Source organism: Paraburkholderia sp. J63 (genome assembly GCF_905220245.1).
Lineage (GTDB): Bacteria > Pseudomonadota > Gammaproteobacteria > Burkholderiales > Burkholderiaceae > Paraburkholderia.
The window spans coordinates 1-46,234 of the sequence record NZ_CAJMZF010000056.1; the positions used below are offsets into that span (position 1 = coordinate 1).

The following is a 46,234-nucleotide window of genomic DNA, read 5'->3' on the forward strand; positions in this document are numbered from 1 at the left end:
TGACTTGAAGCGCTCTGCTACGAGCTAGCCGCTTTCCACCCGCGACCCGTCACGAGGAGGCATGCCGAGGCAAGCCTCCTCGTCGTCCAGGGTCAGCGCGTTTCAATCACTCGCTCGAAATCGCCCGGTTATACGCAGCGATGTCCGCTTGCAGATCCTGGAGCACCTGGTTCCAGTCGGGCTGCCAGATATCGACGCCCTCCAGTACCGCGGTCGCCGCGCGGAAATTGCTGTCGGTCGGGTGCACGTCGGTGCGGGCGGGCAAGCCGAAGGCGAGCTTGCTGACTTCCTGCTGCGCCGGGGCGCTCAGCAGGAAGTCGATGAGCTTCTTGCCGTTGGCGCTATGCGGCGCACCCGAGACGAGGCCAATGTAGTAGGGCAGCGAGAACGTGGCGCGCTTGCCGTCCGGCCCCGCGGGGAAGAACATGCGCACATTCGGGTTGTCGTGCAATTGCAGGAGATTCATCTGGATGTCGCCGTTGGCGACATAGAGCTCGCCCTTGTTGACCAGCGAAGTGAGCTTGCCCGTCGACGGGGACGGCCCGAGGTTGTTCACCTGCAACTTGTGTAAATAGTCGAACCCCGCCTGCTTGCTTCCATAGGCGTGGAAGACCTGCAGCATCAGCGCCGTGCCGTCGCCGGCCTGTCCCGGTGTCGAGTACTGGATCTTCTGCTTGAACTGCGGGGCGAGCAGGTCCGCGTAGGTTTTGGGGGGATTCTTCAGGATTGCTGAGTTATAGACGAAGGAGGGATAGTCGTAGACCATCGCGATGTAGAGGCCCTTCGGATCCCGGTCGCGCGCGGCGATCTTGTCGGCGCCGGCCGGCACGTAGGGCTGCAGCATGCCCGTGGCCGCGGCCTTCTGCATGAAGGGGGGCAGCGTCACCAGGACGTCTGCCTGCACGTTGGCCTTTTCCTTGACGAGGCGGTCGACCACGCCGCTCGAACCGGCCTCGATGTATTGGACCTTCACGCCCGTTGCTTTCGTAAAGGCCTCGAATTGATTGCCGAACCAGCTCGGCGAGCCGTCGTGGAGGCCATCCGCCGCGTAGACCGTCACGACATTGGACTGCGCCTGCACCGAGGCCGTCGCAAGGCTGAGCGCGCAGGCTGCCGCGATTATCAGTTGGGTCTTCATACCGATCCTTTCTTGTAGCCCTTGCCGTATCGCGCGGCGAGCGCGCCAATCCACGCGAGGGGGAGGTGAGGATGCAAGGGTCTGTTTACATGTGAAACGTACATGCGTTGCCCCGAGAAGGGCCGCTCGCGAGGACTGCGACGCTGCGAATACTCGACGTATTCGCAAGGAGCGTGACGCGGCGAGCGGCCCTTCTCGGGGCAACCCCAAACTTGAAATGTATTCCACGAATCGCGCCCGGCAGCGTGCGGGTCGGGCGTGAGCGCAGGCGGATCGTGGGAATCGAGCGCAGCCTGCGGGTACGGCGTGGAACCGGTCATCGAGTGTCTCCATGCGGCCGAATCCGGCGCCGTGTCACTGCATGGATTGCACTCTAGGATATCCAACACAATCAGTCAAATATCCAAATAAAACCACGCTCAGGATGAGTGACGAGCGAGGTTTCGTATGGTTTATTAGTGGGCCGCCCGGATCGCGGGCGGCTCAGATCGTGGCCGCGGATCGGCCCGGCCGCGCGGCATTCGTCACCGGATAGCGGACTTCGAGCCCTGCTGCCGCGAAGATCTGGACGAGGGATGGCGTGGGCGTTTTATCGGTAATCAGGACGTCGACCCCTTCGGGTCCGAATGCGTGGACGAGAGCGCTGTGCCCGAACTTGGTCTGGTCCGCCACCACGACGCGCTGTTCCGCCTGCGCGAACATGGCGAGAGAAAGCGCGGCGTCCGCGGGCAGCGAATCCATGAAGCGGCCCTGGGCATCGACGGCCGTCACCGACGCTATCGCATAGCGCACATGGAACTGACGAATGAACGCCAGCGCGCTTTCATCGACTGCCGAGGAATCGTCCGGGCGAAGCGCGCCGCCCGCCATGAACACGCGATTGTCGTTGCACGGCGCGAGCATTCTGCCGATTTCCGTGGAGTTGGTGACCACGGTCAGGCGCGCGTGCGTTCTGAGCGCCTCGGCAATATGGACGCAGGTGCTGCCGCCGTCGAGCATGAGCGAGTCGCCGTCCTCGACCAGCTCGGCAACGCACGCGGCTATCGCCCGCTTGGCGAGCTGGTTGTCGAGCATGCGCCGTTGAAACGGCGCTTCGTCGATGCGGTCGCGGTCCGGCTGCATGACGCCGCCGTGGACCTTGGTGAGCAGACCTTCGGCAATCAACGGCCCGATGTTGCGGCGGATCGTTTCGTCGGAAACGGAGAAGGTGTCGGCCAGTTCGGAAATCGTGCAGGTCTGCTTCGCCCGCACGATGCGCAGAATTTCAGCTTGCCGTTGGGCGGAAAACATGATGACTCGCAGGGATGGCTGGTATGGCCGGAGTGTAACAAAAACGGGGGAGATTCCACTGCGATCCAACATAAATAGCCATTCGGATAAGGGGATGTGAGGGGTGGGAAGGGATTTGTGTGGCTATAAGTGTGTTTATGTTGATTTATGTGGGATTGTGTTGCAAGATGAGGATATGGGATCGCCTGTCAACCTAACCGTATCGTGAACTCACTTATGTCCACCATTCCTCAACACGCCCGGGTCGTCATCATCGGCGGTGGGATCATCGGCTGTTCCGTCGCTTATCACCTGACCAAAGCGGGCTGGTCCGACGTCGTGCTGCTCGAGCAGGGGCAACTGTCGTGCGGCACGACGTGGCACGCGGCGGGACTCGTGGGTCAGCTGCGCGCGCAGGAAAGCATGACGAAGCTGATTCGCTATTCGACGAAGCTGTATGCGGAGCTGGAAGCGGATACGGGTCTCGCCACGGGCTGGAAGCAATGCGGCTCGCTCTCGGTCGCGCGCACGGCGGCGCGCATGACGCAGCTTAAGCGGACCGCCGCGGTGGCGCGCGCCTATGGCGTCACCTGCGATGTGATCGGCCCGCAGGAGGCGGGGGAACTGTGGCCGGCGATGCGCACCGACGATCTGCTCGGCGCCGTCTGGTTGCCCGGAGACGGCAAGGCCAACCCCACCGATCTGACCCAGGCGCTAGCGCGCGGTGCGCGCATGGGCGGGGCGCGCATTGCCGAGAACACGCGCGTGAGCGCGATTCATACGCGGGAAACGGCGACGGGGCGCGAGGCCACGGGCCTGAGCTGGCGTAACAAGGCGGGGGAGGAAGGCACAATCGAGGCGGAAATCGTCGTCAATTGCGCTGGCCAGTGGGCCAAGGCCGTTGGGGAGATGTGTGGCGTGACCGTGCCGCTGCATTCGGCCGAGCACTATTACATCGTGACCGAGCGCATCGCGGGCGTGCATCCCGACCTGCCCGTCATGCGCGATCCGGATGGCTACATCTATTTCAAGGAAGAAGTGGGCGGGCTGGTCATGGGCGGCTTCGAACCCAATGCCAAGCCGTGGGGCATGGACGGTATTCCGGAGAACTTCGAATTCCAGTTGCTGCCCGATGACTGGGACCAATTCCAGATCCTGATGGAAAACGCGCTGCAACGCGTTCCCGCATTGGAGACGGCGCAAATCAAGCAGTTCTACAACGGGCCGGAATCGTTCACGCCGGACAACAACTTTATCCTGGGCGAGGCGCCCGAATTGCGGCGCTTCTTCGTTGGCGCGGGCTTCAATTCGATGGGGATCGCGTCGGCCGGGGGCGCGGGCATGGCGCTCGCCGAATGGATCGTCAACGGCGAACCGACGATGGACTTGTGGCCCGTCGATATCCGCCGCTTCGCGCGCTTCAACGGCAACAATACCTGGCTGCACGATCGCGTGAAGGAGACGCTCGGTCTGCACTACGCGATGCCCTGGCCGAATCGCGAGCTCGATACCGCGCGCCCGTTCCGCCGCTCGCCGCTCTACGCCTTGCTCGCGGAAGATGGCGCGTGCTTCGGCAGCAAGATGGGATGGGAGCGCGCGAACTTCTTCGCGCCGTCGAAGGCCGAGGCGCGCATCGACTATGCATTCGGGCAGCAGAACTGGCTGGGCTGGAGCGGTGCGGAACATCGCGCGTGCCGTGAAGGCGTCGCGCTGTTCGATATGACCTCGTTTTCGAAGTTTCTGGTCAAGGGGCGCGACGCGGAGCAGGTCCTCCAGCGCATCGTCGCCAACGACGTTGCCGTGCCGCCGGGCACGACTGTTTATACCGGCATGCTCAACGAGCGCGGCACCTACGAGTCCGACTTCACGCTGACCCGTCTCGCCAGCAACGAGTATTTGATTGTCACTGGCTCCGCCCAGACCGTGCGGGATTTCGATGTCATCGAAAAGCAGATTCCGGCGGACAGCCATTGCACGCTCGTCGACGTAACCGGACAGTACGCCGTGCTGGCCGTGATGGGGCCGCGCTCGCGTGAACTGCTGCAACGCGTCTCGAAGGCGGACTGGAGTCATGCCGCGTTCCCGTTCGGGCAGAGCCGCGAGGTGGATATCGGCTACGCGACCGTGCGCGCGACCCGCCTGACCTATGTCGGCGAACTGGGCTGGGAGCTCTATGTGCCGGTCGAATTTGCCGTGGGTGTCTACGAGACATTGCATCAAGCAGGCGCGGAGTTCGGCCTCGTCAACGCCGGCTACTACGCGATCGATTCGCTGCGTATCGAAAAGGGCTATCGGGCGTGGGGCCGGGAGCTCAGTCCCGATTGCAATCCGTTGGAAGCGGGGCTCGCGTTTGCGTGCAAGCTCGACAAGGACATTCCGTTCCGCGGCCGCGAGGCGCTGCTGAAAGCGCGCAACGAGCCCGTCACGCGGCGCATGGTAGTGCTGACGCTCGACGGCGCCACCGATCTCATGCTTTGGGGCGGAGAGGCGATTCTTCGCGATGGCAAGCCGGTGGGATTCGTCTCGTCAGCGGCGTTCGGCCATACGCTCGGTTGCCCGGTGGCGATGGGCTTTGTCACGCGCGCCGATGGTGCAGCCGATGCCGCGTACGTGAGCAGCGGCCGCTACGAGATCGACCTCGCGGGGGAACTGGTGCCTGCCACCGTTCACCTGAAGGCCCCTTATGACCCGCGCTCCGAGCGCGTCAAGTGCTGATCGCCGGGAGCGCCCCATGTCGAATCCTTCGGATACCTACATTATCAAACTCTCGTGCCCCGATCAGCCCGGCATCGTGCAGGCGGTGTCGTCGGTGATTTTCGAGTGCGGGGGGAACATTGTCGATTCGGCGCAGTTTGGCGACGCCCGCACTCAGCGCTTCTTTCTGCGCACGCAATTCTCGCTGACGATCTCCGACCCGGCTCTGAGCGCGGACCTGCGCGCGCGCTTCGCCCAGGTGGCCGAGCGCTTCGACATGCAGTGGGAAATTGCCGATGCGTCGCGCAAACCGCGCGTATTGCTAATGGTGTCGAAAATCGGGCATTGCCTGAACGATCTGCTGTTCCGCTATCGCACGGGCCAGCTCAATGTCGAGATTCCGGCCATCGTTTCCAATCACAAGGATTTTTATCAGCTTGCCGCGAGCTACGACATTCCTTTTCATTATCTGCCGCTAATGAATGCAACGGCGGAATCGAAAAGCGCGCAGGAAGCGAAGGTCTGGGAGGTCGTGCAGCAGGAGCGCATCGATCTGGTCGTGCTCGCGCGCTACATGCAGATTCTGTCGCCCGATCTTTGCGAAAAACTGGCCGGGCGAGCCATCAATATCCACCATTCGTTTTTGCCGAGCTTCAAGGGCGCCAAGCCCTACTATCAGGCCTATGAGCGAGGCGTGAAATTGATCGGCGCCACTGCTCACTATGTGACGACGGACCTCGACGAAGGGCCGATTATCGAACAGGTGGTCGAGCGCGTGGATCATGCGATGGACCCCGAATCGCTCACGATGGCCGGGCGCGACGCCGAATGCGTGGCGCTCTCGCGCGCCGTCAAATGGCACCTCGAACAGCGGGTCATCATCAGTGGACATCGAACCGTCGTGTTTCGCTAACCAGGATCTCCAGATGAAAATACTGATAGGCGTAAAGCGGGTTTCCGATCCGAATATCAAGGTGCGTGTCTTGCCCGATGGGACTGGCGTCGATCTCAACAATGTGAAGATGTCGATGAATCCGTTCGACGAAATTGCGGTTGAGGAAGCGGTGCGTTTGAAGGAGGCCGGCGTGGCGACTGAAGTGGTTGCTGTGTCGGTCGGCGTGGCCCAAGCGCAGGAGACGCTGCGTACGGCGCTCGCGATGGGCGCGGATCGCGCGATCCTCGTCGAGTCGGGCGAAAGCGTCGAGCCGCTCGCGGTGGCGAAGGTGCTGAAAGCGTTGCTCGACAGGGAGCAGGCGCAGCTCGTGATCCTCGGCAAGCAAGCCATCGACGACGATTCGAACCAGACGGGGCAGATGCTCGCCGCTCTGGCGGGTCTGCCGCAGGCGACGTTCGCTTCGAAGGTCACCATCGCCGACGGCAAGGCCACGGTCGCGCGTGAAATCGATGGCGGCGCGCAAACGCTTTCTTTGCAATTGCCCGCTGTGGTAACCACCGATCTGCGTTTGAACGAACCGCGCTACGTCACGCTGCCGAACATCATGAAGGCGAAGAAGAAGCCGCTGGAGGCGATGAAGCCCTCGGATCTGGGTATGGATCTGGCACCGCGTCTGAAAACACTGAAGGTGGTGGAGCCGTCTAAACGCGCGGCCGGCGTGAAGGTCGCCGACGCGAAGGCGCTGGTCGAGAAGCTGAAGACGGAAGCCAAGGTGCTTTAAAGGTTTAGGGAGCGGAGAGAAATGGCGAATCTGGTTATTGCAGAACACGATAACGTGTCGATTAAAGCGGCCACGCTAAATACGGTTGCTGCCGCGCTGAAGATCGGCGGCGAGGTGCATGTGCTGATCGCGGGTCACAACGCACATGCCGCTGCCGATGCGGCGGCGAAGATCGCAGGTGTTTCGAAGGTGCTGCTCGCCGATGCGCCACAGCTTGAAGTGGGTCTCGCGGAAAACGTCGAAGCGACGGTCATCAGCATCGCGAAGAACTACTCGCATATCCTCGCGCCGGCCACGGCGGCGGGCAAGAACGTGACGCCACGCATCGCCGCGAAGCTCGACGTCGCGCAGATCAGCGATATCACCGCAGTCGATTCGCCGGACACATTCGAGCGACCGATCTACGCGGGTAACGCGATTGCCACGGTTCAATCTCAAGACCGCGTCAAGGTCATCACCGTGCGCACCACGGCGTTCAATGCCGTTGCGGCCGAAGGCGGCAACGCAACAGTGGAAAAAATCGAAGCCGCTGCGGACAGCGGCCTCTCGCAATTCATCGGCAACGAAGTGACGAAGCTCGACCGCCCGGAACTCACGAGCGCGAAGATCATCGTCTCGGGTGGCCGGGGTCTCGGCAGCGGCGAGAACTACACGAAGGTGCTGGCGCCACTCGCCGACAAACTCAACGCCGCACTGGGTGCCTCGCGCGCGGCAGTCGATGCGGGTTACGTCCCCAACGATTATCAAGTGGGCCAAACCGGCAAGATCGTCGCGCCGCAACTTTATATCGCGGTCGGCATCTCGGGCGCGATCCAGCATCTCGCGGGCATGAAGGACTCCAGGGTGATCGTCGCGATCAACAAGGACGAAGAGGCGCCGATCTTCAGCGTGGCCGATTACGGGCTCGTCGGCGATCTGTTCAGCCTCGTGCCGGAGCTGGTGGAAGTCTGCGGGTAGCCTGGCAATGCCGGTCGAAGGGCGCCGGGTTCGGGTCATATAGGTAGGTATCCAAACTAAGAGGTTATCAATGTCCCTGCCTGAGCGCAGTGAAATCGTCATCATCGGAGGCGGCGTCATCGGATGCAGCATCGCGTGGCACCTGGCGAAGCGGGGCCGGCGCGATGTCGTATTGCTGGAGCGGCTGATGCTCACGCACGGGACCACGTGGCACGCGGCCGGCCTCGTGGGGCAGTTGCGCTCGTCGAACAATCTCACGCAGCTGATGAAATACGGCGCGCAACTCTACGGGTCACTCGAGCAGGAAACGGGGCAGGCGACTGGCTGGCGCGGTGTCGGCAGCTTGCGCCTGGCCGCGTCGGCGGACCGGTGGACCGAATTGCGCCGCGCCGCGACCTCGGCGAAGGCGTTCGGGCTCGACGTCGAGCTGATCTCGCCCGACGAAGCGCAGCGATTGTTTCCGCTGCTGCAAACGGACGGGCTCGTGGGCGCGGCGTGGATTGCCTCCGATGGCTATGTCGATCCGTCCCAGCTTACCCAGGCCTATGCCGCGGGCGCACGCGCGATGGGCGTGAAGATCGTCCAGAACGTTCTGGTGACGGGGCTCCATACCGATGGCCGCCGCGTGCGCGCCGTGCAAACGGATCAAGGCCAGATTGAGGCCGATGTGGTGATCAATTGCGCCGGCATGTGGGGGCGCGATGTCGCCAGGATGGCCGGCATTCGTGTGCCGGTCTGTGCGGTCGAGCATCAATATCTCGTCACGGGCAAGAGCGAGAAAATCCCCGATAACTTGCCGACGCTGCGCGACCCCGACGCGCGTTTCTACGTGAAGCCCGAGCCGGGCGCGCTGTGCGTGGGCGGCTGGGAGGACGGCACGGTGCCTTGGGGCAGCACCGGCGCCAGGCCGATGCCGCTCGACTTCGGCCCGGAGCTGCTGCAACCCGCGTTCGATCGATTCGAGCAATACGGCCTCGTGGCCGCCGAACGTATTCCTGTGCTCAACGAGCTGGGCGTGCGGGACATGATTAACGGGCCAATCCCGATCACAGCGGATGGCGAACCGATCATCGGGCAGTCTCCGGTCCACGACAATTTCTACCTCTGTTGCGGCTTCACTTCGGGAATCGCGGCATCGGGCGGCGCGGGCTGGGCGATGTCGAACTGGATCATCGACGGCGAGCCGGGCCTGGACCTGTGGCCGTTCGATGTGCGGCGCTTCGGACAGCCGCACGCGGTCGAGCAATTCATGGTCGAGCGCGCCATCGAAAGCTACTCGCGCTATTACGCGGTGTCCTACCCGGGGCACGAGTATCGCGCGGGCCGGCCTGCGCGCTGCAGCCCGCTTTACGAGGCGCTGAAAGAACAGGGCGCGGTATACGGGACGAAGTTCGGTTTCGAACGGGTCAACTGGTTCGCAAGCACGCCGTACACGCCCGATGATGCGCCGGGCTTCGCGCGCGGACGATGGTTCGAAGCCAGCGGGGCCGAGCATCGCGCAGTGCGCGAGCGGGCCGCGCTGATCGACATGAGTTCGTTTTCGAAGTACGAGATTGCGGGGCCGGGCGCGCTGCCGTTGTTGCAATACGTTTGTTCGTCGGACATGGACCGCCCGCCGGGCAGCGTGATTTACACGCAGTTGCTCAACGAGCGCGGAGGCATCGAAGGCGACGTGACCATCACGCGTCTTGCCGACGACCGGTTCTATTTGATCACCGGCAGCGCACTCGGCGTGCGCGACCGCTCGACGCTCGCGCGATATGTATCGGATATCGAAGCAATATACGGCGCCGTCTCGCTCACCGACGTCTCATCGGCATGGGCGGTGATCAACCTGTGCGGGCCGCATGCGCGCGACGTGCTTGCCCAGCTCACCAGTGCGCCGCTCGACAATCACGCGTTCCCCTATATGAGCGCGCGTGACATCGACATTGGCTACGCGCCGGTGCGTGCGCTGCGCGTGACCTATGTCGGCGAGCTTGGGTGGGAGCTCCATGTGCCGTCCGAATATGCGCTCGACCTCTATCGCAAGTTGCGAGCCGCGGGGGAGCCGTATGGCATTGCCGACGTGGGCTATCGCGCCATTTCGAGCTTGCGCATCGAAAAACATTATCTGGTCTGGGGCAGCGACATATCGACCGATTGCAACCCGTATGAGGCTGGCCTCGGATTTTGCGTCGCGGCGGACAAGCTCGCGGGCAAGATCGATAGCGTCGGCGGCGCGGCGTTGCGTGCAATCCGGCATGAGGGCGTCAAGCGCCGGCTGTGCTGGTTCACGACGACCGGCGACGTGCCGATGTACGGCGGGGAAGCCCTGTTGCAGGGCGACCGCGTCGTGGGCAGCGTCACCAGCGCGGATTATGGGTTCACGGTGGGGCGGAATATTTTTGCGGTATGGCTGGCGAGGGAGGACATGGAAGATCGCGAGTTCACCGTCGAGATCTGTGGCGAGCGCCATGCGGCCCGCCGCCACGACCGGCCCTTGTACGACCCCGAGCGCAAGGCCATCCTGCGATGACACAGCGGGCGCCGCCGCGCGCCCGCTTCGTCTCGCTCAGGCCAGTGCATCCCTCGCGCTCGTCGCCGCCGACCACTTGACGACCTGCTCGAGCCCGTGGCGGCACAGGATCTCGCTCTCGTTGAAGTGGATGAACGACCTCGCGCCCGACTCCATCCCGCGCTGCATGCTTTCGATATTGCCCAGGTCTTCCAGCATCGTGTCGGTGATATGCGACGTGAAGTGTTCGCGCTGCAGACGCTCGCGCACGGTCGCCGGCTTCTTGAAGTAGAAGCGCGCCTCCCAGACCGTGGAGGTGGCCGAGGTCGGCCAGAACTCGTGCGTCCAGAACTGGTTCGCCGATATCTGCAGATGCCAGTTCGGGAAGAACCAGTTGACGTCGCTGGCCCAGCGATCGCTCTTGGTCGGGTTGATCGCGCCGTGCTCGACAATCGGATTGGTTTGGCCTTCCTTGCGCGTGCCGGTGACCGAATGATCGGCCGTGAAAAGCCATTGCGCGACCTTCGCATTCGCGAACGGCGCGGCGGCCGGATTGAGCCACGTCGACATCGAGCGGTGCGCGCCATAAACGTTCGCGCTGATCGGCCTGCTGAACGGGTTGAGCGGGCCGGCGTAAACGGGCCCGAGCGTCTTCGGGTGTATCGACGAGATGTGATAGGCCTCGCTGAAGTTCTCGGCCACGGCTTTCCAGTTCGCCCTGAATTCGCCGCGCAGCACGAGCGCGTGGTCCGGGTCCGGATAGTCGATGCCCGCGAGCGCCTCTCCCATCGGCCCCAAAAATTCCTGCAGCGTGACTTCGGGCTTGGGCGCCATGTTGATGAAAATCCAGCCATCCCAAAGCTCCACCGTCACCGGCGTGAGCCCGCATTTCTTTTTGTCGAGGTGGAAGAAGCCGGGTTCGTCGGGCACGCGCGAGAGCTCGCCCGAATTGTCGTAGCTCCAGCTATGGTAGCGGCACACGAAGCGCTTCGCGTTGCCGCTCGGGCGATGCTCGACAATGTTCGCGCGGTGGGCGCAAACATTGTGGAAGGCGCGGATCTTGCCGTCTTCCGAATGCGCGATGATGACGGACGCCTTCAATACCGCGACTTCCTTGACGAAAAAATCGCCACGATTCGGAATCCTCTCTATCCGGCCTACCATCAGCCACGCGCGGCGGAAGATCCGTTCGCGCTCGATCTCGTACTGCGCCGGATCGGTATAGAGCGAAACGGGCATCGCTTCGGTATTCAGGCCTGCGGACTCGGTCAGATGGGCAGATAGTTCGTTGGGATGGTTCATGTCGTCTCCTGGGGATGAACAGGCGAGCGCCCGTTGTTTTGTATATGGCCGATGGCATCCCGTTTCGGTGACGGGACCCGATGTGACCGGATATTAGTGCGTGGGCGGGAGACGGTATTTCGATCGAGTGCGGTTTTGCTTATCGAGCGTACGGATTTACGAGGTCGTTTCCGCTGTCGCTGAGGCGCGCCGCCGATACTGGGTCGGCGAACACGACATGGCCCGCTTGAACGCCGTGCAGAACGCGCTTTCGGACTCGTAGCCGAGCGCGAAGGCAATCGAGGTAATGCTTTCCTCGCTGTGACGAAGGCGATGGGTGGCTATCAGCATGCGCCAGCGCATCAAATAGCTCATGGTGGTTTCACCGACGAGGCGCTTGAAGCGCTGGGCAAACACGGTCCGCGACAATCCGGCGATACGCGCCAGTTCCTCCAGCGACCAGTGACGGGTCGGGTCCGCGTGCATCGCGCAGATCGCGGCGCGGATCCGGCGATCGGAGAGGCCGGTGAGCCATCCCGATGGAGACTGTGCCGACGACGCGGTCATATGCAGCCGCAGCACCTGCACGAGCATCAGATGCAGCAGATGGTTCGACGCCAGCGCGCCGCCGGGCATCGGGTCGCGCAGTTCCGCTCTCAACTGATCGAGGCACCAGCGCAGCACGTCGGCCTGCTTCGACGTGCTCGGCGGATTGGTGAACGGCGGCAGCGCATCGAGCAGCAGGGCCGCGTGTTCGCTGGAAAACGTGAAGAAGCCGCCGATCAGCAGCACCTCGCCTCCGCCGTTGTGAACCGCGATGCCGTCGCGCTCGATCACGTCGAGGATCAGCGACGAATCTTGCGGCGCGAGCGACAGATCCGACGAGAGCACGATCTCGCGGCCACTGTTCAGCAAGAAGCAGTCGCCTTCTTCGAGTCGCACGGGCTCGTTCATTCCGGTGACGACGCCCCAGCATCCGCCTTGCAGCACGGCCGCGAACTTGATGCCGTCATAGGGTGGAAAAGAGAATGACCATGCGCCCGCGGTGTCGAACGCCGCGAAGAGCTGGCTGCGCGGTTTAAGCAATGCAAGAACATCGGAAAGCGGATCCATGGGCGACTCTGCCTACGTTCGGTGCGGGCCTGCCTTGCGGCGCGTGTTCGCGTTTTCCCTGGCCGCAACAATACGCAACGATATGGGTGCGGGATGACGCCGCTAACCGGGCGTCACGATGGCGCGATCGTAACCCACTCGATGTCGAATATTCAAACTTCCGCGCGCGCGGCGAGCCCTTCTTTTCCATTTCCCTGAGCGGGCCGCCGCCGATTCCCCGAAGTACGGAACGTTTCGAAGGGCGTCGTTGACCCTCCCGTTTCCGGTTGCTCTAATCGGCGGAAACGACGCGGACCAGAAATTTTCGGATTCCTGTCCGCCAAGGCGGTAGCCGCGAAAGCCCGCGGGTTTCCCAGATTATTTGATTAGACATCCTATTTTATTTGAAATTACGGAAAGCTTGCGATGCGGGCTTTCTCGCGCGATTCGACTGGAGGTCCGATACCAGACTGAAATGGCTTGTGCTCCCGTACAGCGGGTTTGGAGCGATGCCCATGGAAACCGGAAGCATCCCGGGCGAGGGATTTCCCCATGCCATGGCGTTCACGAAAAGAACAAAACGATATTGATATCAAGGAGACAGACATGAGTTCGTCCGGCGTATTCAGGTTCGCAGTCAAGCGAATGGCCGTTCTGGTGGCGGTGTCGGCGTTGCCGGTCACCGTGTGGGCGCAGTCGAGCGTGACGTTGTACGGCGTGCTCGATGCGGGCCTGATCTTCACGAACAAGTCGTACAACGCGGCCACCGGGCAGAACGGCGGCAAGCAGTTCGAAATGATCAGCAGCGGGATGGAGCCGTCCGTGTTCGGTTTGAGCGGGCAGGAAGATCTGGGCGCCGGCATGAAGGTGAAATTCAAGCTGGAAAGCGGGATCAGCCTTTCCAATGGCGGCTTCGACAACACCAACGGCGGCCTGTTCGGCCGCCAGGCGTGGATCTCGCTCGCGAGCAACGTCGGCGAGTTGAAAGCAGGCTTGCAGTTCTCGCCGTTCATTCTCGCGCTCTATGAGAGCGACCCGCGCAGCATGGCGCAGTTCGGCAGCAACATCTCGGTCTACGCCAACAATACCTTCACGGGCACCTTCGTTTCCAACGCGATCAGCTATACCTCGCCGAAGGTGGCAGGGCTTACCGCGAGCCTCCTGTATGCGCTCGGCGGCGTGCCCGGAGATTTCAACGCGGGGCGCCAGTATTCCGCGAGCCTGAAGTTCGAGGGCGCGGGGCTGCTGGTCAACGCGGCCGTCTACGACGCGAGCGCCGGCAACGAGACGTCGTTGAACAATACGCTGTTCGAGGTGCCGCTCATTGCGAAGACCTTTGGCATTGGCTACACCATCTCGTCCTTTACGGTGAAGGGTTCGTTCACCAACTACAAGGCCCCGATGACCACGCTCAACGGTCTGGTGGGCGGCGGCGATCACGACGTCTGGAACCTCGGCTTCAGTTACTACGCGACGCCGGCGCTCAACATTAATTCGGGTGTCTGGTACTTGCGCGACCCGCATGACTCGAGCACGCACGGGCTGCTGGTCGCGTTGGGCACGCAGTATTCGCTGTCGCGGCGCACGTCGTTGTACGCGCAGGTGGGCGTGACCAACAACCGTGGCCGCTCCACGCTCGGTCTCGACGTGGACGGCGCGCTGCAAGGGCCGCCCGGCACGACGGTGGGCGGCGGCGTGGGCATCCTTCACAAGTTCTAGCCGCAAGCGCAGGCGCGCGCTGGCCTTCGATTATTCGAAGAAGCAGGCCAGCGCGCCGCCCGTAATCAGTGGATAGTCAGCCCGCCTGTGGGGCTGAGCGTCGCGCCCGTGAGGTAGGCCGAGTCGTCGGACGCGAGGAAGGCCACCACCTGGCCGATATCGGCGGGCGCGGCGACGCCGAGTGGGCAGCCCGCGATAATCTTTTGGTACTGCTTGCGATGATGCTCAGAAACCCGGCTGTCTTCGCCGAAGACCGCTTCCCATGAGGGGCTGTCGCGCACGACGGTCACGCAGACGCAATTCACGCGGATCTTCTCGCGCGCCAGCTCGCGCGCAATGACCTTGCTCGCACGGATCAGGCCGCCCGCGAAGGTCGAGACGGCGGTTTGCCCCGGCGTCGGCACGCGGCCACCCTCGGAGGTCACGAAGACGACGCTGCCCGAGCCGCGCCTTTGCAGCCAGGGCAGCGCGGCCTGCACGGGCAGCAGCTTCGCGAGCGTGTTCTCGGCCACGACTGCGGCAACGCGCGCGAGGTCGATGTTCGCAAAGGGGCCGCGCACTTCGGGCGAGCGCGCCTCGTCGTCGTTGCCGCCCGCGTTCGCGACGACGATGTCGATGCCGCCATAGCGGCGCGCGGTTTGCGCGGCCAGCGTCTCCATGTCGGCCTTCGAGCGCACGTCGCCCGCGACGAAGTCCGCCGTCGCGCCGCTCGCGCGCAATTCGTCGAGCACGGCGGCGGCTTTCTCCGCGCTTCTCCCGCTGATCACCACCGTCGCGCCGCGCGCAGCGAGCTGCGCGGCGATGCCTTTGCCGATGCCACCGGTGCCGCCGGTGACGATCGCGACTTTTCCTTCAAGACTGTTCATTTGTCATCGCCTCTAGATCGTGAGCAAGCCAGAACGGGTGACCCGGGGAGGGCCGCCGCGTGTCTCCAGAATCCATAGTACGAACGGATTCCGGCAAAGGCGATTGCCTTTTCGTGAAGCGGAGATTGATCGCTCGCGAACACCCGCGCGGTTCGCGAAACTGCAACGCCGCTTTGGCGAATCGGCAATTGAAGGCGCGCGCGGGCGCCCCTAGCATTCGTTGGCAGTCACGGCCCCGACCCGGATAAGACCGTGCACGAATTGCCGAGGAGAAGACATGGAAGCCGCATCCCACGATCCGCGCGTTGAGCGCCCGCTGGCGGGCATACGCGTGCTGGCGGTCGAGAATTTCATCGCCGCGCCGTTCGCGACGATGTGGCTCGCCGATGCCGGCGCCGAAGTCGTGAAGATCGAAACGCGCGAGGGCGGCGACTTCTCGCGCAGCACGAGTCCCGTCAAGCCCGGCGTGGACGGCAAGCCCAGCGGCCTCGCGTTCCTGCGAACCAACCGCAACAAGAAGAGCGTCACGCTCGATCTCAAGCACGCGGAGGGCAAGCGCATCTTCAAGGCGCTCGCGGGCGAGGCCGACGTGGTGATCGAGAACCTGCGGCCGAACGTGATGGACAGGCTGGGGCTCGGCTATGCGGAACTGAGCGCACTCAATCCGCGCCTGATTTATGGGGCCATCTCGGGTTTCGGCCACGACGATATCGCGCCGGGCCCGTTCGGCGACTTTCCGGCGTTCGACATCGTCGGGCAGGCGATGAGCGGGCTGATGTACCGGCCCGAGCGAAGCGGCGACCGGCCCACCTACCTGGGCTTTTCGCTCGCCGATATCGAATGCGGCGTACTCGCGCTCTATGGCGTCGTGCTGGCGTTGCTGCATCGCGAACGGACGGGCAAGGGCAAGAAGGTCGACATCGCGATGTACGATGCCTCGCTGATGCTCAACGAGATCTCGATTGCCATGTACTCGGCAACGAAGCGCACCTCGCCGCCCGGCGTGCATGCGGTGACGGCGCCGTTCGGCACCTACCGCGCGCGGGACGGCTATATCGTCATCGCCGTGCTTGGCGAACATATCTGGAAGCGCTTCGCCGTTGCGATCGGCCGGCCGGCGCTGATCGACGACCCGCGTTTCGAGGACGGCATGGCGCGCAAGCGTCACGTCGATGCGCTCAATCTTGAGATCGACGCGTGGCTCGGCGACAAGACGCGCGACGCCGCGCTCGAGGCCTTGCGCGCGGCCGGCGTGCCGTGCTCGACCGTCAACGACGTGCCCGATCTGTTCGAGTGTCCGCACGTTGCCGCGCGCAGGATGCTGATGACGCTCGACGATCCGGTTTGGGGCGCGATTCAGGTCGCGGGCAATCCGGTCAAGATGTCCGATGTCGCGGAACCCGAGGCGAAGCTGCCGCCCCGGCTCGGCGAACATAATGGAGAGGTCCTGCGCGAATGGCTCGGTATGAGCGAAGCGGACATTGGCGAGCTAGAAGCGCAGCAGGCGATCTGAATGGTCACGATGTGATGGTGGCTTGCGCCACGCGCCATTGACGGCCGCCGAAGCGCGGCATAGTCTCGTGAGCGCATCCGGCCAACCCGCGCGCCGGACGGTGAGAACGGAGCGTCACCATGACCGTGTTGAGTCTCAACAACCTGACGCGCCGCGTCGATCTGTTTACGCTGAGGCTGTTTCTCACGGTGGTGGAGGAGCAGCAGATGCGCCGCGCGGCGCTGCGGGAGAACATCACGCCGTCGGCGGCCACCCGGCGCCTGCAGGAACTGGAAGAAGTCGCGGGCGTCGATCTGTTCGACCGCCTGCCGGGCGGCATGATCGCGACGCCCGCCGGCGAGGTGCTCGCGCGTCACGTCCGTCTGCTGTTCGCGAACCTGGATGTCATGCGCCGCGAGATGGCCGAATTCTCGGAGGGCGTGCGCGGCCACGTCGTCATCGGCAGCACCAGCACGATCATCGTGCAGTTTCTCGCGCGCGAGATCGCCGAATTCGCGCGCGACTTTCCGCTCGTCGAAATCGAGCTGCAGGAAGATGCGAACGCCCATGTCGTGAGCGCCGCGGCGTCCGGCAAAGCCGATCTGGCCATGTTTTACGCTACCGACGACATTCGCAGCGAAGCGCTCGATATCGTCGAGTTCCGCACCGACCGGCTCGTGGCCGTGGTGCCGCGTACCCATGCGCTGGCCGGGCGCGCGAGCGTGACCACGCGTGACTTGCTCGAAGAGAACCTGATCGGCATTGCGCCGCATACCTCGATGATGACGCAGTTGCGCAATGCCGCCGCCCTGCTCGGCAGCGAATTGCGCGTCAAATACAGGGTAAGCACTATCGAGGCCGCGCGTAGTCTCGTCAAGGCGGGGCTGGGCGTGACGATCCAGCCCGAAAGCATGCTGCTCACCGAGGACGTCGGCAAGCTGGCCACGGTGGCGCTAGACGAGCCCTGGGCGCTGCGCCGCCTCTGCATCGGGACGAAGCGCGGCGAGCCGCTGAGCGCGGCCGCCAGGGCGTTCGTTGCACAGTTGACCGATCGATAGTTCTAGCCGGCTTTTGCGGCTTTTAAGGCTGCGCGCGCTTGCGGCGCGCGATTCGGAATCTGGAAAACCCCGCTTCGAAATCCGTCACTTGGTCGGGCCATTTCGTCTCCCTATAGTGGGGCGGCCTGTACCCCTGCAACTCCGTCACCCCTTTCAATTCCACAACCATTAAAGCCGCACGGCCAGCGTGCCCGTGAGCGGCAAGGAGACAACGTGAACGATTCGTCTGCACAAACCCGAAGAAGTTTATTAGTAGTGCTACTGTGCTTCATGACCATCGCGGTGGACGGCTACGATCTTATCGTCTATGGCGCGACCGTTCCGCGTCTGCTCGCGGAACCGGGCTGGGGGCTCGATGCGAACGGCGTCGGCATGATCGGCAGCTGGACGCTGGCGGGGCTGATGGTGGGCCTCGTGGGCGCGGGGCCGCTCGCGGACCGTATCGGCCGCCGCCGGCTCATCATGCTGGGGGTGCTGTGGTTTTCCGTGGGCGCGCTGTTCTGCGCGCTCGCGCATTCGCCGTTCGCGTTCGGCGTGGCGCGCTTCGCGACCGGCGTGGGGTTGGGAGGCGTGGTGCCGTCTTCCGTGGCGCTGTGCGTCGAGTATGCGCCCAGCAATCGCCGGCAGCTTTACAACGCGCTCACGCTAACCGGCTATTCGTTCGGCGGCGTGCTCTGCGCGCTGCTCGCCATCGCGCTGCTGGAAAGCCATGGATGGCGCGTGCTCTACGCGGCGGGCGCGCTCTACGTGCTGATCCTGCCCGCGATGTATTTCCTCTTGCCCGAGTCCGTCAATTACCTCGTCGATCGCGGCCGCATGGACGAGGCGCGCGCGTTGGCGTCCCGCTATGCCGTCGACTTCGATCACGTCTTGCAGGAACAGCAGCATGGGCATGAATCGCATCCTGCCACGCCGCGCGTGCGGGGCTTGCGGCTCATGATGTCGGTGGAGTGGCGCGGCGCGGTGCTGCTGTTCGCGCTGATGGCCTTCTGCGTGCAACTGGTTGTCTACGGTCTCAATGTCTGGTTGCCGCTCCTGATGCGCAAGGCCGGCTATCCGCTGGGCTCCGCGCTGCAGTTCCTGCTGGTGATGCAGTTCGGCGCGGTCTCGGGCAATCTGTTCGGCGCATGGCTTGCCGATCGCCTGGGATCGAAGAAGGTCCTCATTCCGTTCTTTCTCGTCTGCGCGTTGTCTTTACTGTTGCTGAGCCAGAAGCCCGCCTATGGGTGGCTGATGCTCGGCGTGTTCGGCGCCGGGCTGGGCTCCATCGGCTCCACCACGCTCAGCTATGGCTATATCGCCGCCTGGTTTCCCGCATCGTGCCGGGCCTCGGCCATCGGCATCGCGCAGGGCCTCGGACGGATCGGCTCGATTCTCGGGCCGATGGTGGGGAGCTGGGTCATCGGCGCGAAACTGGGGCCGCAATGGAACTTCTACGCGTTCGCAGTGCCCGCGGTGCTCGCGGCTGTGGTCGTCACGCAGATTCAGGAGGCGGCGCCGTCGCGCATGTCGTACGCCGACGTCTGAGCGCGCCGGCATGGTGCTGCCGTTCCGTTCAAAGTACGGAACGGCAGCGCGGACAGCGTTGACGCTGGCGGCCCGCCAATCGCACGATGAACCCATGGACGAACCCGCAGTCGTGGCAGGGTAGTGGAGAGCAGGGAGAGGTAGATGGAAACGGTTCGAGTGTCGTTGCGCGAGGTCGTGGAGCGCTGGCTGATGCCCAGCCATGCGGTGCCGTTCCGGGTTCGCCCGTTACGCCACGCGGCGCGTGGCCGCTGTGTTCGAGTGGAGGCGCGCACGCCGTGCGGCGAGATCGCCATCTGCTTCTTCCGCCATGACGATGGCGCGTGGCGCGTCTTCCCGCCGTTGCCGCAACGGCTGACGATGCGCGCCGTGTGATGCGCGCGATGTTCCGTACAGTGCGGAGTACGGAACGACTATCGGCGCCGCATTGACGCTCGCCTGGGCCGATGATGCAATGCTCCAGAAAATCGCGCGGGACCGGCTTCAATGAGTCGGAGTCCTTTGTAATTGGCGCTTCCCGCCACCGCACTTCACCCCTCATTCCCTGCTTGCATGAAACACGAAGAATTCCCGCCCCTGGACGCCACGGAAACGGTTAGCGCTCCGGACTCTACAAGTCACGTTCCCGATCTTTCCGGCCTGATCCGTCCCGGCGACACGGTGATGTGGGGGCAGTCCCATGCCGAGCCGGTCACGCTCATGCGCGCGCTGGTCGCGCAGCGCGAGCGGCTGCGGCGCATTCGGCTGTTTCTCGGCATCGGGCTGGCCGACGTGCTCGAGCCCGAGCACGCCGACGCATTCGACTTCCTCGCATACTGCGGCAGCGGCGCGAATCGCAAGCTCGCGCGCGCGGGCTTGCTCGACATTCTGCCCGCGCATTACTCGCAGTTGCCGGCGCTGATCGGCAGCGGCGCGTTGCGTATTGACGTCGTGATGCTGCAGGTTTCGCCACCCGACGAACAGGGGCGCTACAGCCTCGGCCTCGCCCGCGAATATCTCGTCGAAGCGGTCAAGCATGCGCGCACGATCATTGCGGAGGTGCATCCCGAGGTGCCGTGGACCTACGGCGGCCCGTGGCTCCAGGCGTCCGATATCGATCTGCTCGTGCAATCCGATACGCCGTTCGCGGACGCGCCCGCTTCCGCGCCGGGCGAGATCGAGCAGGCCATCGGCCGGAACGTCGCCACGCTCGTGGAAGATGGGGCGACGCTGCAGACGGGGATCGGCGCGATTCCCGACGCCGTGCTCGCGCAACTGCACGACCGGCGCGATCTTGGCGTGCATACGGGCAGCATCGGCGATGGCTTCGCGGCGCTCTGCGAAGCCGGTGTCGTGACCAATGCGCGCAAGACGATCGATGCGGGCATCACGGTGGGCGGTGTCATCGTCGGCTCGCAACGGATACGACGGTTCGCACACCGTAACGCCGCGCTCGAACTGCGCGGCACCGAATACACGCACAACCCCGCGGTGCTGGGCCGGATCGAGCGCTTCGTCGCGATCAACTCGGCGGTGGAAGTCGACCTGACCGGCCAGGTGAACGCGGAGATGGTCGCGGGCACCTATGTGGGAGCCGTGGGCGGCGTCGGCGATTTTCTGCGCGCGGCGCAGTCGAGTGCGGGCGGCGTGCCGATCGTCGCGCTGCCTTCGAGGGCGGGCGCGCACAGCCGCATCGTCGCGCGTGTCTCGGGGCCCGTGACCGTGCCGCGCAGCGACGCCTGCGTGATCGTCACCGAATACGGCGTGGCCGATCTGCGCGGTCTGTCGCTCGCGCAACGCGTCCCGCGCATGATCGCCATCGCGCATCCCGAGCATCGCGAGCGGCTGGAGCAGGAGGCGCGCACGAATCGTTGAGTGGTGAACGGAGCAATAAAAACGCGGCGCACCGGCATACATACCAACACCCAGCCGGAGCGGGCCGCCACATGGAGATCTGGAGGAGTACGTTCAATGAACTGGCAATTACTGGGAGCGCAGCTCCTGGCCGGCGTCGCGAATGGCGGCCTGTATTTTCTTGTCGCCTCGGGGCTCACGCTGCTCTGGGGTGCGATGGGCGTCGTCAATCTCGCGCATGGCTCGTTTTTCATGCTCGCGGCGTTCGCCGGCGCAACCTGCATCCGGCTGCTGGGTCCGGGCGTGGGTTTCGTCGTCGCGATCTTCGCCGTGCCCGTGGCCGTCGCGTTGTTCGCCTCGGCGCTCGAGGTGTCGCTGTTTCGCCGCGTCTATGCCTCGGGGATGTGGGGGCAACTGCTCGTGTCGTTTGGGCTCATGCTGCTGCTGAATAACGTCGCGCGCATCGTGTTCGGCACCGAGCCGCTTTCGATGCCGGTGCCCGCGCAACTATCGGGCTTCGTCGCATTCGGCAGCGTTCGGCTCGCCAGCTATCAGCTCGCGGTGCTGGCCGTGACGGTCGCGGTCGCCGTGTTCCTGTGGCTGCTGCTCGCGAAAAGCCGCACGGGGCGCCTGATCCGCGCGGCAGTGGACGACCCGCAGATGCTCGAAGCGGTGGGCGTGGACGTCAAGCGTCTGCGCACCGTGGTGATGGGCGTGGCCGCGCTGCTGGCCGGCATCGCGGGCGTCGTGGCCGTGCCGCGCGGCGCGATCAACACCGGCATGGACGTGCAGATCGTCGTGATCGCGTTCGCGGTGATCGTCGTGGGCGGTCTCGGGGCGATCTGGGGCACGCTCGCGGCGGCGCTGCTGATCGGCGTGGCCGAGGCGCTGTCGACGATGGTGCTCGACCACGGCAGCGAGATCGTGATCTTCGCCGTGATGGTCGTCGTTCTGGTGCTCAAGCCCACGGGCTTGCGCACGATAGCCGGGAGAGCGTGACCATGAAGCAGTGCACCGCAAAGACCGTTCTGGCGGCGTTGCTCGCGGCCGGCGCGCTATGTCTGCTCCCTTATGTGGTCCCGGCGGCGATTGCAGCGGCGTACCTGCCCGAAGCGACGCGCCTCGTGATCCTGGCCGGCACGGCGATGAGCCTGAATCTGCTGGTGGGCACCACGGGCCTGCTCTCGCTTGGGCAGGGTCTGTTCTTCGGGCTGGGCGCCTATGTCGTTGCGATCGCAACAATACGCTATGGCTTGTCGTACTGGAGCGGCGTGGCGCTCGCGCTCGTCCTCTCCGTGCCGGTTTCGTTGCTGAGCGCGCTGATTTCGCTGCGCGCGCGCCATCTGTTCTTCGGCCTGCTCACGCTGGCCATCGGCCAGGTCGCCTTCGTGTTCGTCGTGTCGAGCTACAACCTCACGGGCGGCGACGACGGGCTCGTAGGCGTGACGTTGCCCGACTGGCTTGGCAGCGGAGCGGCGCAGTTCCGCTTCGCGGCGCTCGTGACCGTCGCGGCCTGTCTCGTACTCCTGAAGATCACTTCGTCGCCGTTCGGTGCGATGCTCGGCGCCGTGCGCGACAATGCCGACCGCGTCGCGTCGCTGGGCGGCAATCCCAAGCGCTTCGAGCTGGCCGCCTTCGTGATCGCGGGCGCGTTCGGCGCGCTGTTCGGCGCCGTGTTGGCGGGCGTGGAGGGCAGTGTCGATCCCCATCTGTTTTCGTGGGTCACGAGCGCGATGCTGCTCATGATGATCGCGCTGGGCGGCCGCTCGGTCTTTCTCGGGCCCGTGCTCGGCACGCTGGTGCTGGAGATTCCGCGCGCCTACGTGCAGGTCCATTCGTCGAATGCGGACCTCGTGGTTGGCGCGCTCGTGATTTTTTGCGCGCTGGTGTTTCCTGAAGGCATTGCGCCGAAGCTCGCCGCGCTGCTGGCCGCGCCGCTGCGGGCGCGACGCTGTGTGGCGGGCGCGGCGGCTTCGTCGCAGCGCGGCGTGGAGGGGCAGCCATGAACGCTCGTGTCGAACTGGCGCTCGAAGCGTCGAACCTCGTCAAGTCGTTTGGGGGCTTCACGGCCGTCAACGGCGTGTCGTTTTCCATCGGCCCGGCCGAGGCCGTGGCGATCATCGGTCCCAACGGCGCGGGCAAGAGCACGCTGTTCGACCTGCTCACCGGACGCAAGCTGCCCGATAGCGGCCAGGTGCGCGTGTTCGGCGCGCCCGTCACGCGGCAGCCGCCGTGGCGGCGCGCGAAGCACGGCATCGGCCGCTCGTTTCAGGTGAGCAGCGTGTTTCCCGGCTACACGGCGCTAGAAAACGTGCAGATCGGGCTGATGCTGGCGCAGGGGCGTGCATGGAATCTGTTGCGGCCGGCCACGCGCACGAGCCGCGACGAAGCGAACGTCCTGCTCGAAAAGGTGGGCCTCGCGGGCAAGCGCGAGGTGCTGTCCGGCGAGCTTTCGTATGGCGACCAGCGCAAGCTCGAACTGGCCGTGGCGCTCTCGACGGGCCCGCGGCTCCTGCTGCTCGACGAGCCGACGGCCGGCATGGGACGCGATGAGTCGCGCGACTGCCTGAGCCTGATCTACGCGATTGCCGCGCAAGAAAAGATGCCGATGGTGTTCGTCGAGCACGACATGGATATCGTATTTTCGTTTGCAACCCGCGTGATGGTGCTGGTGGCCGGGAGCGTGCTGATCGACGGCACGCCGGACGCGGTGCGCTCGGACGAGCGCGTGAAGGAGGCCTATTTTGGAGAAGCGATCTGACGAAGCGCTGCGCGTTGCAGGACTCGACGCGGGCTACGGCCGCGTGAAGGTGATACGCGACGGCGCGATTACGGTGGGGCACGGCGAGGTGGTCGGGCTGATCGGGCGCAACGGCGCGGGCAAGACGACCTTCATCTCGTCGGTCGCGGGACTCGTGATGCCGAGCGCGGGGCGCATCGCGCTGGACGGCGTCGATATCGCCACGCTCTCGCCGAGCAAGCGCGTGGCGGCGGGTCTCGCGCTCGTGCCCAGCGGCGGGCGCCTGTTCCGCTCGCTCACGGTGGCCGAGAACCTGACCATCGGCGTGAAGACGCCCGCGCCTGGCCAGCTCGAAGGCGTGTTCGATCTTTTCCCCGAGCTGCACAAGCTGCGGCTGCGCTATGCGGGGAAACTCTCCGGCGGCGAGCGCCAGATGGTCGCGATCGCGCGCGCGCTGATGCTCGAGCCGCGCCTGCTGCTGCTCGACGAGCCCAGCGAAGGGCTCGCGCCCGTGGTGGTGCTGCGGCTCGCGAAGGCGATCGACAAGCTGCGCGCGGACGGCATGGCCATGCTGATCGCCGAGCAGAACGCGAAGTTCGCGGACCTGATTTGCCAGCGCTGGTATTCGATCGACAAGGGGACGATCGCGCCGCTGGGGAAAGAGCCGCTCGGGTTAGAGGCTTCGGTGGCGACAGCAGCGTCCGCATGTTCTGCGCCACCGCCGCCCGATGCGCTCAGCTTGCGTAAAGATTCGGGAACTGCCCGGTTGTGCTGATGACAGTGGTGCGGGTCTCGAGGTACGGGTCGAGCGCATCGATACCGTTCTCGCGGCCCCAGCCGCTCGTCTTGAACCCGCCATAGGGTGTGGACCAGCGCAGGAACGAGTAGGTGTTGACCCAGACCATGCCGGCTTCGATGCGGTTCGAGACGCGGTGGGCGCGTCCCACGTCGCGCGTCCACAGGCCCGCGGTGAGGCCATAGGGCGTGTCGTTCGCGAGCGCGATGGCCTCGTCCTCGCCATCGAACGGAATCAGCGAGGCCACCGGCCCGAAGATCTCGTCGCGCGCGATGCGCATGCTATTGTTCACGCCCGCGAAGACGGTTGGTTCTACGAAGTATCCAGCGGCGAGCTCGGGCGTCGCGATGCGATGCCCGCCCGCGATGAGTTCCGCGCCATCCTCCTTGCCGAACCCGATGTACGAGAGCGTCTTGTTCAACTGGTCCTCGTGCGCCTGCGGGCCCATATGATTCGTGTCGACGGAAGGCAGGCCCACGCGCACCGCACGCGCGCGCGAGCGGAACGCCTCGACCACGCGCTCGTAGATGGGCCGCTCGACCAGCACGCGCGAGCCCAGCGCACAGCTTTGCCCCGTGAGCCGCCACGCGGACGCCGTTGCCGCGTTGATCGCGTTGTCGAGATCGGCGTCGGCGAAGAGGATGTGCGGGGCCTTGCCGCCCAGCTCGAAGGTGAAGCGCTTGAGATTGTCGGCGCCGTCGCGGACCATGTGCTTCGCGGTCTGGGTCGAGCCCGTGAACGAAATCTTGTTGACGTCGGGATGCTGGACGAGATGCGCGCCGGCCGTGCGGCCGAAGCCGGGCACCACGTTGAACACGCCGCGCGGGACGCCGGCCTCGTGCATCAAGCGGGCGAGCTCCAGCGCCGAGACGGGTGTCTGCTCGGCGGCCTTGACCACGACCGTGCAACCGGCCGCGAGCGCGGCGCCGATCTTCAGGCAGGTCGCGAGCAGCGGCGCATTCCACGGAATGATCGCGCCCACCACGCCCACGGGCACGCGCGTGGTGAAGGCGTGCACGCTGTCGTCGATGGGGATCGTCGTGCCTTGCGCCTTGTCCGCGAGCGAGGCGAACCATTGATACCACTGAACCTGCGCCGTGAGGCTCGCGCGATGCTCGCGCACGAGATTGCCGTTGTCGCGCGATTCGATGACGGCGAGCTCGGGAATCGCCGCGCTGAACAGGTCGGCGAAACGGCGCAGCAGCGCCGCTCGCTCGTGGCCCGGCATGCGCCGCCACGGACCATTGAACGCGGCGCGCGCGGCTGCCACGGCGCGGTCGATGTCGGCGCGGCCGCCCATCGGCGCGATGGCCCACGGCTTGCCCGTGGCCGGATCGATGCTTTCGACGAGCTCGCCGTCGATGGGGCTGACCCATTCGCCGTCGATATAGAGGTGTTCGTAGCGGCGCAGCGGCGCGTCGTGCTGCGCGCTCACAGGGGCGATGGACATGCGTGTCTCCAGTGTCGGTGTTGGGTGTCGTGCGGGACAGAGGCGCGGCGCCGGCCTGGATTGCTGCGGCGCGCCGCGCGCGGCCCTTCGCAAGCTGAACACTATGCCCTTGCCCCATGGGGCGTCCATGCCACTGCGCGATTCGTTCCGGAATCTGAAAACGCGGGCATGCCGCAAGCGGGGCCGCGCGATTCGGCGGTATCGAAGCGGCGCTTCGATTTTTCGCCATTGGTCGCGAGCGGCCCGCACAGTAAGCTGAAATGCCATTATCAGGAGACTTGTGACCATGCCCGAAACCCAAGGCCCGCTGGCCGGTGTCCGGATCGTCGAACTGGGCGGCGTCGGCCCGGTGCCGTTCTGCTGCATGCTGTTGTCGGACCTCGGCGCCGACGTGATCCGTATCGATCGCCCGCCCGGCTACGACGGCGGTGTATCGGGCGATCCGCGTTTCAATCTGCTCAACCGCGGCCGGCGTAGCGCGGCGCTCGACCTCAAGCAGCCCGATGCCGCGGCCGCGGTCCTGAAGCTGGTCGCGAAAGCCGACGCGCTGGTCGAGGGTTTTCGGCCTGGCGTCGCGGAGAAGCTGGGCCTTGGGCCCGAGGCCTGTCTCGCGGCGAATCCCGCGCTGGTCTATGGCCGCATGACGGGCTGGGGGCAGGACGGCCCGCTCGCCCAGGCGCCGGGGCACGACGTCAATTACATCTCGCTGACGGGGGTGCTCCATGCGATCGGGCCGGCCGGGGGGGCGCCTGCCATTCCGCTCAATCTCGCCGGTGATTTTGGCGGCGGCTCGCTTTATCTGGCGCTCGGAGTGGTATCGGCGATTCTCGAGAGCCGGCGCTCGGGCAAGGGGCAGGTGGTCGACGCGGCGATGGTCGATGGTTCGGCCTCGCTGATGACGCTGTGCTATGGGATGCTCGCGAGCGGCTACTGGAAGGACCAGCGCGGCAGCAACCGGCTCGATTCGGGGGCGCCCTGGTACAACGTGTATGAGACCAGGGATGGACGCTGGCTCAGCGTGGGCTCGAACGAAGCGCGGTTCTGGCGCAATACGCTGGAGTTGCTGGGGCTCGAGGAGGCCGATATGCCCGATCAGCATGATGCGTCGCGCTGGCCTGAGGTGCATGAGCGGTTTGCGGCGATCTTTCGTACGCGTACGCGGGATGAGTGGTGTGCGTTGGCTGAGGGGCGCGAGGTTTGCTTTGCGCCGGTGCTCTCGATGACGGAAGCGCCTGCGCATCCGCATTTGCGGGCGCGGGGGACGTTTGTTGAGAGGGATGGGGTTGTGCAGCCTGCACCGGCGCCGCGGTTTAGTCGTACGCCTGGGGCGATTCAGAGGTCGCCTGCACAGCCCGGTGAGCATACGGAGGAAGTGCTGCGCGATTGGGGTTTTAGTGCCGAAGAGCTTGGTGCCTTGCGGGAGGGGCGGGTGGTTGTTTGAGTTTTTTTTGGGCGCTGCCGATGTTTATGCGTTTCCTTGTGTTCGTGTCGGTATGCCTGGGTTGCCCCTGTGCGGGGCGGCACCTACTTTCTTTGCGGCGGCAAAGAAAGTAGGCAAAGAAAGCCGCTCAAACCGCCAGTGTGACGAAGTCCGCAAACAGCCGTTTAGGGGGAATGGTATAGGAGCATCCGTCATTTCGCACCACCAAACAAAGTGACAAGGCACTCGCACATCCGGCGGCGCTGCGCGCGCCGTGGGGCATAACCGAACACCAGTGGGGCGCATGCGCGGTCGTGTGTGCAGATAGTACCCCTGGTTTTCCCTTGCAGACCCGACCGCTGCGCGCGTAGCGAGCAGCGGGATGAATGAGTCCTTTGTCACTGAGTGGTATGGCGCGAGATGGCAGACGCTCCGGAACCGCTCCGGCGGAAGGCGAGTGGAGTACTGCGTCACACTAGCGGTGTGAGCCGCTTTCTTTTGCTTACTTTTCTTTGCGGCTGCAAAGAAAAGTAAGTGCCGCCCCGCACAGGGGCAACCCTGGCATACCGACACGAAACCAAGGAAACGCGCAAAGCGCGGGAAAAATCCACCAAAAAACTAAGGACCCCAAACAACAAAAAATCAACCTTCGAAAAATCCGAATCACCGCTTCAAATTTAACCAGTTGGATCAAGAAACGCCCGGCCCTAATCTACACCCAGTGATGCCCGACCCAAAGAACGAGGCAAAACCCATCAACTGGAGCGAAGACAAATGCAAGCGAATTTTCTGGATGAATCGCAGACGATGTGGCTCGACACCGTCAACCGTTTCATGGACAACGAGATCACCGTCGAGTACGTGCGCCAGTGCGACATGAATCGCGACTACCCGTACGAGGCCTACGAAAAGATTGCGAAGCAGGGCTGGCTCGGCATCCTGATTCCCGAGGAAGCGGGCGGTTCGGGCGGCGATATTTTCGACTACTCGCTGATGGCCGAAGGTCTGGGCAAGTTCGGTTTCGACTTCGCGTGCTCGGTGCTCGTGCCGACTTTCACTGCGATGAACATCATCAAGTTCGGCACGCCGGAGCAAAAGAAAAAATACGTGCAGCCGTTCATCGACGGCAAGATCCGCTTCTCGGTGTCGATCTCGGAGCCCGATGCGGGTTCGGATGCCGCGAACACGAAGACGCGCGCTCGCCGTGACAGCAATGGCGACTGGATCGTGAGCGGCCAGAAGCTCTGGTGCAGCGGCGCGGCGGCGAAGGACACTGTGATCGCGATGCTCGTGCGCACGAGCACCGACGACAAGCACAAGGGTCTCTCGGTCCTGCTGATCCCCAACGATACGCCGGGCATGGTCATCAACAAGCTGCCGACGCTCTCGCGTCACGCCACGGGCACGACCGAGATTTTCCTCGACGAAGTGCGCGTACCGGGCGATGCGCTGCTCGGCGAAGAAGGTCAGGGCTGGAAGATCATCACGGAGCATCTGGAGCTCGAACGCTGCGCCGTCGCCGCCGCCTATACGGGCAATGCGCAGCAGGCCGTCAACACGGCCACGCGCTATGCGCACGAGCGCATCCAGTTCGATCATCAGCTCTACGACTTCCAGGTCATTCGCCACATGCTGGCCGATTGCCAGACCAAGGTCGATGCCGCGCGCCTGCTTTGCTATCGCGCTGCGCAGATGGCCGCGAATCACGTGCCGTGCAGCCGCGAAGTTTCGATGGCCAAGCTCTATGGCTCGGAAACGCTCAAGGAATGCGCGCTCGCGGGCATGCAGATCCTGGGCGGCTACGCGAACCTGCCCGAGGCCGACATGGAGCGCTATCTGCGCGAAAGCATCCAGTCGACCATCGGCGGCGGCACTTCGCAGATCCAGCGCACGATCATCGCGAAGTCGATGCGTCAGTAAGGGCGCACGCGTCACGCAGGGACACCAATGCGGGGCGGCTGGGTATCGCCGTCCCGTCCACGAAATTTTCTGGAGACAGGGCAATGAGCGTAGTTAACAACAGCATCAACATCCCGCTGGACGAACTGGAGATCGGCCACAAGTTCCGCTCGCCGGGCCGCACGGTGACCGAAAGCGATGTCGTGATGTTCTGCATGTTCACGGGTAACTGGATCGAAATCCACTCGAACAAGGAATACGCCGAGAAGACCCGCTGGGGCGAGCGCATCGTGCAAGGCATGCTGACGTTCTCGCTGATCTCGGGCCTGCTGCAGTTCGGTCCCGCGATCCAGGCGAACTACGGCGTGGACAAGATGCGCTTCCTGAACCCCGTGAAGATCGGCGACACGGTCTACGCGAGCGCCGAGGTGATCGCGAAGAAGGACAAGGACGAGAAGTTCGGCGTAGGCACGATGCTGATCCAGGCGTACAACCAGCGCGGCGAGATCGTGCAGCGCAGCGAATGGAGCCTCTTGATGCTGCGCCGCCGCGCGGACCTCGAGGCGCTGATCGCCGAAGCGCAGCCCGACTTCAAGGCCTGAGGAGCATCGGCATGAGTCCCCAACCCGTAGCGGCCATCGTCGGCATGGGCGATGCGTACGCGTCGCTCGCGAACAGGAAGGACCCGTTGCAACTGGCCGCCGAGGCGACGCTTAATGCGCTCGCCGACGCGGGTATTCGCAAGGACCAGGTCGACGCGGTGTTCACGGGCCGTTCGCCGTGGGCCGACAAGCGCTCGCAGTGGAGCAACATCTTCATCTCGCACATGCAGATGCCGGTGAAGATCACGAGCGAGCTGACGATGCACGGCGCCGGGCTGACCTCGACGCTGGCGATCGCCGCGCAGATGATCGCGGCCGGCCAGGCCGAATACGTGCTTTGCCTGCAGAGCGACGCGACCGAGCTGTTCGTCGACGCGGTCGCGATGGGCGCGGAGGCCGACGCCGATCCGCAGTTCGAGATTCCCTATGGTCCGACGATTCCGGCGCTCTACGCGCAGGCCGCGCACCGCTACTTCCACGAGTTCGGCATCACCGAAGCCGATCTCGCCGATGTCGCCGTCGCGAACCAGCGCTGGGGCCGCCATCATCCGCACGCGGCGAAGGCGAAGTTCGGCGAGATCGACCGCGCGAAGGTGCTCTCGTCGCCCTATGTGGCCACGCCGCTGCGCCGCTGGATGTGCTCCACGTGGGGCGGCGGCACGGGCGGCGCGCTCGTCGTCACGTCGCCCGAGAACGCGCGTGGCGCACGCAATCCCGTCTATCTGATGGGCTATGGTTCGGCGACCACGCACGAGTACTTGACCGACCGCATGAACATGCGGGGGTGCCGCTACGAAAGCCTTGGCGCGTTCCCGAACCTGACCACGACGGCGACCGCGGAAGCGGCGCGCCAGGCCTGGGCGATGTCGGGCCTGAGCCCCGCCGATATCAATATGGCGCAGATCTCGGTCAACTTCGCGCACATGGGGCCGATGGTGATGGAGGATCTGGGCTTCGCGAAGAAGGGGCACGGCATCGACCTCTATCGCGAGGGCCGCACCGGCGTGGACGGCGACCTGCCCACCGACACCAACGGCGGCTGGCTGTCGTTCGGACAGCCAGGCATTTCGTGCAACATGGACAGCATCGTCGAGGCGGTGCGCCAGTTGCGCGGCGAGCCGCTGGGCCTCGCGCCCGCGCGTCGTCCGCGCACCGTGCTCGTGCAGGGCGCGGGCGGGATGCTGGCCGCCGGTGCGGTGCTGCTGCTGTCGTCCGCGACGTGATATCCGATTGAGAGCATTCCATGACAGACACTCATACGCTCAACGGCTGGCCGCAGCCGTATCGCCTGCCCGATGCCGAGCCCTACTGGGCCGCGCTGGCCGAAGACCGGCTCACGTACCAGCACTGCAACGACTGCGCCCAGGCCGTCTGGCCCGCCCATTCGTTCTGCACGCACTGCGGCTCGCGCTCGCTCGACTGGCGGCAGTCGGCTGGCCGCGGCAAGGTCTGGTCGTACAGCACGGTCATGCGCGGCCCGACGCCGGTATGGGCCGCCATCGTGCCGTACACGGTCGGCTTCATCCAGATGGACGAAGGCTATTTCCTGTTTTCGCAGATCGACGCCGATCCGGATACCATCGAGATCGGCCAGCGCGTGGCGGTGCGCATCGTGCAGCGCGGCGAGCAGAAGCTGCCGATATTCGTGCCGGCATAGCGGCAAGAATAGAGCCCAAACAAAGGAGACATCGTGAGACACATTCAAGGGGCACGCCCCGGCGGGAGGCATCATGGCCGGACCGCTTGAAGGCGTGCGCATTCTCGATCTCACGTCCAATTTCATGGGCCCGTATGCCTCGCTGCTGCTGGCCGACATGGGCGCGGACGTCTGCAAGATCGAATCGCGCGAGGGCGACACGACGCGCAATATCGGCCCGTCGCGCCATCCGGGCATGGGGCCGATCTTTCTGCATCTGAATCGCAACAAGCGCAGCCTCGTGCTCGACCTCAAGCATCCGGACGGTATCGGCGCGCTCAGGCGCATGGCGGCAAGCGCCGACGTCCTGCTGTACAGCATGCGTGCGCACACGATGGCGAAGCTCGGCATCGCCTACGAGGACGTGCGGCACCTGAACCCGCGCATCATCTATTGCGGGGCGTTCGGCTTCGGCCAGAACGGGCCTTATGCGACGCGTCCCGCCTATGACGACCTGATCCAGGCGGCGGTCGGCATGCCGGTGCTGCAAAGCCGCAAGTCGGGTCCGCCCGATTACGTTGCGACGGCGGTTGCCGATCGCGTCGTCGGCATGGCTACCAGCAATGCGGTGGCGATGGCGCTGTACCGGCGCGAGAAGAGCGGCGTGGGCCAGCAGGTATTCGTGCCGATGCTGGAGACGTTCGCGCATTTCGTGCTCGGCGATCATCTGTACGGCCATACCTTCGTGCCGCCGCTTGGCGACTGGGGCTACGCGCGCATGATGAATCCCGACCGCCGGCCTTATCGCACGCGCGACGGCTATATCGGCGTCAACGTGTATGCCGATCATCACTGGCGGCGCTTCTTCGTGCTCTCGGGGCATCCGGAGATGGCCGACGATGCGCGCTTCGCGACCATAGGCGGACGCACCGAGCATATCGCGCATCTATACGCGTTTCTCGCGCAGGTGTTCGAAACGAAGACCACGGCCGAATGGGTCGCGCTGCTGAGCGAAGCGGACATTCCCGTGATCGAAATGAATACGCCGGCCACGCTGATCGACGATCCGCACATGAAGGCGGTGGGCTTCTTCGCCGAGCAGGAGCATCCCTCCGAGGGCACGATCCGGACGCTAGGGATTCCTCAGCAATGGAGCGAGAGCGCGCCGGAGCTGCGCTATCCGGCGCCGCGCCTCGGCGAACAGACGGCGCAGCTACTGGCGGAATACGGCTTCGGCCAGAACGAGATTGACGCGATGATCCACTCGGGCGGCGCATGGACGCCCGCTGCGAACGCCGCGTGATTAACAAGCAAGGGAGATAACCATGTTGCGCGATTTGCCGTTGGCCGGTGTCGTGGTGGTGGAACTGAGCGATAGCGCGTCGGCGCCGTTCAGCGGGCGCATCCTCGCGGCGCTGGGCGCCGAGGTCTGGAAGATCGAGCGGCCGTCGGGCGATTCGGCGCGTGGCTGGGGGCCGAGCAAGTGGAAGGGCAGCGGCGCGGCGTATCACGCGCTCAATCGCGGCAAGCGCACGATCTGCCTCGACATCAAGGACCGCGATCAGCTCGCGACGCTGCACCAGTTGATCGCCGAGCACGCCGATGTGTTCATCCACAATCTCCGGCCCGGCTCCAGCGCGGGCTATGGACTCGACGCGGACAGCCTGCGCGTGACGAAGCCAGAGCTCGTTTATTGCGAGGTGGGCGCGTTCGGCCACGTGGGGCCGATGAATACGCTGCCCGGCTACGATCCGCTCATGCAGGCGTTCTCGGGGATCATGAGCATCACCGGCGAGGAGGGCCAGGCGCCCGCGCGCGCGGGCGTGTCGATCGTCGACTTCGGCACCGGCATGTGGGCCGTGATCGGCATTCTGTCCGCGCTGTATCGCCGGCAAGTGAAGCATTGCGGCGCGACCGTGAACAGCTCGCTGCTGGAGACGGCGATTGCGTGGATGTCGGTCGGCATCGCGAACTTCAGCGCGGACGGCGAGGAAGGCAGCCGGCACGGCTCGGGCGTGGCTTTCATCGTGCCGCATCGCGCGTATGGCGCGGCCGACGGCTATCTGATCGTGAGCGCGGCCAACGACGCGCTGTTCGCGAAGCTTTGCGCGGCGCTCGATCACCCCGAGTGGGCCACCGACGATCGCTTCGCCACCAATGCCGGACGGCTCAAGAACCGCGTGGAAATCGACCGCCTGATTGGCGAGCGCCTCGCGAGCGGCACGCGCGAAGCCTGGCAGGCGCGGCTCCAGGCGGCCGGCATTCCCGTCGCGCCGATCCAGACCACGGCCGAGGTGGTCGGGCACGAGCAGACGCGCGCGCTCGGCATCATCGAAACGCCGCCCGACGACGAGATCGGCCTCGTGGGCCTGCCGCTCTCGTTCGACGGCAAGCGGCCGCCGCCGCTGCATGCCGCGCGCGAGATCGGTGCCGACAACGACCGGCTCGAAAGCCTGCTGAAATTGCCCCGGCAGACGGCACAATAGGCACAAAGCGCGGCCGCACCAGGCGAGCCACGGAGCGCCACGCACGGGCGGACGGTGTACGATAAACCGGTTCCGCCCGTGTGGCGTTGCGTAGAAGGGTAAAAAGGGCGGGCAAGAGAGGAGACATGAGCACCTTCAACCGGCTGCATCTGATCCGGCAGGTTGATCTGTTTACGCTGAAACTATTCGTTTCGGCGGTGGAGGAACAACAGATCGGCCTTGCCGCCATTCGCGAGAACATTGCCGCCTCCACGGCGACCAAACGTATTCAGGACCTCGAAGATATTGCCGGCATCAAGCTGCTCGAGCGCGGCCCCAAAGGCGTCGTGCCGAGCCCCGCGGGCGCCGTGCTGGTGCGCTACATCCGGCGCATCTTCGAGAATCTCGACGACATGCGCGCCGAGGTCGCGTCGTTTACCGAGGGCATGCGCGGCGAGCTCGCGATTGCGTCGGCGCGCACGATCATCGTGCCGTTCATCGCGCGCGAACTGGGCGACTTCAAGCGTGAATATCCGCTGGTCGATCTCGTGGTGCGCGAGATCGAGAACGCCGACATCGTGCATGCGGTTGCGCGCGGCGAGGTCGACGTGGGCGTGTTCGCGGCTGCGCACGAGCTCGATCTGGGCGGCGTGGACGTGACGCCGTACCGGACCGACCGCCTGATCGCCGTGGTGCCGCAGGGGCATCGGTTAAGCGCCCGCGCGAGCGTCTCGTTCGCCGACCTGCTGCCCGAGAACATCATCGCCGTCAATGCGATGCAGAGCGCGCTGCAGGTCGCGGCGCGGCGCCTGGGCGCCGAGTTCGCACCGCCTTATACCGTGAGCAGCGCCGGTGTTGCGGTGAGTCTCGTGGAAGCGGGGATGGGCGTGTCCATTCAGCCCGAATCGTTCGTGAGCCATGAATTGTTTGGCCGCGTCGCGGTGCTGGAATTCGCCGAGCCGTGGGCCGTGAGGCACATTCATATCGCGACCGCGCGCGGGCGCGAGGTCAATCCCATTGCGTCGGCGCTGATCCGCCAACTGCTGGACCGGCCGCGCGAGGGCGCGGCGGCCTGAGCGTGGCCGTGGTTCGAAGCCAGCGGAATTCCAGGGTACGGAACGGCGCGGCTGCGCAAATTGACGGGCGCTCGCGCGCGACTCATTCTGACCAGATACCGGGTGCCCGAGCCAATACGGTCTGGCGCTTGTGCTGGCGCTCGCTCATGCGTAGCGCCGCAAAAATACGCGAAAGGGAAGAGCATGACTGAAGCACCCATACCGGACTCGACGGACGATGTAACCCGCGAGCCTATCCATACCCGCAATATCCACTTCGACGGCTTCCGGCGCAGCGACGGCCTGTTCGAGATCGTCGGCCAGCTTGCCGACCGCAAGCCACACGAATTTACGCCGCCTGGCGGCGTGCGCGTGGTGCCGCCGAACGAGCCTGTTCATGACATGGGCGTGCGGGTCGTCTTCGACATCGACATGGTTATTCGCGCCGTGTTCACCACCATGCGCTCGTATCCGTATCGCGAGTGCTCGGGCGGCGGCGACTCGTTGCAGGCGCTCGTGGGGCTGCGCATCGGCGCGGGCTGGAACGGCGAAGTCCGCAAGCGCCTGCCCACCGGAGAGACCTGCACGCACCTGCGCGAGATCCTGATTCCGCTGGCCACGGCGGCGATTCAGGCCGTCAATCCGCTGCGCTCGCAGGTGCTGCTGGAGGCCACCGACGCGGACGGCAAGCCGCTCAAGATCGATAGCTGCTATGCCTATGGCGCCTCGCGCGAACTCGTTTTGCGGCGCTGGCCGGCATTTCATCGTCCGGCCGGGTCGTGATTGCAGTGCCCGTTGCCGGGCGGCTTGCGTATCAGTACACGACGGAGTGCGCGACGGCGCGGGCGGCCACCGTATCGGCGCGAATCATGTCGGCGCCTTTCTCGCCGATCATGATGCAGGCCGCGTTGGTGTTGCCCGCCACGATGCGCGGCATGATCGAGGCATCGACCACGCGCCGCGCGCCGCGCGCCACGCACGCGCGGAATGCCGACGCGTTGCGCGGCCGCGATGAAATCGTCGGCCGTCGGGTGCGTGATCGCCGCGTCGCTCACATGGAGCGGACCGTTGCCGCCGTGCCACGCATCGGCGCCGCGTTGATTGGTTTCGGAGCGCATGAAATACGGCAGCACGTCGGCCCAGCCCCAGCCTTCGTTGCCGAGCGCGGCCCAGTGGTCGAAGTCGGGCGGCTGGCCGCGCATATAGATCATGCCGTTGATCGAACTGCTGCCGCCCAGGCCTTTCCCGCGCGGCCAGTACACCTTGCGGCCGCCGAGCGTGGGCACCGGCTCGGTATCGAAGGCCCAGTTAAAGCGCTTGTCCATGAACAGCTTGCCCGCGCCCGCGGGCGTGCGGACCCAGAAGTTGTTCATGTCCGGACCGGCCTCGACGAGCAGCACCCGCACGGCGGGGTCCTCGGAGAGGCGGCTCGCGACGACGCAGCCCGACGAGCCGGCGCCCACTACGATGTAGTCGTAGATTTCCATTGAACGCGTTGTCCTGTTCTGATCCCGCCAGCGGCGGGATGAATGCAGTTGTTATGACGTTGTGATGACGCGTCGTCAGGGTAGGCGCACGGCGTTGCCGCGCCAACTGAGCATTTACGAAGCACGGCTTCGGACATTTCGAAGCCGGCCGCGCGAGCATGCCGCCTTGGGATTGCGCGGAGTGACGTGCGCCGCTTATTGACGCGCGGCGTCGACGATGGCCTTCGACGGCAGCGTCGCGCTCGCGGGCACCACTTCGTCGACATCGAGAATGGGCTGCCCGTACTGCGCGCTCTTCGCGATCTTGCCGATGTAGACGGGCACGCTCGCCTCGTGATCGTCCTGACCGAAACGCAGCTTGCCGCGCAGCGTATCGAAGGAATTCGTTGTGAGCGCATGCATCACGGCGTCGGGGCTCGTCGAGCGTGCGGCGGCCACGGCCTGGGCCCAGGTCGTCACGCAGTCATAGGCCACGCTGGTCCAGTCGGACGGATAGCTGCCCGTGCGCGCCTTGAACTGTTCGACGAACGCCTTGCCTTGCGGGGTTTTTTCGATCTCGTTGAACGGCGCGTACTGATAGCCTTCGGTGCCGATGGGCGCGTCGTTGCCGAGATTCTTCAGCGTGGTCGCGTCGAGCACCGTCATGAAGTGGTTGTCGATCTGCTTGAAGAAGCCCACGGCGTTGGCCTGCTTCGAGAACGTGACCAGATCGGCGCCGTAGATCTGCGCCCACACATAGTCGGGTTTGGCCGCGAGAATCTTGTTGATGCTGGCCGTGTAGTCGATCGCGCCGAGCTTCGGATATTCCTCGACCACGATCTGGGCCTGCGGATTGAGCGCCTTCATGAGCGTCTTGAAGCGCTCGGCGGCCGAGCGTCCGCCCGCGTAGTCGGGCACGAGCAGCGCATAGCGCTTGTAGGGCTGTTTGGCGAGGCGCGCGGTGACGGCGCGCATCAGCATGTAGGTGGTGGGCGCCATCGAGAACACATAGGGCTGATAGTCCTTCATCGTGATCTCTTCGGCCGCGGAAACGGCGACGCACATCGGCACCTTGAACTTGGCCGACACCATCTTGCTCACGGCGAGCGTGCTGCCCGACGAGATCGGCGAAAGCAGCAGCGAAGCGCCCGACTGCACGAGCGCGCTGGCCTGCGTGATCGCGCGCTGCGGGTTGGTGCCGTTGTCCTGCTGGTCGAAGGTCACGGGTTGGCCGAGCACGCCGCCATGCTGGTTGATGTTGTCGAGCGCGAACTGGACGCCCGCGAGCGACTGCTGGCCGAGCGACGATGCGGGGCCGCTCAGATCGAGCGACGCGACGATTTTCGCGGGCGGGGTGGCGAGCGCATCGACGCTCGCGAGGCAGCACGACAGCGCCAGCAGCGCGGAGGCGAGCGGCGTGCGCACGAGGGGGAGGGATCTCATTGACGTGTCTCCAGTGTGTGGTGTTTGTCCAGCCGTTGTACTGCGCCGGCATCGACCTGCACAAGCACGTGGCCGTGAAGGTTCCGTGCTTTGGAAACGCGGGAGAGGTGGGCTTTAAATTCGGTATGCTAACTGTAAACGCCGACGAATCTGGAATGCTTCGGCGCGGCGTGTCTCTGTCAAGCGCAGGCCTTCGCGCGCTGCGAATGCAGCCCCGCCGCATTCGCATGCCGCAGCAGAAAGCGCAGCACAGTATCGCCGAACGCGTCGTTCTGGTCGCCTGCGATCGTGTGCCCGGCGTCGCGCACGTTCACGTATTCCGCGTGCGGGCACAGGCGCAGAAACGCCCGCGCGCCCGCTTCGCTGACGACCTCCGAGCTTTGGCCGCGCACGAGCAGCGTGGGCAGGCTCAGGTTGCGCGCACAGGTCGAGAGGCGCGACTCGCGGCGCGCGAGATCGCGCGGCCAGGCGGCGAAGCCGGGGTCCCAGTGCCAGTGGTATCGCCCGTCGTCGCCGCAGCGCACGCTCCGCATCAGGCCTTCCGCGCTCGACGGCTGCGCCCGCAAGCGTTGTAACGCGGCATCGACTTCGTCGAGTGCGGTAAAGCCGTCGGGCCGTTGCCGCATGAACGATTGCAGCCGCGTGACGGCCGCGCTCTCCGTTTGCGGCGCGATGTTGACGAGCACGAGCGCGTGCGCATTCAGATAACGCTCGCCCACGGCGAGCAGGCTCGTGCTGCCGCCCATGCCCGCTCCCACGAGCACCGGCGCGCGCCCGTCGAGCGTGGCCGCGACGCATTCGAGGTCGCGGACCATCGCACCCTGGCTATAGTTGCAGACGGGCGACCAGTCGGAGTCGCCATGTCCTCGCGCGTCGAAGGCGATCGCATGGAAGCCCGCCGCGGCCAGCGCCTGGGCCGTCCGGCTCCAGGCGTGACGGGTCTGGCCGCTGCCGTGCAGCAGGATTACGGGCGTGCCTTCCGGGTCGCCCCAGACGTCGCCGGCGAGGCGGGTGCCGTCCGCGCTTGTCCATACGCGCGTGGGGGCGGGCGTGTCGCGCACGCGCGCCGGGGTTTGCGTCAAAGTCGTCACGATCGAACCTGTCTTGCGCTACGGGCATTTCCCTATGGATGGGTGGGTTTCCGCGATGCGGCGTTGAGTTCGCGGCGCGGAACGCTCAGGCATACGTTCCGCGCATGGCCGGATGGCGTCAATGCCGGCAGCCCACGCGTTCCGTACTCCGAAAGAGCGGGCTGACGATGGCGATGGCGTCAATCGTTTGGCCGCTGCCTTACTTGCCCATCGGCTTGGCGAACATCATGTGCGACATGCCGCCGTCGCACGCTATGGCCTGGGCGGTGATATAGCCGGCCGCGGGCGACGCGAGATACACGATGAGGTCGGCCACTTCCTCGGGCTGGCCCACGCGGCTCATCGGCAGCATCGTGGCGAGCTGGTCGAGGAGTTCCTGCGGCACCGACCCGCGCGCCATGGGCGTGTCGATGACGCCGGGCAGCACCACGTTCACGCGCACGCCATACGCCGCCCACTCGTGCGCCATCTGGCGGCTCAGCGTGATGAGCGCGGCCTTGCTCGGCCCATAGGCGCCGCCCTGCGAATAGCCGTGCACGCCGGCCAGCGAGGCGGTGTTCACGATGGCCGCGTGCGGGCTCTCTTTCAGCCAGGGCAGCGCGCTGCGCGCGACCATGAGCGCGCCGTCCACGTTGACCTGGAAGCCGGCGCGCCATTGGTCCAGCGAAACGTCCTCCAGCATCGCCGGGCGAACCAGCGCGGCGGTGTTGATGACCACGTCGAGCTTGCCGAACTTCCGGATCGTCCGGTCGATCGCGGCGTCGATGTCGGCCTGTTTCGAAACGTCGAGGCCGACCGAAATCGCCTGACCGCCCTGGCTCGCAATCTCGGCCGCGACGCGTTCGGCCTCGCCGGCACGCAGATCCGCGACGACGACCGCGCCGCCGTTCGCGGCGAACGCCTTCGCGCTTGCCTCGCCCATGCCGCTGCCGGCGCCCACGACGAGGGCGGTCAGACCGTTGATGCGCGAATGGACCATCCAGTCGCGCGGATGGGTTTTGATGGACTCAGCGTTCACGTCTTGTGTCTCCTGATGGGGGTTGAATGGCCTTTTTTTATTTCATCGACTCGCGTGCGCGTGAGCCTCCGGACCGAGCATACGCATGAGCGCCGCGACATTGCCAAGGCTTTCCAGATGGAAAACGGCATCGATCACATCGTCGATGCGCGCGGGGGACAGCACGTCCTCCGTGTTGCGGCGGAATTTGGCGGCAAGCTCGTCATTGGTCATGAAGCTCGACGACTCCGGCGAAGGACTGCCCTTCGGATAGCGCCGCTCGCCGATGAAGGTCTCGCCGCGCGCCTGAACCTCGATCTTCGCGGGACGGCTCGCAGCGTGACCGCTCAGGAGTGCGACGTAGTCCGGATGCACCTCGTGCGTGACCTTGCCCATCAGGTTCATCACCGAATCGCCGAACACGAGCTCGGGGTCCTGCCAGCCCTTGCCGGGCGGCACGCGGTGCGCGCCGAGCGCGAGCCCATGCGCAATGCTGAACTGCGCGTCGTGAACGTGCGCGATCTCGCGATTGAGCCAGACGGGCTGCTCCACGAAGCCCTCGACCCAGGCCTTGATGCCGTCGATCTCGGCGGGCGCGATATCGTGCTCTTCGACGATCTCGGTGAGGCTGTCGAGCAGCGCATGAAGGATGCGGCAGTGCGGATAGGGCTTGTAGGCCTGCTCGGCGGGAAAGAGCCACTCGGTGCCAAGGTCCGCCGCGATGCGCTCGGGTTCCCAGCGGCGCGTGCCGATGAAGCGGGGGAAGCCGTATTCGCGGTCGTCGAGAATCTGGACGTCGCCGCGATGACCGAATTCGGCCATGTGGGCGGCCGTCATCGCCGTCTGGGTGAGCGCGCCAGCCAGCAGGTACTTGATCGTCGAGCTGGGCGCATGCTGGAACCACGCGACCTGCGAATTCACGGGGGCGATGCTGCCCGCGATGCCGAGCGCGTTGGCGAGCACGTCGCTGGGCAGCGCCTTGAGCTTGACGATGGCCGCTGTCGCGCCGAACACGGTGCTGCTGTAGCCGTAGACGGGCGGCGGCGACACCTTGCCGTCGCGAGTGTCACGCAGATAGTCCATGGCCTTGCCAAGGCGATACGACATTTCGTGCGAGAGTGCGATCGCCTCGATCAGCGCGGTGCCGGACGCGCCGCGTGCCTCGGCGATGGCCAGCGCGCCGGGCAGCACATAGGGCGTGACGTGGCCGGGCGGCACGACCGCGTCCATGTCGAGCGCGTTGATCAGCTCCCCATTGGCGAACGCCGCACCGAAAATCGAGGCTTTCTCTCCCGTGCCCATGATGGTTGCGTCGCCGTTGCCGCCCATCGCGCGCGCATAGTCGATGCCGATGCGGCCTTTGGGCTCGCCCGTGGCGGCCACGGCGCAGCCGATCGAATCGAGCAGGATCCGTTTGCATTCCTCAACGACGGCGGAAGGGATACGGTCGAATTGGGTGTCGGTGGTGAAACGGGCAAGTTGTTCGACTAGGGTGGCGGGCATGGCTCGGTCCTGAGAGATGCAGGTCTGGAAGGCGGCGGGCGACGAGTGGCCGGTTCGGGCGCGGGCAAGGCAAGGCTCACACGCAGCGCGGCCGCCGAAGAGGAAAGTATCGGAATGCTTCAGGCTAACGAATGTTAGTTTTATGGAAGGCACGAGGGATCGCCATGCGTATTAATCCCTATCCGTGGGGAGCAACTGGATTATCTGCATTGCGGGGACGAATTGTATTGAGGGCTAACGGCTGTTAGGATGGTGCGATGGTGTACATCGAGCCGCCGCGGAGGAGACCTGTGGCGGGCTGTCCTGACTGATGAGGAATAGAGCTGATGAATCGAACCACCGATGCGGCCCGCGCGGCGCTGGCCCAGGTACTCGCCGCATGGAACGCGGCTGCGCACCACTGGGATGCGGACCTGTTGACGGCTGTCTATACGGACGACGCGCTGTTCTTCGGCGGACGTCCAGGCCATTCGGTGGGCGCGGGCGCGATTCGCGAGTATTTCGCTTCGTATGAAGACATGATCGAATCGGCCACGCTCGATCTCGTGGAGCAGCACTTCATCCGTCTCGCGGACGACTGCTTTCTTGCCCAGGGCTATGGCGAATTCGCGTTCGTCCTGAGCGGCGACCGGCCTTCGCGCTCGCGTTTGCGCACGACGCTCATCGTCGTGTTGCAGGCAGGTGAATGGAAGATTCGCCAGCACCATTTTTCGACCACGCCGGAGACGCCGCCTATCTAACGCCTGGCGTCGAGCGTCGACACGAGCTCACGTGGCGCACAAGTGACGCGTGAGGAACTCCAGCGCCGCCTCGCCAAACACGTCGTTGCGGTCGCCGGCCACCATGTGCCCGGCCTGCGCGACGTTCACGTATTCCGCATGCGGGCAGAGCTCGAGGAACTCCTGCACGCCCGCCTCGCTGACGACGTCCGAACTGCCGCCGCGCACGAGCAGCGTCGGCGGCGTCAGGTTGCGTGCGCAGGCGCCAAGGCGCGCATGGCGTCCGCGCGGGTCGGTCTGCCCGCTGAGGAATTGCGGATCCCAATGCCAGCGGTAGCGGCCGTCGCCGCTCAGGCGCACGTTTTTCGCGAGGCCTTGCAGATTGCGCGTGCGCGATTGCGAGGGACGATAGCGGCCGATCGCTTCCGCGACTTCATCGAGCGAAGCAAATCCGTCCGGGTTCTGCGCCATGAATGTGCGAATGCGCTCGACACCGGATGGCTCCGTGTACGGCACGATATCGACGAGGATCAGCGCGCTCGCGTCCACCCGTTGCTCGCCGATGGCGACGAGGCTCGTCGCGCCGCCCAGCGATGCCCCGACGAGCGCGGGCGGCCGTGGGTTCCGTATGCCGTTTTCCACGATGCCGTTTTCCACGAGTACGCAGCGCAGATCGGCGGCCAGCGCGTCGAGGCTGTAGTCGCCCTCGGCGCTCCAGTCCGAGTCGCCGTGTCCGCGCGCGTCGTAGGCAATGGCGAAATAGCCGGCCTGGCCGAGCCGCTCGCCCGTGCCGCCCCACGCGTGACGCGTCTGCCCGCCGCCGTGCAGCAGGACGACGGGCGCTCCTGCGGGGCTGCCCCAGGTGTCGCCCGCTAGCCGGACACCGCCCGAACCCTTCCACATGTGCATGGGCTGCGGGGTGCCTGGCAGGCGGCTTGCTGCTTTCATCGGGGGCCTCGTTGGGGGTGGGGGCCGCGCGCGGCGAGCGCGCCGCGGCGTACGGAACGTCGGCTTCGAACTTCGCCCAAGGACCGCGCCATGTCAATGCACACCGGCGTGGGGTTCCGTACAGTGAAAGGCCCGGCTTTTCCGGGGGGAAGAAATACGGTAACCTTCCAAATAATCGTTAGATCAGGCATTGTGCAGCGCACTCCCGCGCGGCGTGCGAAAGACAGGACAGCATAAAAGCTGATAAACCCCAGTGCGAAAGAAAAATGTAAGTCCCAGTGCGGATACCCGAGAGACCCTGTTGCGGCTCGCCGCGCGCTCGTTTGCCACCCAGGGGTATACGGCCACGACCATGCGCCTGATCGCGGATCAGGCCGGCATCGAGGCCGCGAGCATCTATTATCATTTTTCGTCGAAAGAAGAACTCGTCGATGTCGTCATGGAGCACGGCGCGGACAGCATCGTTCAGCACATCAACGAGCACTTCGACGCGCTGCCCGCCAACGCGAATGCCGAAGACCGCCTCCGGGCGGCACTGGTCGGCCAGATGAGCGCACTGATCAAGTTCGGCGACTACGCGCTCGCGCACAATCGCCTGCTGACCCAGTTGCCGGACAAGGTGCGCGAGCGTCAGATCAAGCGGCGCGAGCGGCACCAGCGCATGTGGACGACCGTGTTCGACGATCTGCGCGCGGAAGGTTATCTGCGCGAGGACGTCGATATCGCGCTGGCCCGCGTTTTCGTCTTGGGCTTCATCAATTCGGTGCAGACCTGGTTCGATCCGAAGAAGGGTTCGCTCGAAAAGATCGCCGATCAATTCATCACGATGTTCTTCGAAGGCGCGGCACCCGCGACCAAGCCGCGGCGCAGCGGCCGCAAGAAGGAACTGGCCGCTTCGTCCTGAGCTGGCCGTATTGCGCGTCGCCCGCATCGTTCACCTCGTCGGGCGACGCTCATCCACCTGATTCCCCTTGTCCTCAGTGGCAAAACAGTGACCGCACCGGTCGCCGTATCTCCCCGCGTCGAACGCGTCCCGCATTGAATCCCGCTTCCTCCTGACCCCGCCCCGGCTTGCCGCCGGCGTGGCGTCGCGATCTGCATCCGGGTTAGACCGGATGGAGATAATGCCTCTTGTAAACCAATCTACCGTTCGTTAGGTCCGTCGCAGCGAATTCGTGTGGCGAAGGATCGCGTTTGCAATCAGCCAATCTGGAGGAGCACATGATTCAAGACATTTCCGCCGTTTCGGGCCGTCTGCCCGCAGGCTTCGAAGAACTCGAGCCCTTTCTCGATCACTGGAGCACGGCGACTTCCCACGAGCGCTGGATCCGTCGCGCCAGCACGCCGTACCCGGAAATCGTCAAGTTTTACGAAGCAATGTTCGCGCGCGCGGAAGAGGCGACCACGTACCTGGAGCAATTCCCGCTCGACGACATGCCGGAGCCCGCGCAGAACCTGTTCAAGCTGCTGCTCGCGATGTGTCAGGCCGCGATCGCCGTGGAAATGCATCAGGCGCCGACCATCCGTCATGCACCGCCGCAGCACGCGCTGAAGATCGAAGTGGGTTTCCAGCCGCACGGCTGACCCGCAGGCGCCGCGCGTTTTCAGTTCCCTATTTACGATGTGCCGGAGTTCATATGAATCATCCGTCCGAAATCCAGGCGAGCCTTACCGAATCCGTCGGCCTCTCCACGGAGCCGATGCCCACCTCTCTCTATACCGATCCGGCCCAGTACGAGCGCGAACGCGAGCGCGTTTTCCGCCGCGCGTGGCTGATGGTCGGACGCGTCGAACGCATTCCGAAGCCTGGTGACTTCTTCGTGAAGGACCTCGCGATCTTCAAGGCTTCGGTGATCATTGCCCGCTCGGACGACGGCAAGATCCGCGCGTTTCACAATGTCTGCGCGCACCGCGCGAATATCGTCGAGCATCGCCCGAGCGGCAATGCAAAGCGCTTCGTGTGCCGCTACCACAGCTGGGGCTATAACAACGAGGGCGATCTCGCCCACGTGCCGGACGAAGCGGCCTTCTTCCATCTCGACAAGAAGAAGTGCGGGCTGACGCCGGTCGCCGTGGACGTCTGGGAGGGCTGGATTTTCATCAACATGGCACCGGCGCCCGAAGTCGGCTTGAAGGAATTTCTCGGGCCGGTTACGGATGCGCTGGCCGGTATCGACTATCCGAACCCGGACAATACCATCGTGCTGCGCGGCGAGTTCAAGGCGAACTGGAAGGCCGTTGCCGAGAATTTCAGCGAGATTTATCACATTGCGTCGATTCACCCGAAGACGTTCGGGCCGATCTACACGGGCAAGGCGAATCCGTTCGGACGGCCGCTCAGCGCGAATCTCTATGGCATTCACCGTTCGTTTTCGCTGTGGCTGAATCAGGAGAACCAACCTTCTGAGCAGGCGAAGGTCGTACGCTGGCTTTATTCGGCTGGGCATACGGTTACTGGCACGCGTAAGGGTACGGAAACGAACTCGATCGTCGAGCATAAGGCGGTGAATCCGAAAAAGTTTGCCGAGTGGTCGCAGGACGTTAACTGGTTTTTTCCTAACTGGCATCTGCAGATTTCGGCGAATCAGTTTTGGACTCACGAGTTCTGGCCTACCTCGGCCAATACTACGCTCTGGGAGGCGCGTTTTTATAACAAGAAGCCGGGGTCGGTGCGGGAGCGTCTCCAGCTTGAGCATTTCACCGCGCATATCACTGACGGGATGCTCGAGGATCTCGGTAATATCGAGTCGATGCAGGCTGGGATGGAGACGGGTGCCAAGCCGTTTGTACACTTTAACGAGAGCGAGATTCTGTGCCGTCATGGGTTGGAGCAGGTCGTTAAGTGGACGGCGGCGACGGCTGTGAAGGATGCGTTGGAATAGGCGCGCGGTCGCGGAGGCGTTGC

The 46,234-nt window shown here is 64.8% G+C and carries 40 protein-coding genes; 28 read left to right on the plus strand and 12 right to left on the minus strand.

Going from position 1 to position 46,234, the window contains the following annotated elements:
• Nucleotides 1–106: 106 nt before the first annotated feature.
• Both U5775_RS34825 and U5775_RS34830 read right to left on the minus strand, forming a co-directional pair.
• Nucleotides 107–1,138, minus strand: coding sequence for a 2-aminoethylphosphonate ABC transporter substrate-binding protein (locus U5775_RS34825; RefSeq protein WP_322062673.1), 1,032 nt, complete (start codon nt 1,136–1,138; stop codon nt 107–109).
• Between the two features lie 483 nt (nt 1,139–1,621).
• Nucleotides 1,622–2,428 (minus strand): DeoR/GlpR family DNA-binding transcription regulator, encoded by an 807-nt coding sequence (locus U5775_RS34830; protein ID WP_322062674.1) that lies wholly within the window; start codon nt 2,426–2,428, stop codon nt 1,622–1,624.
• A 216-nt stretch (nt 2,429–2,644) separates the two neighbouring features.
• Between U5775_RS34830 and U5775_RS34835 the strand changes: the two genes are divergently transcribed.
• From U5775_RS34835 to U5775_RS34855, 5 genes are all read left to right on the plus strand, one after another.
• The gene (locus U5775_RS34835; protein ID WP_322062675.1) at nt 2,645–5,122 is read left to right on the plus strand and encodes an FAD-dependent oxidoreductase; all 2,478 of its coding nucleotides are present in this window, start codon (nt 2,645–2,647) and stop codon (nt 5,120–5,122) included.
• A 16-nt stretch (nt 5,123–5,138) separates the two neighbouring features.
• Nucleotides 5,139–6,014 (plus strand): formyltetrahydrofolate deformylase, encoded by an 876-nt coding sequence (purU, locus tag U5775_RS34840; RefSeq protein WP_322062676.1) that lies wholly within the window; start codon nt 5,139–5,141, stop codon nt 6,012–6,014.
• A gap of 13 nt (nt 6,015–6,027) precedes the next feature.
• Nucleotides 6,028–6,777 carry an electron transfer flavoprotein subunit beta/FixA family protein gene (locus tag U5775_RS34845; RefSeq protein ID WP_322062677.1) on the plus strand — a complete coding sequence of 250 codons (750 nt, stop codon included), beginning with the start codon at nt 6,028–6,030 and terminating at the stop codon, nt 6,775–6,777.
• Nucleotides 6,778–6,798: 21 nt separating this feature from the next.
• On the plus strand, nt 6,799–7,734 hold the full coding sequence (locus U5775_RS34850) for an electron transfer flavoprotein subunit alpha/FixB family protein (protein ID WP_322062678.1): 936 nt from the start codon (nt 6,799–6,801) through the stop codon (nt 7,732–7,734).
• A gap of 70 nt (nt 7,735–7,804) precedes the next feature.
• Nucleotides 7,805–10,252 (plus strand): FAD-dependent oxidoreductase, encoded by a 2,448-nt coding sequence (locus U5775_RS34855; RefSeq protein ID WP_322062679.1) that lies wholly within the window; start codon nt 7,805–7,807, stop codon nt 10,250–10,252.
• A gap of 36 nt (nt 10,253–10,288) precedes the next feature.
• Here U5775_RS34855 and U5775_RS34860 read toward each other — a convergent pair whose 3' ends face one another.
• Together U5775_RS34860 and U5775_RS34865 are read right to left on the minus strand one after the other, a co-directional pair.
• A complete protein-coding gene (locus U5775_RS34860; protein WP_322062680.1) occupies nt 10,289–11,533 on the minus strand; it encodes an aromatic ring-hydroxylating dioxygenase subunit alpha in 1,245 nt (414 codons plus the stop codon).
• A gap of 156 nt (nt 11,534–11,689) precedes the next feature.
• Nucleotides 11,690–12,625: an AraC family transcriptional regulator gene (locus U5775_RS34865; protein ID WP_322062681.1), complete on the minus strand. Its 936-nt coding sequence runs from the start codon at nt 12,623–12,625 to the stop codon at nt 11,690–11,692.
• A 585-nt stretch (nt 12,626–13,210) separates the two neighbouring features.
• On the opposite strand from U5775_RS34865, the gene U5775_RS34870 reads away from it, so the two are divergent.
• Nucleotides 13,211–14,323, plus strand: a complete 1,113-nt coding sequence (locus U5775_RS34870) for a porin (protein WP_322062682.1) — start codon at nt 13,211–13,213, stop codon at nt 14,321–14,323.
• A gap of 65 nt (nt 14,324–14,388) precedes the next feature.
• Here U5775_RS34870 and U5775_RS34875 read toward each other — a convergent pair whose 3' ends face one another.
• Nucleotides 14,389–15,189, minus strand: a complete 801-nt coding sequence (locus tag U5775_RS34875) for an SDR family NAD(P)-dependent oxidoreductase (RefSeq protein ID WP_322062683.1) — start codon at nt 15,187–15,189, stop codon at nt 14,389–14,391.
• Between the two features lie 277 nt (nt 15,190–15,466).
• Here U5775_RS34875 and U5775_RS34880 point away from each other — a divergent pair, with 277 nt between their 5' ends.
• The 9 genes from U5775_RS34880 to U5775_RS34920 all read left to right on the plus strand — a co-directional run bounded on the left by U5775_RS34880 (nt 15,467) and on the right by U5775_RS34920 (nt 24,614).
• Nucleotides 15,467–16,702, plus strand: coding sequence for a CoA transferase (locus tag U5775_RS34880; RefSeq protein WP_322062684.1), 1,236 nt, complete (start codon nt 15,467–15,469; stop codon nt 16,700–16,702).
• Between the two features lie 119 nt (nt 16,703–16,821).
• On the plus strand, nt 16,822–17,739 hold the full coding sequence (locus tag U5775_RS34885) for a LysR family transcriptional regulator (protein WP_322062685.1): 918 nt from the start codon (nt 16,822–16,824) through the stop codon (nt 17,737–17,739).
• Between the two features lie 213 nt (nt 17,740–17,952).
• A complete protein-coding gene (locus U5775_RS34890; protein WP_322062686.1) occupies nt 17,953–19,266 on the plus strand; it encodes an aromatic acid/H+ symport family MFS transporter in 1,314 nt (437 codons plus the stop codon).
• A gap of 144 nt (nt 19,267–19,410) precedes the next feature.
• A complete protein-coding gene (locus tag U5775_RS34895) occupies nt 19,411–19,641 on the plus strand; it encodes a hypothetical protein (RefSeq protein WP_322062687.1) in 231 nt (76 codons plus the stop codon).
• A 288-nt stretch (nt 19,642–19,929) separates the two neighbouring features.
• Nucleotides 19,930–21,120: an acetyl-CoA hydrolase/transferase family protein gene (locus U5775_RS34900; RefSeq protein ID WP_322062710.1), complete on the plus strand. Its 1,191-nt coding sequence runs from the start codon at nt 19,930–19,932 to the stop codon at nt 21,118–21,120.
• Nucleotides 21,121–21,216: 96 nt separating this feature from the next.
• Entirely contained in the window at nt 21,217–22,098 is an 882-nt protein-coding gene (locus U5775_RS34905; RefSeq protein ID WP_322062688.1) for a branched-chain amino acid ABC transporter permease, read from the plus strand.
• Between the two features lie 2 nt (nt 22,099–22,100).
• Nucleotides 22,101–23,105, plus strand: coding sequence for a branched-chain amino acid ABC transporter permease (locus tag U5775_RS34910; protein WP_322062689.1), 1,005 nt, complete (start codon nt 22,101–22,103; stop codon nt 23,103–23,105).
• On the plus strand, nt 23,102–23,860 hold the full coding sequence (locus U5775_RS34915) for an ABC transporter ATP-binding protein (protein ID WP_322062690.1): 759 nt from the start codon (nt 23,102–23,104) through the stop codon (nt 23,858–23,860). Before U5775_RS34910 ends, U5775_RS34915 begins: the two co-directional genes overlap by 4 nt.
• Nucleotides 23,844–24,614 (plus strand): ATP-binding cassette domain-containing protein, encoded by a 771-nt coding sequence (locus tag U5775_RS34920; protein ID WP_322062691.1) that lies wholly within the window; start codon nt 23,844–23,846, stop codon nt 24,612–24,614. The genes U5775_RS34915 and U5775_RS34920 overlap by 17 nt, the downstream gene beginning before the upstream one ends.
• Here U5775_RS34920 and U5775_RS34925 read toward each other — a convergent pair.
• Nucleotides 24,574–26,085: an aldehyde dehydrogenase gene (locus tag U5775_RS34925; RefSeq protein ID WP_322062692.1), complete on the minus strand. Its 1,512-nt coding sequence runs from the start codon at nt 26,083–26,085 to the stop codon at nt 24,574–24,576. The two genes, U5775_RS34920 and U5775_RS34925, sit on opposite strands and share 41 nt — an antisense overlap.
• A 286-nt stretch (nt 26,086–26,371) precedes the next feature.
• Here U5775_RS34925 and U5775_RS34930 point away from each other — a divergent pair, with 286 nt between their 5' ends.
• The 9 genes from U5775_RS34930 to U5775_RS34970 all read left to right on the plus strand — a co-directional run bounded on the left by U5775_RS34930 (nt 26,372) and on the right by U5775_RS34970 (nt 35,945).
• A complete protein-coding gene (locus U5775_RS34930) occupies nt 26,372–27,526 on the plus strand; it encodes a CaiB/BaiF CoA-transferase family protein (RefSeq protein WP_322062693.1) in 1,155 nt (384 codons plus the stop codon).
• A gap of 753 nt (nt 27,527–28,279) precedes the next feature.
• The gene (locus U5775_RS34935) at nt 28,280–29,425 is read left to right on the plus strand and encodes an acyl-CoA dehydrogenase family protein (RefSeq protein ID WP_322062694.1); all 1,146 of its coding nucleotides are present in this window, start codon (nt 28,280–28,282) and stop codon (nt 29,423–29,425) included.
• 83 nt (nt 29,426–29,508) lie between these two features.
• A complete protein-coding gene (locus U5775_RS34940) occupies nt 29,509–30,006 on the plus strand; it encodes a MaoC/PaaZ C-terminal domain-containing protein (protein WP_322062695.1) in 498 nt (165 codons plus the stop codon).
• An 11-nt stretch (nt 30,007–30,017) separates the two neighbouring features.
• Nucleotides 30,018–31,229 (plus strand): thiolase family protein, encoded by a 1,212-nt coding sequence (locus U5775_RS34945; protein ID WP_322062696.1) that lies wholly within the window; start codon nt 30,018–30,020, stop codon nt 31,227–31,229.
• A 20-nt stretch (nt 31,230–31,249) separates the two neighbouring features.
• Nucleotides 31,250–31,663, plus strand: coding sequence for a Zn-ribbon domain-containing OB-fold protein (locus U5775_RS34950; RefSeq protein ID WP_322062697.1), 414 nt, complete (start codon nt 31,250–31,252; stop codon nt 31,661–31,663).
• Between the two features lie 73 nt (nt 31,664–31,736).
• The gene (locus U5775_RS34955; protein WP_322062698.1) at nt 31,737–32,945 is read left to right on the plus strand and encodes a CoA transferase; all 1,209 of its coding nucleotides are present in this window, start codon (nt 31,737–31,739) and stop codon (nt 32,943–32,945) included.
• Nucleotides 32,946–32,967: 22 nt separating this feature from the next.
• Nucleotides 32,968–34,128, plus strand: a complete 1,161-nt coding sequence (locus tag U5775_RS34960) for a CoA transferase (protein ID WP_322062699.1) — start codon at nt 32,968–32,970, stop codon at nt 34,126–34,128.
• Between the two features lie 125 nt (nt 34,129–34,253).
• Nucleotides 34,254–35,183 (plus strand): LysR family transcriptional regulator, encoded by a 930-nt coding sequence (locus U5775_RS34965; protein ID WP_322062700.1) that lies wholly within the window; start codon nt 34,254–34,256, stop codon nt 35,181–35,183.
• Nucleotides 35,184–35,366: 183 nt separating this feature from the next.
• A complete protein-coding gene (locus tag U5775_RS34970; RefSeq protein WP_322062701.1) occupies nt 35,367–35,945 on the plus strand; it encodes a DUF2889 domain-containing protein in 579 nt (192 codons plus the stop codon).
• On the opposite strand, the gene U5775_RS34975 is transcribed toward U5775_RS34970, so the two are convergent.
• From U5775_RS34975 to U5775_RS34995, 5 genes are all read right to left on the minus strand, one after another.
• Nucleotides 35,924–36,649, minus strand: a complete 726-nt coding sequence (locus U5775_RS34975) for a GMC family oxidoreductase (protein ID WP_415913724.1) — start codon at nt 36,647–36,649, stop codon at nt 35,924–35,926. The genes U5775_RS34970 and U5775_RS34975 overlap by 22 nt on opposite strands.
• A 195-nt stretch (nt 36,650–36,844) precedes the next feature.
• Entirely contained in the window at nt 36,845–38,071 is a 1,227-nt protein-coding gene (locus U5775_RS34980; RefSeq protein WP_322062702.1) for an ABC transporter substrate-binding protein, read from the minus strand.
• 179 nt (nt 38,072–38,250) lie between these two features.
• Nucleotides 38,251–39,162 carry an alpha/beta hydrolase gene (locus U5775_RS34985; protein ID WP_322062703.1) on the minus strand — a complete coding sequence of 304 codons (912 nt, stop codon included), beginning with the start codon at nt 39,160–39,162 and terminating at the stop codon, nt 38,251–38,253.
• Between the two features lie 199 nt (nt 39,163–39,361).
• Nucleotides 39,362–40,180: an SDR family NAD(P)-dependent oxidoreductase gene (locus U5775_RS34990; protein WP_322062704.1), complete on the minus strand. Its 819-nt coding sequence runs from the start codon at nt 40,178–40,180 to the stop codon at nt 39,362–39,364.
• Between the two features lie 42 nt (nt 40,181–40,222).
• Nucleotides 40,223–41,662, minus strand: a complete 1,440-nt coding sequence (locus tag U5775_RS34995; protein ID WP_322062705.1) for an MmgE/PrpD family protein — start codon at nt 41,660–41,662, stop codon at nt 40,223–40,225.
• Between the two features lie 326 nt (nt 41,663–41,988).
• On the opposite strand from U5775_RS34995, the gene U5775_RS35000 reads away from it, so the two are divergent.
• A complete protein-coding gene (locus tag U5775_RS35000) occupies nt 41,989–42,402 on the plus strand; it encodes an SgcJ/EcaC family oxidoreductase (protein WP_322062706.1) in 414 nt (137 codons plus the stop codon).
• Between the two features lie 27 nt (nt 42,403–42,429).
• Here the strand turns inward: U5775_RS35000 and U5775_RS35005 are convergent, their stop codons facing one another.
• A complete protein-coding gene (locus tag U5775_RS35005) occupies nt 42,430–43,329 on the minus strand; it encodes an alpha/beta hydrolase (RefSeq protein ID WP_322062707.1) in 900 nt (299 codons plus the stop codon).
• Nucleotides 43,330–43,627: 298 nt separating this feature from the next.
• Here U5775_RS35005 and U5775_RS35010 point away from each other — a divergent pair, with 298 nt between their 5' ends.
• The 3 genes from U5775_RS35010 to U5775_RS35020 all read left to right on the plus strand — a co-directional run bounded on the left by U5775_RS35010 (nt 43,628) and on the right by U5775_RS35020 (nt 46,211).
• Nucleotides 43,628–44,233: a TetR/AcrR family transcriptional regulator gene (locus tag U5775_RS35010; RefSeq protein ID WP_322062711.1), complete on the plus strand. Its 606-nt coding sequence runs from the start codon at nt 43,628–43,630 to the stop codon at nt 44,231–44,233.
• 317 nt (nt 44,234–44,550) lie between these two features.
• Nucleotides 44,551–44,913 (plus strand): hypothetical protein, encoded by a 363-nt coding sequence (locus tag U5775_RS35015; protein WP_322062708.1) that lies wholly within the window; start codon nt 44,551–44,553, stop codon nt 44,911–44,913.
• 116 nt (nt 44,914–45,029) lie between these two features.
• Complete coding sequence (locus tag U5775_RS35020; protein ID WP_322062709.1) at nt 45,030–46,211, plus strand: aromatic ring-hydroxylating oxygenase subunit alpha; 1,182 nt, start codon at nt 45,030–45,032, stop codon at nt 46,209–46,211.
• Nucleotides 46,212–46,234: the final 23 nt, after the last annotated feature.

Coding starts and splice junctions, on each gene's coding strand:
- U5775_RS35005 (WP_322062707.1), bottom strand. CDS start 43,329: ATGAAAGCAGCAAGCCGCCTGCCAGGCACCCCGCAGCCCATGCACATG.
- U5775_RS34925 (WP_322062692.1), bottom strand. CDS start 26,085: ATGTCCATCGCCCCTGTGAGCGCGCAGCACGACGCGCCGCTGCGCCGC.
- U5775_RS34865 (WP_322062681.1), bottom strand. CDS start 12,625: ATGGATCCGCTTTCCGATGTTCTTGCATTGCTTAAACCGCGCAGCCAG.
- U5775_RS34955 (WP_322062698.1), top strand. CDS start 31,737: ATGGCCGGACCGCTTGAAGGCGTGCGCATTCTCGATCTCACGTCCAAT.
- purU (WP_322062676.1), top strand. CDS start 5,139: ATGTCGAATCCTTCGGATACCTACATTATCAAACTCTCGTGCCCCGAT.
- U5775_RS34885 (WP_322062685.1), top strand. CDS start 16,822: ATGACCGTGTTGAGTCTCAACAACCTGACGCGCCGCGTCGATCTGTTT.
- U5775_RS35015 (WP_322062708.1), top strand. CDS start 44,551: ATGATTCAAGACATTTCCGCCGTTTCGGGCCGTCTGCCCGCAGGCTTC.
- U5775_RS34825 (WP_322062673.1), bottom strand. CDS start 1,138: ATGAAGACCCAACTGATAATCGCGGCAGCCTGCGCGCTCAGCCTTGCG.
- U5775_RS34895 (WP_322062687.1), top strand. CDS start 19,411: ATGGAAACGGTTCGAGTGTCGTTGCGCGAGGTCGTGGAGCGCTGGCTG.
- U5775_RS35020 (WP_322062709.1), top strand. CDS start 45,030: ATGCCCACCTCTCTCTATACCGATCCGGCCCAGTACGAGCGCGAACGC.
- U5775_RS34875 (WP_322062683.1), bottom strand. CDS start 15,189: ATGAACAGTCTTGAAGGAAAAGTCGCGATCGTCACCGGCGGCACCGGT.
- U5775_RS34965 (WP_322062700.1), top strand. CDS start 34,254: ATGAGCACCTTCAACCGGCTGCATCTGATCCGGCAGGTTGATCTGTTT.
- U5775_RS34905 (WP_322062688.1), top strand. CDS start 21,217: ATGAACTGGCAATTACTGGGAGCGCAGCTCCTGGCCGGCGTCGCGAAT.
- U5775_RS34845 (WP_322062677.1), top strand. CDS start 6,028: ATGAAAATACTGATAGGCGTAAAGCGGGTTTCCGATCCGAATATCAAG.
- U5775_RS34835 (WP_322062675.1), top strand. CDS start 2,645: ATGTCCACCATTCCTCAACACGCCCGGGTCGTCATCATCGGCGGTGGG.
- U5775_RS34910 (WP_322062689.1), top strand. CDS start 22,101: ATGAAGCAGTGCACCGCAAAGACCGTTCTGGCGGCGTTGCTCGCGGCC.
- U5775_RS34830 (WP_322062674.1), bottom strand. CDS start 2,428: ATGTTTTCCGCCCAACGGCAAGCTGAAATTCTGCGCATCGTGCGGGCG.
- U5775_RS34930 (WP_322062693.1), top strand. CDS start 26,372: ATGCCCGAAACCCAAGGCCCGCTGGCCGGTGTCCGGATCGTCGAACTG.
- U5775_RS34995 (WP_322062705.1), bottom strand. CDS start 41,662: ATGCCCGCCACCCTAGTCGAACAACTTGCCCGTTTCACCACCGACACC.
- U5775_RS34850 (WP_322062678.1), top strand. CDS start 6,799: ATGGCGAATCTGGTTATTGCAGAACACGATAACGTGTCGATTAAAGCG.
- U5775_RS34870 (WP_322062682.1), top strand. CDS start 13,211: ATGAGTTCGTCCGGCGTATTCAGGTTCGCAGTCAAGCGAATGGCCGTT.
- U5775_RS34915 (WP_322062690.1), top strand. CDS start 23,102: ATGAACGCTCGTGTCGAACTGGCGCTCGAAGCGTCGAACCTCGTCAAG.
- U5775_RS34960 (WP_322062699.1), top strand. CDS start 32,968: ATGTTGCGCGATTTGCCGTTGGCCGGTGTCGTGGTGGTGGAACTGAGC.
- U5775_RS34970 (WP_322062701.1), top strand. CDS start 35,367: ATGACTGAAGCACCCATACCGGACTCGACGGACGATGTAACCCGCGAG.
- U5775_RS34980 (WP_322062702.1), bottom strand. CDS start 38,071: ATGAGATCCCTCCCCCTCGTGCGCACGCCGCTCGCCTCCGCGCTGCTG.
- U5775_RS35000 (WP_322062706.1), top strand. CDS start 41,989: ATGAATCGAACCACCGATGCGGCCCGCGCGGCGCTGGCCCAGGTACTC.
- U5775_RS34855 (WP_322062679.1), top strand. CDS start 7,805: ATGTCCCTGCCTGAGCGCAGTGAAATCGTCATCATCGGAGGCGGCGTC.
- U5775_RS34940 (WP_322062695.1), top strand. CDS start 29,509: ATGAGCGTAGTTAACAACAGCATCAACATCCCGCTGGACGAACTGGAG.
- U5775_RS34945 (WP_322062696.1), top strand. CDS start 30,018: ATGAGTCCCCAACCCGTAGCGGCCATCGTCGGCATGGGCGATGCGTAC.
- U5775_RS34900 (WP_322062710.1), top strand. CDS start 19,930: ATGTGGGGGCAGTCCCATGCCGAGCCGGTCACGCTCATGCGCGCGCTG.
- U5775_RS34880 (WP_322062684.1), top strand. CDS start 15,467: ATGGAAGCCGCATCCCACGATCCGCGCGTTGAGCGCCCGCTGGCGGGC.
- U5775_RS34860 (WP_322062680.1), bottom strand. CDS start 11,533: ATGAACCATCCCAACGAACTATCTGCCCATCTGACCGAGTCCGCAGGC.
- U5775_RS34950 (WP_322062697.1), top strand. CDS start 31,250: ATGACAGACACTCATACGCTCAACGGCTGGCCGCAGCCGTATCGCCTG.
- U5775_RS34935 (WP_322062694.1), top strand. CDS start 28,280: ATGCAAGCGAATTTTCTGGATGAATCGCAGACGATGTGGCTCGACACC.
- U5775_RS34975 (WP_415913724.1), bottom strand. CDS start 36,649: ATGGAAATCTACGACTACATCGTAGTGGGCGCCGGCTCGTCGGGCTGC.